The 54,990-nt window shown below is 67.3% G+C and carries 53 protein-coding genes and 2 pseudogenes (1 of these 55 only partly in view); 27 read left to right on the plus strand and 28 right to left on the minus strand.

Annotation, left to right across the window (positions count from 1 at the left end):
* Positions 1 to 177: 177 nt before the first annotated feature.
* Positions 178 to 564 carry a hypothetical protein gene (locus OP498_RS11455; protein WP_280553603.1) on the plus strand — a complete coding sequence of 129 codons (387 nt, stop codon included), beginning with the start codon at positions 178 to 180 and terminating at the stop codon, positions 562 to 564.
* 176 nt (positions 565 to 740) lie between these two features.
* Complete coding sequence (locus OP498_RS11460) at positions 741 to 941, plus strand: addiction module protein (protein ID WP_280553605.1); 201 nt, start codon at positions 741 to 743, stop codon at positions 939 to 941.
* A gap of 280 nt (positions 942 to 1,221) precedes the next feature.
* On the opposite strand, the pseudogene OP498_RS11465 reads toward OP498_RS11460, so the two are convergent.
* The 9 genes and pseudogenes from OP498_RS11465 to OP498_RS11505 all read right to left on the minus strand — a co-directional run.
* Positions 1,222 to 1,419, minus strand: a pseudogene (locus tag OP498_RS11465) (hydroxymethylglutaryl-CoA lyase); the annotation flags it as partial.
* Positions 1,419 to 2,318, minus strand: a complete 900-nt coding sequence (locus tag OP498_RS11470) for a hydroxymethylglutaryl-CoA lyase (protein ID WP_280553607.1) — start codon at positions 2,316 to 2,318, stop codon at positions 1,419 to 1,421. The gene OP498_RS11470 and the pseudogene OP498_RS11465, both read right to left, overlap by 1 nt.
* A gap of 252 nt (positions 2,319 to 2,570) precedes the next feature.
* The gene (locus OP498_RS11475; protein ID WP_280553608.1) at positions 2,571 to 4,637 is read right to left on the minus strand and encodes an acetyl/propionyl/methylcrotonyl-CoA carboxylase subunit alpha; all 2,067 of its coding nucleotides are present in this window, start codon (positions 4,635 to 4,637) and stop codon (positions 2,571 to 2,573) included.
* A complete protein-coding gene (locus OP498_RS11480; RefSeq protein ID WP_280553610.1) occupies positions 4,634 to 5,485 on the minus strand; it encodes an enoyl-CoA hydratase/isomerase family protein in 852 nt (283 codons plus the stop codon). Before OP498_RS11480 ends, OP498_RS11475 begins: the two co-directional genes overlap by 4 nt.
* 136 nt (positions 5,486 to 5,621) lie before the next feature.
* A complete protein-coding gene (locus OP498_RS11485; RefSeq protein ID WP_280553612.1) occupies positions 5,622 to 7,229 on the minus strand; it encodes a carboxyl transferase domain-containing protein in 1,608 nt (535 codons plus the stop codon).
* 101 nt (positions 7,230 to 7,330) lie between these two features.
* The gene (locus OP498_RS11490) at positions 7,331 to 8,500 is read right to left on the minus strand and encodes an isovaleryl-CoA dehydrogenase (RefSeq protein ID WP_280553614.1); all 1,170 of its coding nucleotides are present in this window, start codon (positions 8,498 to 8,500) and stop codon (positions 7,331 to 7,333) included.
* Positions 8,501 to 8,775: 275 nt separating this feature from the next.
* Positions 8,776 to 9,540 (minus strand): substrate-binding domain-containing protein, encoded by a 765-nt coding sequence (locus tag OP498_RS11495; RefSeq protein ID WP_280553669.1) that lies wholly within the window; start codon positions 9,538 to 9,540, stop codon positions 8,776 to 8,778.
* A gap of 102 nt (positions 9,541 to 9,642) precedes the next feature.
* On the minus strand, positions 9,643 to 10,368 hold the full coding sequence (locus OP498_RS11500) for an ATP-binding cassette domain-containing protein (RefSeq protein WP_280548226.1): 726 nt from the start codon (positions 10,366 to 10,368) through the stop codon (positions 9,643 to 9,645).
* Positions 10,365 to 11,069 carry an ABC transporter permease gene (locus tag OP498_RS11505; protein ID WP_280548225.1) on the minus strand — a complete coding sequence of 235 codons (705 nt, stop codon included), beginning with the start codon at positions 11,067 to 11,069 and terminating at the stop codon, positions 10,365 to 10,367. The genes OP498_RS11500 and OP498_RS11505 overlap by 4 nt, the downstream gene beginning before the upstream one ends.
* A gap of 135 nt (positions 11,070 to 11,204) precedes the next feature.
* Between OP498_RS11505 and OP498_RS11510 the strand changes: the two genes are divergently transcribed.
* Positions 11,205 to 12,107: a helix-turn-helix transcriptional regulator gene (locus OP498_RS11510; protein WP_280548224.1), complete on the plus strand. Its 903-nt coding sequence runs from the start codon at positions 11,205 to 11,207 to the stop codon at positions 12,105 to 12,107.
* Between the two features lie 5 nt (positions 12,108 to 12,112).
* On the opposite strand, the pseudogene OP498_RS11515 reads toward OP498_RS11510, so the two are convergent.
* Both OP498_RS11515 and OP498_RS11525 read right to left on the minus strand, forming a co-directional pair.
* A pseudogene (locus OP498_RS11515) lies at positions 12,113 to 13,308 on the minus strand (MFS transporter).
* Between the two features lie 128 nt (positions 13,309 to 13,436).
* Complete coding sequence (locus OP498_RS11525; protein WP_280553622.1) at positions 13,437 to 15,419, minus strand: sigma-54-dependent Fis family transcriptional regulator; 1,983 nt, start codon at positions 15,417 to 15,419, stop codon at positions 13,437 to 13,439.
* Between the two features lie 354 nt (positions 15,420 to 15,773).
* Between OP498_RS11525 and OP498_RS11530 the strand changes: the two genes are divergently transcribed.
* The 8 genes from OP498_RS11530 to OP498_RS11565 are packed head-to-tail and all read left to right on the plus strand — an operon-like array spanning position 15,774 to position 22,868.
* Positions 15,774 to 16,292 (plus strand): gluconate 2-dehydrogenase subunit 3 family protein, encoded by a 519-nt coding sequence (locus OP498_RS11530; RefSeq protein WP_280548221.1) that lies wholly within the window; start codon positions 15,774 to 15,776, stop codon positions 16,290 to 16,292.
* A 53-nt stretch (positions 16,293 to 16,345) separates the two neighbouring features.
* A complete protein-coding gene (locus OP498_RS11535) occupies positions 16,346 to 17,926 on the plus strand; it encodes a GMC family oxidoreductase (protein WP_280548219.1) in 1,581 nt (526 codons plus the stop codon).
* Between the two features lie 14 nt (positions 17,927 to 17,940).
* Entirely contained in the window at positions 17,941 to 18,927 is a 987-nt protein-coding gene (locus OP498_RS11540) for a thiamine pyrophosphate-dependent dehydrogenase E1 component subunit alpha (RefSeq protein WP_280548218.1), read from the plus strand.
* Between the two features lie 49 nt (positions 18,928 to 18,976).
* Entirely contained in the window at positions 18,977 to 20,056 is a 1,080-nt protein-coding gene (locus OP498_RS11545) for a 2,3-butanediol dehydrogenase (RefSeq protein ID WP_348533113.1), read from the plus strand.
* Positions 20,053 to 21,075 carry an alpha-ketoacid dehydrogenase subunit beta gene (locus tag OP498_RS11550; RefSeq protein ID WP_280548216.1) on the plus strand — a complete coding sequence of 341 codons (1,023 nt, stop codon included), beginning with the start codon at positions 20,053 to 20,055 and terminating at the stop codon, positions 21,073 to 21,075. Before OP498_RS11545 ends, OP498_RS11550 begins: the two co-directional genes overlap by 4 nt.
* A gap of 15 nt (positions 21,076 to 21,090) precedes the next feature.
* On the plus strand, positions 21,091 to 21,327 hold the full coding sequence (locus OP498_RS11555) for a lipoyl domain-containing protein (RefSeq protein WP_280548214.1): 237 nt from the start codon (positions 21,091 to 21,093) through the stop codon (positions 21,325 to 21,327).
* A gap of 11 nt (positions 21,328 to 21,338) precedes the next feature.
* Entirely contained in the window at positions 21,339 to 22,109 is a 771-nt protein-coding gene (locus OP498_RS11560) for a 2-oxo acid dehydrogenase subunit E2 (protein ID WP_280548213.1), read from the plus strand.
* Positions 22,110 to 22,148: 39 nt separating this feature from the next.
* Complete coding sequence (locus OP498_RS11565; protein WP_280548211.1) at positions 22,149 to 22,868, plus strand: lipoate--protein ligase family protein; 720 nt, start codon at positions 22,149 to 22,151, stop codon at positions 22,866 to 22,868.
* A gap of 163 nt (positions 22,869 to 23,031) precedes the next feature.
* On the opposite strand, the gene OP498_RS11570 is transcribed toward OP498_RS11565, so the two are convergent.
* The 7 genes from OP498_RS11570 to OP498_RS11600 all read right to left on the minus strand — a co-directional run bounded on the left by OP498_RS11570 (position 23,032) and on the right by OP498_RS11600 (position 31,631).
* Positions 23,032 to 24,132, minus strand: a complete 1,101-nt coding sequence (locus OP498_RS11570; RefSeq protein ID WP_280553623.1) for an aminotransferase class I/II-fold pyridoxal phosphate-dependent enzyme — start codon at positions 24,130 to 24,132, stop codon at positions 23,032 to 23,034.
* Between the two features lie 13 nt (positions 24,133 to 24,145).
* Positions 24,146 to 25,126 carry a DMT family transporter gene (locus OP498_RS11575; RefSeq protein ID WP_280553624.1) on the minus strand — a complete coding sequence of 327 codons (981 nt, stop codon included), beginning with the start codon at positions 25,124 to 25,126 and terminating at the stop codon, positions 24,146 to 24,148.
* A 7-nt stretch (positions 25,127 to 25,133) separates the two neighbouring features.
* A complete protein-coding gene (locus OP498_RS11580) occupies positions 25,134 to 26,528 on the minus strand; it encodes an FAD-binding oxidoreductase (protein ID WP_280553626.1) in 1,395 nt (464 codons plus the stop codon).
* 28 nt (positions 26,529 to 26,556) lie between these two features.
* Positions 26,557 to 28,173 (minus strand): ABC transporter ATP-binding protein, encoded by a 1,617-nt coding sequence (locus OP498_RS11585; RefSeq protein ID WP_280553627.1) that lies wholly within the window; start codon positions 28,171 to 28,173, stop codon positions 26,557 to 26,559.
* A gap of 21 nt (positions 28,174 to 28,194) precedes the next feature.
* Positions 28,195 to 29,031 (minus strand): ABC transporter permease, encoded by an 837-nt coding sequence (locus OP498_RS11590; RefSeq protein WP_280548205.1) that lies wholly within the window; start codon positions 29,029 to 29,031, stop codon positions 28,195 to 28,197.
* Positions 29,028 to 30,005: an ABC transporter permease gene (locus tag OP498_RS11595; RefSeq protein WP_280548203.1), complete on the minus strand. Its 978-nt coding sequence runs from the start codon at positions 30,003 to 30,005 to the stop codon at positions 29,028 to 29,030. Before OP498_RS11595 ends, OP498_RS11590 begins: the two co-directional genes overlap by 4 nt.
* Before the next feature lie 72 nt (positions 30,006 to 30,077).
* Positions 30,078 to 31,631, minus strand: a complete 1,554-nt coding sequence (locus OP498_RS11600) for an ABC transporter substrate-binding protein (RefSeq protein WP_280548202.1) — start codon at positions 31,629 to 31,631, stop codon at positions 30,078 to 30,080.
* 174 nt (positions 31,632 to 31,805) lie between these two features.
* On the opposite strand from OP498_RS11600, the gene OP498_RS11605 reads away from it, so the two are divergent.
* The 12 genes from OP498_RS11605 (at position 31,806) to OP498_RS11660 (ending at position 43,777) form a co-directional block, all read left to right on the plus strand.
* A complete protein-coding gene (locus OP498_RS11605) occupies positions 31,806 to 32,492 on the plus strand; it encodes a GntR family transcriptional regulator (RefSeq protein ID WP_280553628.1) in 687 nt (228 codons plus the stop codon).
* Between the two features lie 87 nt (positions 32,493 to 32,579).
* Positions 32,580 to 33,425 carry an AraC family transcriptional regulator gene (locus OP498_RS11610; protein WP_280553629.1) on the plus strand — a complete coding sequence of 282 codons (846 nt, stop codon included), beginning with the start codon at positions 32,580 to 32,582 and terminating at the stop codon, positions 33,423 to 33,425.
* An 84-nt stretch (positions 33,426 to 33,509) separates the two neighbouring features.
* On the plus strand, positions 33,510 to 34,583 hold the full coding sequence (dctP, locus tag OP498_RS11615) for a TRAP transporter substrate-binding protein DctP (protein WP_280548199.1): 1,074 nt from the start codon (positions 33,510 to 33,512) through the stop codon (positions 34,581 to 34,583).
* Positions 34,584 to 34,705: 122 nt separating this feature from the next.
* Positions 34,706 to 35,251, plus strand: coding sequence for a TRAP transporter small permease subunit (locus OP498_RS11620; RefSeq protein WP_280553631.1), 546 nt, complete (start codon positions 34,706 to 34,708; stop codon positions 35,249 to 35,251).
* A complete protein-coding gene (locus OP498_RS11625) occupies positions 35,248 to 36,525 on the plus strand; it encodes a TRAP transporter large permease (RefSeq protein WP_280548198.1) in 1,278 nt (425 codons plus the stop codon). The genes OP498_RS11620 and OP498_RS11625 overlap by 4 nt, the downstream gene beginning before the upstream one ends.
* An 11-nt stretch (positions 36,526 to 36,536) precedes the next feature.
* Positions 36,537 to 37,571: a histone deacetylase family protein gene (locus tag OP498_RS11630; protein ID WP_280548197.1), complete on the plus strand. Its 1,035-nt coding sequence runs from the start codon at positions 36,537 to 36,539 to the stop codon at positions 37,569 to 37,571.
* Between the two features lie 26 nt (positions 37,572 to 37,597).
* Positions 37,598 to 37,954 carry a RidA family protein gene (locus tag OP498_RS11635; protein ID WP_280548196.1) on the plus strand — a complete coding sequence of 119 codons (357 nt, stop codon included), beginning with the start codon at positions 37,598 to 37,600 and terminating at the stop codon, positions 37,952 to 37,954.
* A gap of 1 nt (position 37,955) precedes the next feature.
* On the plus strand, positions 37,956 to 38,897 hold the full coding sequence (locus OP498_RS11640) for an ornithine cyclodeaminase family protein (protein WP_280548195.1): 942 nt from the start codon (positions 37,956 to 37,958) through the stop codon (positions 38,895 to 38,897).
* The gene (locus OP498_RS11645; protein WP_280553633.1) at positions 38,894 to 40,024 is read left to right on the plus strand and encodes a class II histone deacetylase; all 1,131 of its coding nucleotides are present in this window, start codon (positions 38,894 to 38,896) and stop codon (positions 40,022 to 40,024) included. Before OP498_RS11640 ends, OP498_RS11645 begins: the two co-directional genes overlap by 4 nt.
* 45 nt (positions 40,025 to 40,069) lie before the next feature.
* Complete coding sequence (locus OP498_RS11650) at positions 40,070 to 41,038, plus strand: branched-chain amino acid transaminase (protein ID WP_280548193.1); 969 nt, start codon at positions 40,070 to 40,072, stop codon at positions 41,036 to 41,038.
* 82 nt (positions 41,039 to 41,120) lie between these two features.
* A complete protein-coding gene (locus tag OP498_RS11655; RefSeq protein WP_280553634.1) occupies positions 41,121 to 42,140 on the plus strand; it encodes a DUF4105 domain-containing protein in 1,020 nt (339 codons plus the stop codon).
* Between the two features lie 287 nt (positions 42,141 to 42,427).
* Complete coding sequence (locus OP498_RS11660; protein WP_280553635.1) at positions 42,428 to 43,777, plus strand: Na+/H+ antiporter family protein; 1,350 nt, start codon at positions 42,428 to 42,430, stop codon at positions 43,775 to 43,777.
* Positions 43,778 to 43,837: 60 nt separating this feature from the next.
* Here OP498_RS11660 and OP498_RS11665 read toward each other — a convergent pair whose 3' ends face one another.
* The 4 genes from OP498_RS11665 to OP498_RS11680 form a co-directional block, all read right to left on the minus strand.
* The gene (locus OP498_RS11665; RefSeq protein ID WP_280553636.1) at positions 43,838 to 44,572 is read right to left on the minus strand and encodes an RNA methyltransferase; all 735 of its coding nucleotides are present in this window, start codon (positions 44,570 to 44,572) and stop codon (positions 43,838 to 43,840) included.
* Positions 44,573 to 44,797: 225 nt separating this feature from the next.
* The gene (gene groL / locus OP498_RS11670) at positions 44,798 to 46,441 is read right to left on the minus strand and encodes a chaperonin GroEL (RefSeq protein ID WP_280548189.1); all 1,644 of its coding nucleotides are present in this window, start codon (positions 46,439 to 46,441) and stop codon (positions 44,798 to 44,800) included.
* Between the two features lie 63 nt (positions 46,442 to 46,504).
* On the minus strand, positions 46,505 to 46,798 hold the full coding sequence (locus tag OP498_RS11675) for a co-chaperone GroES (protein WP_280548188.1): 294 nt from the start codon (positions 46,796 to 46,798) through the stop codon (positions 46,505 to 46,507).
* A gap of 211 nt (positions 46,799 to 47,009) precedes the next feature.
* A complete protein-coding gene (locus tag OP498_RS11680) occupies positions 47,010 to 47,549 on the minus strand; it encodes an FxsA family protein (protein ID WP_280553637.1) in 540 nt (179 codons plus the stop codon).
* Between the two features lie 216 nt (positions 47,550 to 47,765).
* Here OP498_RS11680 and OP498_RS11685 point away from each other — a divergent pair, with 216 nt between their 5' ends.
* Complete coding sequence (locus tag OP498_RS11685; RefSeq protein WP_280553638.1) at positions 47,766 to 48,527, plus strand: SDR family oxidoreductase; 762 nt, start codon at positions 47,766 to 47,768, stop codon at positions 48,525 to 48,527.
* A gap of 74 nt (positions 48,528 to 48,601) precedes the next feature.
* Here the strand turns inward: OP498_RS11685 and OP498_RS11690 are convergent, their stop codons facing one another.
* Entirely contained in the window at positions 48,602 to 48,892 is a 291-nt protein-coding gene (locus OP498_RS11690; protein ID WP_280548185.1) for a ComEA family DNA-binding protein, read from the minus strand.
* 214 nt (positions 48,893 to 49,106) lie between these two features.
* Here OP498_RS11690 and pyrF point away from each other — a divergent pair, with 214 nt between their 5' ends.
* Positions 49,107 to 49,808: an orotidine-5'-phosphate decarboxylase gene (pyrF, locus tag OP498_RS11695; RefSeq protein WP_280553640.1), complete on the plus strand. Its 702-nt coding sequence runs from the start codon at positions 49,107 to 49,109 to the stop codon at positions 49,806 to 49,808.
* 6 nt (positions 49,809 to 49,814) lie between these two features.
* On the opposite strand, the gene lapB is transcribed toward pyrF, so the two are convergent.
* Genes lapB through OP498_RS11710 form a run of 3 tightly spaced genes read right to left on the minus strand, consistent with a single transcriptional unit; the run spans position 49,815 to position 51,653 of the window.
* Positions 49,815 to 50,999: a lipopolysaccharide assembly protein LapB gene (lapB, locus tag OP498_RS11700; protein WP_280553642.1), complete on the minus strand. Its 1,185-nt coding sequence runs from the start codon at positions 50,997 to 50,999 to the stop codon at positions 49,815 to 49,817.
* 1 nt (position 51,000) lies between these two features.
* Positions 51,001 to 51,306 carry a LapA family protein gene (locus OP498_RS11705; protein WP_280548182.1) on the minus strand — a complete coding sequence of 102 codons (306 nt, stop codon included), beginning with the start codon at positions 51,304 to 51,306 and terminating at the stop codon, positions 51,001 to 51,003.
* Between the two features lie 50 nt (positions 51,307 to 51,356).
* Positions 51,357 to 51,653, minus strand: a complete 297-nt coding sequence (locus tag OP498_RS11710) for an integration host factor subunit beta (RefSeq protein ID WP_040187190.1) — start codon at positions 51,651 to 51,653, stop codon at positions 51,357 to 51,359.
* 201 nt (positions 51,654 to 51,854) lie between these two features.
* On the opposite strand from OP498_RS11710, the gene OP498_RS11715 reads away from it, so the two are divergent.
* Both OP498_RS11715 and OP498_RS11720 read left to right on the plus strand, forming a co-directional pair.
* Positions 51,855 to 52,148 (plus strand): succinate dehydrogenase assembly factor 2, encoded by a 294-nt coding sequence (locus tag OP498_RS11715; RefSeq protein ID WP_280553644.1) that lies wholly within the window; start codon positions 51,855 to 51,857, stop codon positions 52,146 to 52,148.
* A 49-nt stretch (positions 52,149 to 52,197) separates the two neighbouring features.
* Positions 52,198 to 52,506 (plus strand): hypothetical protein, encoded by a 309-nt coding sequence (locus OP498_RS11720; protein ID WP_280548180.1) that lies wholly within the window; start codon positions 52,198 to 52,200, stop codon positions 52,504 to 52,506.
* Positions 52,507 to 52,537: 31 nt separating this feature from the next.
* Here the strand turns inward: OP498_RS11720 and nadB are convergent, their stop codons facing one another.
* Together nadB and OP498_RS11730 are read right to left on the minus strand one after the other, a co-directional pair.
* Positions 52,538 to 54,118: an L-aspartate oxidase gene (nadB, locus tag OP498_RS11725; protein WP_280553645.1), complete on the minus strand. Its 1,581-nt coding sequence runs from the start codon at positions 54,116 to 54,118 to the stop codon at positions 52,538 to 52,540.
* A protein-coding gene (locus OP498_RS11730; RefSeq protein ID WP_280553646.1) for an FUSC family protein crosses the window boundary here: on the minus strand, positions 54,099 to 54,990 show its 3' portion. Its footprint extends 269 nt past the window's final position; only the last 892 of its 1,161 coding nucleotides appear in the window; its start codon lies beyond the right edge, outside the window; the stop codon is at positions 54,099 to 54,101. The genes nadB and OP498_RS11730 overlap by 20 nt, the downstream gene beginning before the upstream one ends.

The raw sequence follows: 54,990 nt of genomic DNA on the forward strand, positions 1-54,990 counted from the left end.
CCGGTGGGGCGACACGGCGGTATCCAGGTGCTGGTCCTTGAGGATCCAGGGCGCTTCCAGGCCCAGGCCGAGGGTCAGAATCTGGGTGCCGTCCATGTCATGCCTCCTGTCGTCGTGGAGGTCATATCCTGGCCCAGCTCAGAGGGCGAATTCCACACCCAACGACGAAGAGCCCATATGACCATGCGCAAAGCTCGCTTCATTATCGTCCTGTTCGGAATCGTCCTACCTTATTTGGCGCGGTTGCCTCGCGGTACCGAGTGGTTGGGGCAGTATACGGATATGGGTGTTGGTGGCTGGCTGTTTTTTGGTGCTTTAAATGCGATAGCCTGGGGTTGCATCCTCGCTTTAAGCTTCATATATGAGCGGCCTGTTTCGTTGTTGGCGCCATGCATACTTGGTTTTGGCTTCTTGGCATGGGCGCATGGCACATTAGATTTGAGTGCGGACCCACAAGCAGCTATCGCATTGATCATGATTCCAGTCTATGCGCTTGTGCCGATCGCGGTAGGCGGTGCACTTGGTTACGCCTTGGACTGCATGCTACGGCGTAAAAAAGCCTAACCAATAGTTGCAGTTCGTTACGGGCCTCGCGGCCCTCCACCGGACGCCCTTTTCTCTGCTGCGCTGCAAAAAGCCGCCGCTAACCAACGCGTTATGTGCTTGTGCGGTAGGCTTCTGGCCTCATATCGGACCTGTGCTAAAATAAACGGTGAAAGTCCTTGCAAGAGTCTTACGCGATGGAAATTCAATCACTTACCGTTTCTGAGCGGATTCTTCTCGCCGAGACCCTTTGGGATAGCGTGATTGCTGACGATGCCGAGATCGACGTCACAACACCTCAGCGGCAGGAGCTCGATCGTCGATTGGCTACATTCGAAATCGACCAAGATCCGGGCTCAACCTGGTCGGCCGTCAAAGCTCGAATTCTGTCCAAGTAGATGGTGTATACGCTCACAGTCCGGCCAGAGGCTGAGTTTGATATTGATGAGCAGTACACGACGTACGAAAGTAAGCGAGTCGGCTTAGGTCACGACTTCGTTCTGTGCGTAGAGGAGGCCTTGGATAAACTGCTCAGAAACCCTCTCATCTACCGTAAGTTCCATAAGTAATTGCACGCGACCAGCACCGCTGGCGCGTGAATAAGGGCGTTAATCCGCCTATAGACACAGTGCCCGCGCCATCCAAATGGCGCGGGCGCTTTGCGTTGGGGCGAGAAAATTACTTGGCAGCCAGTGCCACGCCCACCTTGGAGTGGTTGGGCCGGCCGATGGCCTGGGTGATCCAGGTGTCGGTGGCGGCCAGGGCGACCAGGTCGATGCCGCTCTCGATGCCGAGGCCGTCGAGCAGGTAGACGACGTCCTCGCTTGCCACGTTGCCGGAGGCGCCCTTGTGGCTATAGAGCGGGCAGCCGCCAATCAGCGGCTGGCCAGCGCCACCCCCACCTTGGAGCGGTTGGGCCGGCCGATGGTCTGGGTGATCCAGGTGCCGGTGGCGGCCAGGGCGTTCAGGTCGATTCCGGTCTCGATGCCGAGGCCGTCGAGCAGGTAGACCACGTCTTCGCTAGCCACGTTACCGGAGGCGCCCTTGGCGTAGGGGCAGCCGCCGAGGCCGGCGACTGAGCTGTCGACCACGGCGATGCCTTCCTCCATCACCGCGTAGAGGTTGGCGAGCGCCTGGCCGTAGGTGTCGTGGAAGTGGGCGGCGAGCTGGGTCATTGGGATGTCGCGGCTCACGGCCTCGATCATGCGCTTGGCCTTGAGCGGGGTGCCGGTGCCGATGGTGTCGCCCAGCGAGACCTCGTAGCAGCCCATCTCATACAGTGCCTTTGCCACCTCGGCCACCTTGGCGGGGGCGATCTCGCCCTCGTAGGGGCAGCCCAGCACGCAGGAGACATAGCCGCGCACCCGTACGCCGGCCTCACGTGCGCGCTCGAGCACCGGCTCGAAGCGGGCCAGGGACTCGGCCACGGAGCAGTTGATGTTCTTCTGCGAGAAGGCCTCGGAGGCGGCGCCGAACACCGCGACCTCCTCGACGCCGCACTCCAGCGCGCCCTCCAGCCCCTTGAGGTTGGGGGTGAGGGCGGCATAGGTGACGCCGTCCAGGCGGGCGAGGTTCTTCATCACCTGGCGGTGGTCGGCCATCTGCGGCACCCACTTGGGCGAGACGAAGCTCGCCGCCTCGATGTAGCGTATGCCGGCTGCGCCGAGGCGCTCGATCAGCTCGAGCTTGGTGGTGGTGCTGATCGGCTCGGGCTCGTTCTGCAGCCCGTCGCGCGGGCCGACCTCGACCAGGCGTACCTGCTTGGGAAATGCCATGAATCTTCTCCTGTCTTTCTCAGGGCGAACCGATGAGGTGACTATTAGCCGCGGCTTGTCCGGCGACAGGTCTTCGAGGGGGCGCTGTGAACCCCTCCCTGGGCGCTACCGATGCCATCCCTGGCATAGGACCCCCTCTACGACCTGTCCCCGGCGCCGCTAGCATTGGAGGATAGCGTTGCGGCTTAGCCTTGAGCTCGGCGCTCGGCGCTCGGCGCTCGGCGCTCGGCGCTCGGCGCTCGGCGCTCGGCGCTATTCGTCGGGGGCGAACTCGAGCAGCACGTCGCCCTGGCCCACGGTATCACCGGCCTGGAAGTGGAAGCTTGCCACATGGCCATCCGCGGGGGCGGACATGGTGTGTTCCATCTTCATGGCTTCCATGACCATCAGCGGCATGCCCTTCTCGACCTGGACGCCGGGCTCCACCAGCAGCGCCACCACGGTGCCGTGCATGGGCGCGGTGAGGGTGGACTCGGCCTCGTGGTGGCCGTGGTCGATGGCGTCGATGCGCCGCCAGAAGAGGCGGGTCTCGCCGCGCGGGTCGACCATCACCACCACGTTGCCGTCGCGGCGGGCCTGCAGGCGGCGGCGGTGGCCGTCCAGGGTCATGGCCACGGCGTCGCCGGCCAGCGGGTCGAGGCGCGCGGTGAGCGTCTCGCCGCCGATGGTCAGGTGCCAGGGGCCGGCGTTGTCCTCGCGGGTGCCCTCGACCACCACTACGCCTTCGGTGTCCGGCGACTGGGTATGGGCCTGGTTTTGTGTAGGAGGACACAGGGCGATGCGGATGGTGTGCGGGGCGTTGACGCGAAATCCGTCGTGGCGGTCCCAGGGCGAGTCGCTCTCGCATTCGCGGGACAGCTGGTTGAGGCCCACCAGGGCGGCTCCGGCATACTCCTCGATGCTGTAGCGGCGCGGCGCGAACAGCGTCTCCTCGTGCTTCTCGATAAAGCGGGTGTCCAGGTCCGCCTTTCGGAAGGCTTCATGCGTCGCCAGCCGCTGCAGGAAGGCGCGGTTGGTGACCACGCCCTGCACGTCCAGGGCGGCCAGCGCCCGGTTGAGGGTCGCCAGCGCCTGGGCGCGGTCGTCGCCGTGAACGATCAACTTGGCAAGCATCGGGTCGTAGTGCATCGAGACGGCATCGCCGGTCTCCACGCCGCTGTCCAGACGCACGCGCGCGGGGTCCAGGCCGGCGCCTTCCAGGTCCATGGCGAAGCGGGTCAGGGTGCCGGTGGCGGGCAGGAAGTCCTGCTCCGGGTCCTCGGCGTAGAGCCGCGCCTCGAAGCTGTGGCCGGTGATGGTCAGTTCGTCCTGGGCCAGCGGCAGCCGCTCGCCCATGGCCACGCGCAGCTGCCACTCGACCAGGTCCTGGCCGGTGATCATCTCGGTGACCGGGTGCTCCACCTGCAGGCGGGTGTTCATCTCCATGAAGAAGAACGAGCCGTCCTGCTCTTGTGAAGAGCTCGGTGAAGCGTCCAGGAGAAACTCCACGGTACCGGCGCCCACGTAACCGATCTCCTTGGCGGCGCGCACGGCGGCCTCGCCCATCTCGCGGCGCAGGCTCTCGCTCATGCCCGGGGCCGGGGCCTCCTCCAGCACCTTCTGGTGGCGGCGCTGCACGGAGCAGTCGCGCTCGAAGAGGTAGACGCCGTTGCCGTGGCTGTCGCAGAACACCTGCACCTCGACGTGGCGCGGCTGGGTCAGGTACTTCTCGATCAGCATGCGCTGGTCGCCGAAGGCGGCCTGGGACTCGCGGCGGCAGCCGTCCAGGGCGGCCTGGAAGCCGGCGGCGGCCTCCACCACGCGCATGCCCTTGCCGCCACCGCCGGCGCTGGCCTTGAGCAGCACCGGGTAGCCGATCTTGTCGGCCTCGGCCTTGAGCAGGGCGTCGTCCTGGTCGTCGCCGTGGTAGCCCGGCACCAGCGGCACACCGGCGTGGGCCATGCGTGCCTTGGCGGCGGACTTGTCGCCCATGGCGGCGATGGCCGAGGCGGGCGGGCCGACGAAGACGATGCCGGCCTTGTCGAGCGCCTCGACGAAGGCGCCGTTCTCGGAGAGGAAGCCGTAGCCGGGATGGATGGCGCCGGCGCCGCTGCGGCGCGCGGCCTCCACCACGGCCTCGACCTTGAGGTAGCTCTCGCGGGCCGCGGCGGGGCCCAGGCGGATGGCCTCGTCGGCCTCGCGCACGTGGCGGGCGTTGGCGTCGGCGTCGGAGTAGACGGCGACGGTACGCAGGCCCATGGCACGCGCCGTGCGCATCACGCGGCAGGCGATCTCGCCACGGTTGGCGACCAGCAGGGTGTCGAAGGTGTTGAGGCTCATGAGCGTCGCTCCGTGGCGGTCGTGTCGCTATCGTTTCTGGCGGTGCCTTGGGTCCAGGCGGGTCGGCGCTTCTCGAAGAAGCTGGCCAGGCCCTCCTGGCCTTCGGCGCTGACGCGCAGCTCGCTGATCACCCGGCAGGTGTGCTCGCGGGTGGCCTTGCTGTCGGGCGCGCGGGCCACCTCGGCGAGCAGCGCCTTGGTGGCGCGCTGCGCCTGGGGCGAGCCGCCGAGCAGGGTGTCGAGCATCTCGGTGACGGCGTCGTCGAGCGTCTCGGGCTCGACCACCCGGTGGGCCAGGCCCAGCGCCAGGGCGGTGGGGGCATCCATCACCTCGGCGGTCAGCGCGTAGCGGCGCGCCTGGCGCTCGCCCAGGGCGCGCTGCACGTAGGGGCTGATCACCGCCGGCGAGAGGCCGATCTTCACTTCGGAGAGGCAGAACTTGGCCTTCTCGGAGGCGATGACGATATCGCAGCAGGCGGCCAGGCCCACGGCGCCCCCGAAGGTGGCTCCCTGCACGCGGCACAGGGTGGGGCAGGGCAGGGTGTCCAGGCCGTGCATCAGCGCGGCGAGCTTGCGCGAGTCGGCGAGGTTGTCATCGACGTCGTACTCCACCATGCGCTTCATCCAGTTCAGATCGGCACCGGCGGAGAAGCTCTTGCCCTCGGAGCCCAGCACCACGGCGCGCACGTCACCATGGCGGGCGGCCTCGTGGAGACGCTCGAGGTGAGCATTGAGCTCGGCGATCAGGCTGTCGTCGAAGGCGTTGTGGACGTCCGGGCGTTCCAGGGTCAGCCAGGCCACATCGCGGTCGTCGAGCTCCAATTTTGAGTAGGAAGGGGTATCTGACATCTCGAACCTCGTTAACAGAGCTTGAAGCCGGAAGCTGGAAGCTTGAAGAACCCGCCAGGATCTTGCCCCCAGGGCGTGCGGAGGAGACTTCCAGCTTACAGCTTCAAGCTTCCAGCTCCCTTGCGCAGCAAGGGGACTACATCCGGAACACGCCGAAGCGGGTCTCTTCCACTTCGGCATTCATGGCGGCGGCCAGCGACAGGCCGAGGATCTCGCGGGTCTGAAGCGGGTCGATCACGCCGTCGTCCCACAGCCTGGCGCTGGCGTAGGTGGGGTGGCCCTGGTGCTCGTACTGCTCGCGGGTGGGCGCCTTGAAGGCCTCTTCTTCCTCCGCTGTCCACTCGCGGCCCTCGCGTTCGAACTGCTCGCGCTTCACCTGGGAGAGCACGCCGGCGGCCTGCTCGCCACCCATCACCGAGATGCGGGCGTTGGGCCACATGAACAGCAGGTTGGGCTCAAAGGCGCGGCCGCACATGCCGTAGTTGCCGGCGCCGAAGCTGCCGCCGATCAGCACGGTGAACTTGGGCACCTTGGCGCAGGCCACCGCGGTGACCAGCTTGGCGCCGTGCTTGGCGATGCCCTCGTGCTCGTACTTCGAGCCGACCATGAAGCCGGTGATGTTCTGCAGGAAGATCAGCGGGATCTTGCGCTGGGCACACAGCTCGATGAAGTGCGCGCCTTTCACTGCACTCTCCGAGAACAGCACGCCGTTGTTGGCGACGATGCCCACCGGGTAGCCCTGGATATGGGCGAAGCCGGTGACCAGGGTGTCGCCGTAGTAGCGCTTGAACTCGTCGAAGTCGGAGTCGTCGACGATGCGCCCGATCACCTCGCGCACGTCGTAGGGCTTCTTGAGATCGGTGCCGACGATGCCGTAGAGCTCGCTGGGGTCGAGGCGCGGGGGCCTGGGCGCCTGCATGGCGAGCTGGCCACGCTTCTGCCAGTTGAGCCGCGAGACGCAGCCGCGCGCCAGCTGCAGGGCGTGGGCGTCGTTCTCGGCGTAGTGGTCGGCCACGCCGCTCACCTTGGCGTGCACGTCGGCGCCGCCCAGGTCCTCGGCGCTGATGCTCTCGCCGGTGGCGGCCTTCACCAGGGGCGGGCCGCCGAGGAAGATGGTGCCTTGCTCCTTGACGATGATCGACTCGTCGGCCATGGCCGGCACATAGGCGCCGCCCGCGGTGCAGGAACCCATGACCACGGCGATCTGCGGGATGCCCTCGGCGGATAGGGTGGCCTGGTTGTAGAAGATACGGCCGAAGTGGTCACGATCCGGGAAGACCTCATCCTGGCGGGGCAGGAAGGCGCCGCCGGAGTCGACCAGGTAGAGGCACGGCAGGCGATGCTTGCGGGCGATCTCCTGGGCGCGCAGGTGCTTCTTCACGGTGAGCGGGAAGTAGGTGCCGCCCTTGACCGTGGCGTCGTTGGCGACGATCACGCACTCCACCCCCGAGACGCGGCCGATGCCGGTGACCACGCCGGCGGCGGGCACCGCGGAGTCGTAGACCTCATGGGCGGCCAGCGACGAGAACTCGAGGAAGGGCGAGCCCTCGTCGATCAGGTGGTCGATGCGGTCGCGCACGAACAGCTTGCCGCGGGACTCGTGGCGCTCGCGGGCCTTCTGGCCGCCGCCTTGGGCGATGGCCGCGGTCAGCTCGCGCAGCTTGCCGATTTCATTGCGCATGGCGGCGTCGTTGCCCTGGAAGACGTCGCTGCGCGGATTGATCTGGGTATTCAGGATTGCCATACATCTCTCCGAGATGAGCCGGAAGCTTGAAGCCGGAAGCTGGAAGAAACCCCGGGGGGAGAGTCGTCGCCTCTTACAGCTTCAAGCTTCCAGCTTCCAGCTTATTTTGATTCGTTGAAGATCTCGCGGCCGATCAGCATCCGGCGGATCTCGCTGGTGCCGGCACCGATCTCGTAGAGCTTGGCATCGCGCAGCAACCGCCCGGTCGGGTACTCGTTGATGTAGCCGTTGCCGCCGAGCAGCTGGATGGCGTCCAGCGCCACCTGGGTGGCCTTCTCGGAACAGAAGAGGATCACCCCGGCGGCGTCCTTGCGCGAGGACTGGCCGCGGTCGCAGCCGGCGGCCACGGCATAGAGATAGGCGCGGCAGGCGTTCAGGGTGGTGTACATATCGGCGATCTTGCCCTGCACCAGCTGGAACTCGCCGATGGACTGGTTGAACTGCTTGCGCTCGTGGACGTAGGGCACCACGATGTCCAGCGCCGCCTGCATGATGCCGATGGGGCCGGCGGCGAGCACGGTACGCTCGTAGTCCAGGCCGCTCATCAGCACGCGCACGCCCTTGCCGACCTCGCCGAGCACGTTCTCCTCCGGCACCTCGCAATCCTCGAACACCAGCTCGCAGGTGTTGGAGCCGCGCATGCCCAGCTTGTCGAGTTTCTGGGCGGTGGAGAAGCCCTTGAAGTCCTTCTCGATGATGAAGGCGGTGATTCCCTTGGAGCCGGCCTCCGGGTCGGTCTTGGAGTAGACCACCAGCACGCTGGCTTCCGGGCCGTTGGTGATCCACATCTTGTTGCCGTTGAGGATGTACTTGTTGCCCTCCTTGCGCGCGCGCAGCTTCATGGAGACCACGTCGGAACCGGCGCCCGGCTCGGACATGGCCAGGGCGCCGACATGCTCGCCGCTGATCAGCTTGGGCAGGTACTTGGCCTTCTGCTCGGCACTGGCATTGATCTTGAGCTGGTTGACGCAGAGGTTGGAGTGGGCGCCGTAGGAGAGGCCCACCGAGGCGCTGGCCCGGGAGATCTCCTCCATGGCGATGCAGTGCGCCAGGTAACCCATGCCGCTGCCGCCGTCCTCGTCCGATACGGTGATGCCGAGCAGGCCCATGTCGCCGAACTTCTGCCAGAGGTCATTGGGGAATTCGTTCTTCTCGTCGATCTCGGCGGCGCGCGGGGCGATCTCGTCGCGGGCGAAGGCGTTGACCTGGTCGCGCAGCATGTTCAGCTCGTCGTCGAAGCCGAAATCGAGGGGCTTATAGGGCGTGTGCATGGCGGGCTCCCGTTCTCGTCAGGTGAGGCGCCGACCGCTCGGGCGAGGCGCCAAAGGCAAACAGATGTCATCAAGATGGCAGATGGCACAAGACTAGGCGAGGTTGACGTTAACGTAAAGTGCAGGTTTTCGCGCCTACGACGAATGTAGAAGAGGTGTGATACCGGCCACCCGGCTGAGTGCGCCGAGCGGCGTTTTCTGAGCAGCGAGCTAGAGGAACTGCTGGCGGGACTGGGGCGGCCCCGTCAGCAGGGTGACGGGACCGAACCGAAGGGTTACTGCGTGGCGTTGGGGAAGAACAGCTGCTGGCCCTTGACCTCGAAGTCGGCGATGGCCTGCTGGCCCTCGTCGGAGAGCAGCCAGTTGTGCCACTGCTCGGCCAGGTCGTGCTTGAGGTGCGGGAAGCGCTCCTGGCTGATCAGGAGGCTGCCATACTGGTTGAACAGTGCATCATCCCCCTCGAACAGCAGTGCCAGGTCCTGCGGGTTATCGAAGGCGACCCAGGTGGCGCGGTCGCTCATCACGTAGGCGTCCATGCCTGCGGCGGTATTGAGCGTGGGGCCCATGCCGCTGCCGAGCTCGCGATACCACTCGCCGCCCGGCTCGACGCCGGCGGAATCCCACAGGCGCAGCTCGGCACGGTTGGTGCCGCTGTCGTCGCCCCGCGAGGCGAAGGGTGCCTCGGCTTCGGCAATCAGCGACAGGGCCTCGGCCACGGTCTCGGCATCGGCGATGCCGGCCGGGTCGCCCCCCGGGCCGATGAGCACGAAGTCGTTGTACATCACGTCGGCGCGCTCGGTGCCATAGCCCTCTTCCACGAAGCGCTCCTCGCCGGCGGTATCGTGCACCAGCAGGCTGTCGGCGTCGCCGCGACGGGCGATCTCGAAGGCCTGGCCGGTGCCGACGGCGACGACGCGGACGTCGATACCGGTTGTTTCAGTGAACTGCGGGATGATGGCGTCGAACAGCCCCGAGTTTTCGGTGGAGGTGGTCGAGGCCAGGGTGATATAGCGCTCTCCATCCTGGGCCTGGGCCGCCATCGACAGTCCCAGCAGGCTCACGGCGGTCAGTGCGATACGTGCCTTGTTTTGCATGGTTGCTTCCTTTTGGTTGCTGCATGACGCGATGGGACGCAGGCGACGCTAGAGCACCAGATCGCCCCGGATGAAAGCCCGCGCCTGGGAAGAGGCGGGGGCCGTGAAAAAGGTCTCGGTCGGGGTATGCTCGATCAAGCGGCCACGGCACAGGAACAGTACGTCGTCGGCCAGGCGGCGGGCCTGGTGCAGGTCATGGCTGCTCATCACGATGCGCGTTCCCCGGTTATGGAACTCCTGAACGGCGTCTTCCACTGCCTTGATGGCGGCGGGGTCCAGCGCCGAGGTGGGCTCATCCAGGAACAGTACCTCGGGGTCGAGCAGCCAGGCCCGGGCCAGGGCCAGGCGCTGCTGCTCGCCCCCCGAGAGCACGCGGGCCGGGCGCTTCTCCAGCGCCGCCAGGCCGAAGCGCTCCAGCGCCTGGCGGGCGCGAGGCTTGCGGTCGCGGCGTGGCGTGCCGTTGACGGCCAGTGCATAGGCCAGGTTGGCCAGCGCCGAGCGCCTGAGCAGCACCGGCCGCTGGAAGACCATCGCCTGGCGCGGGGGGCGCCCCTCCCAGTGGACGCGCCCGGCACTGGGGGTGAGCAGGCCGTGGGCGAGGCGCATCAGCAGGCTCTTGCCGGCGCCATTGGGGCCCATCACCAGGGTGCGCCGGCAGCCGGTCAGGTGCAGGTCCAGCGGCTCCAGCAGCCGCTGACCACGGTGGATGAAGGTGACCCCCTGCATCTCGAGCGGGGGGGCGTCGGTGACCGGCAGCGTCGTCATGTCGTTCATCCCAGCCGCCTCCTGGCCGTCTCGCTCATCAGGTAGGCGGCGGCATTGACCAGGGCCACCAGCGACAGCAGCACGAGGCCCAGGCCCAGCGCCAGGGGCAGGTTGCCCTTGCTGGTCTCCAGCACGATGGCGGTGGTCATGACCCGGGTGACGCCGTCGATATTGCCGCCGACGATCATCACCGCCCCGACCTCGGCGCTGGCCCGGCCGAAACCGGCGAGCACGACGGTGACGAGACCCAGGCGGGCGTCCCAGAGCAACGTGGGGATCATGCGCAGGCGCGAAAGCCCCAGCGAGGTGAGCTGCTCGCGGTACTCCTGAAAGAGTTCCTCGACCTGCTGACGGGCCAGGGCGGCAATGATCGGTAGCACCAGGATGATCTGGGCGATCACCATGGCACCAGGGGTGAAGAGCATACCGAGTTCGCCCAGCGGCCCGGCGCGTGAAAGCAGCAGGTAGACGCTGAGCCCCGCGACGACCGGCGGCAGCCCCATCAGGGCATTGAGTGCTACCACGATCACGCTATGGCCGGGAAAACGCCATAGTGCCAGGGCCGCGCCCAGCGGCAGGCCGATCAGCGCGGCGATCAGCACGGCTGTCAGCGAGATCTGCAGCGACAGCACCACGATCCCGACCAGGTCGGGGTCGCGCCCCAGGATCAAGGCCAGGGCGGTCTGGAAGGCGTTGGCATCGTCGGACATCGTGCGCTCCTGCGGTCTCCCTGCATCATGTGCGTTAAAACGCGGAGACGCATCCAACGCGGTAATTCATGCAGTAACATGCAGGATAACGACAATACTAGCGCCAGAGTTCTATCGCCATGAGGGCCTTGTACCATGGATACCGACCGGGGGAGTGCATCCCGTGCCTACCTGACCACCGCCGAGGTGGCCGACTACCTGCGCCTCAAGGAGCGCAAGGTCTATGACCTGGTGCGCCAGGGGGCGATGCCCTGCGTGCGCGTCACCGGCAAGCTGCTCTTTCCACGCCAGAGCATCGACCTCTGGCTGATGAACCACCTGGAGGGAGATCGGGCCAGCAGCCGGCCGGTGCCCGTGGTGCTGGCGGGCAGTCAGGATCCGCTGCTGGAGTGGGCGGTGCGCGAGAGCGGGGCGGGATTGGCGCTGCTCTGCCATGGCAGCGGCGATGGAGTGCGACGCCTGCTGGCTGGCGAAGCGATGGTCGCGGGGCTGCACCTGCTGGACGCGCATAGCGGCGGCTACAACCGGCCCGAGGCGCTGGGGCTCTCCGGCATGCGGGATCTGGTGATGGTGCGCTGGGCGACCCGTCGCCAAGGGCTGCTGCTGGCGCCGGACAACCCCCTGGGCATCACCGGCCTCGAGGATCTGGCCGGGGACAAGGTACGCCTGGCCCATCGTCAGCCCGATGCCGGGGCCCAGCGACTGCTGACCTGGCTGCTGGCCCGGGCGGGGATCGATGCCAGCCGGCTGCGGTTCACTGCCCACCCTTCGCTTAACGAGGATGATCTGGCGCTGGCGATCCATCAGGGTGAGGCGGACGCGGGGCTGGGGGTCGAGGCCGCGGCCCGCCGTCAGGGGCTGGCCTTCGTACCGTTGCACCTGGAAGCCTTCGACCTGGCCCTGCGGCGGCGCAGCTACTTCGAGCCGCCGATCCAGCGGCTGCTGTCCTTCGCCAGGGAGACGCGCTTCGCGGAGCGGGCCGAGGCGCTGGGCGGCTATGACATCAGTGAGCTAGGGCGGGTGGTCTACAACGCCTGAGGGCGTCAGGCCCTGGCGCCCTCGGCGGGAGAGCGCTCGATGGGCGTCTCGCGGATGAACGCATGCAGGATGGCAGCCGCCACGGAGAGCAGGATGGCGAGCCGCCACACCAGGTCGTAGTCGCCGTTGAGGTCGTAGAAGTAGCCGCCCAGCCAGACGCCCATGAAGGAGCCGAGCTGGTGGAAGAGGAAGACGATGCCGCCGAGCATGGAGAGGTGGCGCACGCCGAACACCGAGGCGACGATGCCGTTGGTCAGCGGCACCGTGGAGAGCCACAGCAGGCCCATGGCGATGCCGAACAGGTAGGTGCTGGCCGGGCTCAGGGGAACGACGAGGAAGACGGTGATCACCATGCCGCGGATCAGGTAGAGCCAGGTCAGCAGGCGCGGCTTGGAGAGAAAGCCGCCCAGCCAGCCGGCGGTGTAGGTGCCGACGATGTTGAACAGCCCCACCAGCGCCAGCACGGTGCTGCCTACCTGCACGGCGATGCCGCTGTCGACCAGGTAGCCGGGCAGGTGGACGCCGATGAACACCACCTGGAAGCCGCAGACGAAGAAGCCGATGCAGAGCAGCCAGAAGCCGCGATGCGCGGCGGCCTCGTCGAGCGCCGCCCGCAGCGAGAGATCGCTGGCCTGGCGCGGCGACGGACGATCGCGCAACATCCCGCCCAGGGGCACCATCAAGGCCGCCAGTGCGCCCATCACCAGCAGGGCGGCGGACCAGCCGAGCCACTCCAGCAGCCCCAGGGTGCCGGGCAACATCGCGAACTGGCCGAAGGAACCGGCGGCGCTGACGATGCCCATGGCCAGGCTGCGTTTCTCTGGCGGCACGGCGCGGCCCACGGCGCCGAGGATCACCGAGAAGGTGGTGCCCGAAAGCCCCAGGCCGATCAGCAGCCCGGCACTCGTCGACATGCCCAGGGCCGAGTCCGACAGCCCCATCATGGCCAGCCCCAGAGCATAGAGCACACGATCCGCGCGGCCCCGAAGCGGTCGGCCAGTGCCCCGCTGAAGGGCTGGGATAGCCCCCAGATCAGGTTCTGCAGGGCCAGGGCGAAGGCGAAGACCTCCCGTCCCCAGCCCAGATCACTGCTCATTGGCTCCAGGAACAGGCCGAAGCCATGGCGCAGGCCCATGGCCAGCGAGATGACCAGGCTGCCTAGGACGATGATCAGCAGGGTGTGGCGGCGCAGCGCATTCATGGCGACGGGTTACCCATTGGCAGACGAATTGCGCGCTACTATCGCGCATCTGCGATGTTTCGGACACACTGGAATGAGCAACAGGCTGACACCCGTGCCGTAATATCATCCCCGGGCGGGTCGCGAGCTCAGTGGGCGTCCTGCTGGTGGGGCGGCACGATGCCCTGGCGCTTCATGCGCCGGTAGATGGTCGGCCGCGACAGGCCCAACTCGCGGGCCACAGCACTGATGTTCCAGTGATGCCGGCGCAGGGTCTCCTGCAGCGGGTCTTCGCCGCGCAGCATCACCCCGGGGGCGAGTCCCTCGGGTGCCCTGGCGGCACGTGCCGCGGGGTGGGCCAGGTGGCCGCTGATGCATTCTTCCGGCAGGTCTCCGACCACCACCTCGTCGCCCTCGCAGGTGGCCAGGGCATAGCGCAGGGCGTTGTGCAGCTCGCGGATGTTGCCCGGCCAGGGATAGGCGAGCATGGCAGTGGTGGCGTCGCCGCGCAGCCGGGTCCGCGACTCGCCACGCTCGGCGCGAAGCTCCTCGAACAGCTTGCGGATCAGGTAGGCCTGGTCGGCGCGCTCGCGAAGCGGCGGCAGGCGCAGGCTGGCGCCGTTCAGGCGATAGAAGAGGTCCTCGCGGAACTGGCCCAGATCGATCAGGCCACGCAGGTCGCGGTGGGTGGCCGCCACCACCCTCAGGTCGACCTTGACCGGCCGGTTGGCGCCGATCGGCAGCACCTCCCCCTCGGCCAGTACCCGCAGCAGGCGGGTCTGCAGTTGCAGCGGCATGTCGCCGATCTCGTCCAGGAAGAGGGTGCCGCCGTCGGCCTGGGCGATCAGCCCTTTCATCCCCTTGCTGTTGGCGCCCGTAAAGCTGCCAGGCTCGTAGCCGAACAGCTCGCTCTCGATCAGCGACTCGGGCATGGCCGCGCAGTTGATGGCCACGAAGGGCTTGTCGCGGCGAAGGCTGGAATCATGCAGGGCACGGGCCATGCGTTCCTTGCCGGTGCCGGTCTCGCCGATCACCAGGATATTGATCGGCTCATTGCGCAGCCGGGCGGCCCGGGTCAGGGTATCGCGCATCGCCGGGTCGTCATCGGCCAGCGCCTCCAGTGGCGCCAGGCTGGAATCCCGCGGGTGCGCCGTACTCCCTGCGGGATGACGACGCTGTGGCTCGATCAGGGTAGCGAAGTGCAGCTCGCGGTGGCGATGGGTCAGGAAGGCGCGCACCCGGTCGTCGCAGTAGCGCTGGATGTTGAGCACGTCGTCGACCTCGGCATCCAGCAGGTCCTGGATGTGCCAGGCCCGAAAGGGACGGGCCTCGCCGGGTCCGGGTAACGGCAGCTCGTGATGACGCAGCAGCTTGCGTCCGGCGGTGTTGGCGGCCAGCAGGGTCCCGTCCTCCTCGATGGCGATCAGGTAGCGCCGGTTGATCAGCACGAACTCCCGGGAGCGGTCCAGGCAGACGATGTGGTAGCCGTTATAGCGTTGCAGGAAGTAGGCATCCTCGATCATTCGCGCATAGTGCTTGACCACCTGCAGGGCGAAGGTCTGGGAGGTCTTGGACTCCGGCGAACGGTAGGCGGAGATGTCGAGCACCGCCAGCAGCTGGCCATCCGGGTCGAAGACCGGCGCCGCCGTGCAGGTCAGGTTGATGTGATGGGCGCTGAAATGGTCGCTGTGGTGACAGGTCAGCGGCAACTCCTCCTGGATGCACGTACCCACCGCGCAGGTGCCGGAATGCTCCTCGCTCCAGTTGGAGCCGAGGTAGAGACCGGTGCGCTGATGTTCGCGATGGGCACTGCTCGCGCCGAGGAACTGGACAGCGATGCCCCGGGCATCGGTGAGCAGCACCACGTACTCGAGGGGATGGACCTGGCGATAGAGCTGTTCCACGCCGGCCCGGGCCACCTTGATGAGACCATCGGCCTGGTCCTGATGCTCGCGCAGGGTCTGGTCGGGAACGTAGCGGGGTGGGCTGGGCCTGGCGGGATCGAGTCCGTAGCGGTCGATGCAGCGGCGCCAGGAGCGTTCGATGACCGCCTCTTCTCCCCCTCCTCGGGGATGCTCCAGGGAACTCAGGATCGTCTCGACGTGCTCTCGCTGTGCCTTGGCAATGTTCATGGCCATGTCCTCAGCGCCGGAGAGAAGGCGCTATGCAGGATGCGAATGTCCGTTGATGACCCTACGCCTCCGGCTCACGGCGCGTGATGCGATCTTCGTCGCCCCCTATTACACCTGTAACGCTCCTATGTAAAGCGGAGTGTCACGTCGCGTGTAATGCTCGCCGGCCCTGGTGCGGCGACGGGCACAGCCTTACTCCTCATCTGCAACCAATTTCCCCTTGAATAACATGATTCTGGGTCTTTTGACCCGATTCCTGGCACGAAAGCTGCCTGGGAAAGGTGTGCGACCGACGGGTCGCCCTGGCTGATCACTCAGCAAGACGAGGTCTTGCATAACAACAGGAGCCAAGCCATGAGCCATTCCCAAAGAGCGTCGACGGTCACTCGGCGTCGCTTTCTCACCCTCTCCGGGCAAGGCGCCCTGCTGGTCGGTGGCATGGCGCTCGGCGCCGGCAGCCTCTGGCCCCGCTGGGCCCTGGCCGAGCCCGATCTGGCCGCGGGCCTGCTGCGCATGGGCCGTGACATCTACCCCCACGATGCCATCCCTGACGCCTTCTACCTCACTCCCCTCGAGCCACTACTGGAAAACAACCGGGCATTGATCGCCGATGGCCTGGCCGACCTCAACCGCCGGGCCCGTGATGCCCACGGGACGGACTACAGCGACATCAGCGAGGAGGCTGACCGGGCGGCGCTGTTGCGCGAGATTGAGGACGGCGACTTCTTTCAGACGGTGCGCGGCACCCTGGTGGTAGGGCTCTACGACAACAACGAGCTCTGGGAGCTGTACTTCGGCTACGAGGGGTCATCGTGGGAGCAGGGCGGATACCTCTATCGCGGCTTCGATGACCTGGAGATCGACTGGCTGTAACCCCCGCTATCCCTGTGTGACACGACAACAATCGAATCGAGAGGAGACACGCCATGGCAACCCGTTTCGACTATGACGACGACAGCGTGGTGGTGATCATCGGCTCAGGGGCTGGCGGCGGCACCCTGGCTCAGGCCCTGGCGAAGAAGGGCATCGACAGCGTGGTGCTGGAGGCTGGCAAGCGCTACCAGATGAATGACATCGAGAACGACGAATGGGAGATGTTCAAGAAGATCTCCTGGCTCGATGAGCGCGTCACCGCCGGCCCCCGCCAGCTCACCGAGACCTTCCCCGGTCTGCCGGCCTGGATCGTCAAGGCGGTGGGCGGCAGCACCATCCACTGGGCCGGCGTCTCACTGCGCTTTCAGCCCCATGAATTCAAGCTGCACAGCGAGATCGGCGATCTCGAGGGGGCCAACCTGCTCGACTGGCCGATCTCCTACAAGGACCTCGAGCCCTACTATGTGAAGGCCGAACGCCACATGGGGGTGACCGGTGACTCCACCGGCATGCCATATCACCAGTGGAACAACAACTTCAAGGTGCTGGCCGCCGGCGCCGAGCGCATAGGTTACAAGCAGCTGCGCTCGGGTCCCATGGCCATCAACACCGAGGAGTATGACGAGCGCGGCCGCTGCATGCAGGCGGGCTTCTGCATGCAGGGCTGCCGCTTCGGCGCCAAGTGGTCGACCATGTATTCCGACATTCCCCGCGCCGAGGCCAGCGGGCACTGCGAGGTTCGACCGCGCTCCATGGCGCTGAAGATCGAGCACGACGATCAGGGGCGGGCCACGGCAGTGGTCTATGCCGATGGCGACGGCAATCAGCATCGCCAGCGGGCCAGGGCGGTTTGCGTAGCCGGCAATTCCATCGAGTCACCGCGCCTGCTGCTCAACTCTCACTCCTCGATGTTTCCTGACGGCCTGGCCAACTCCTCCGGCCAGGTGGGGCAAAACTACATGACCCACGCCACCAGCTGCATCTTCGGCGTGATGCCCAAGCCCGTACACATGTATCGAGGCACCACCTTCGCGGGCATCATCTCCGACGAGGCGCGCCTCGATCCGTCGCGGGGCTTCGTCGGCGGCTACACTCTGGAGGTGATGTCGCTGGGCGTCCCCTTCTTCGCCAAGTTCATGGATCCCAGCAATGCCGGCTGGGGCCGCGATGTCACCACCGCCCTGGACAAGTACGACCACCTCTCCGGGGTGTGGATCTGCGGCGAGGACCTGCCGATGGAGCAGAACGGCATTACCCTGCACGACACCAGGAAGGACCAGTACGGCCTGCCGGTTCCCGTCGTCTACAAGGGGGATCACCCCAACGATGCGAAGGTGCGCAGCCATGGCCAACAGCAGGCGCGGCGCTGCTACGAGGCCGCAGGTGCCGAGCGCATCTTCAAGGTGCCGGACTTCCCCACCAGCCATAACGTCGGCACCAACCGCATGAGCGCCCGGTCCGAGGACGGGGTGGTCAACCAGTGGGGGCAGAGCCACGACATCGACAACCTGTTCGTCTCCGACGGGAGCCAGTTCACCTCGAGCGGGGCCGAGAACCCGACCCTGACCATCGTCGCCCTGGCGCTGCGTCAGGCCGATCACATCGCCGAGCGCATGCAGCGCCAGGAACTCTGAGCGGAGGATTCCCCATGCAACCGACCAACGACCAGCGGCTGTGGATGTACCGTCAGATGGTGACCAGCCGTCATCTCGAGGAGTGCATCGAGACGATCTACATGGAAGGCAAGACGCCGGTCTTCAACATGGCCAAGGGGCCGATTCCCGGCGAGATGCACCTCTCCAATGGCCAGGAACCCTGTGCGGTGGGGGTCTGCGCCCACCTCGACGCCGAGGACGTCGTCGTCGCCACTCACCGGCCGCATCATATCGCCGTGGCCAAGGGCGTCGACCTCAACGCCATGGTCGCCGAGATCTTCGGCAAGGCCGGCGGCCTCTCCGGTGGCCGTGGTGGCCACATGCACATCTTCGACCCCAGCGTGAACTTCTCCTGCTCGGGGATCATCGGCGAGAGCCTGGGGCCGGCGGCGGGCGCCGCCCTGTCCCGCAAGATGCAGGGCAAGCCGGGCGTGGCGGTGGCCTTCCTGGGCGAGGGGGCCGCCAACCAGGGCGCCTTCCACGAGGCCCTGAACCTGGCGTCGGTCTGGCAGTTGCCCGTGGTGTTCGTCATCGAGGACAACGCCTGGGGCATCTCGGTGGCCAAGCAGGCCGCCACCGCCGTGCCGCGCAACGACCTTCGCGCCAGTGGCTACAACATGCCCGGGGTGCATGTCGCCGATAACGACGTCGAGGGCGTGTTCGCCGCCGCCGGCGAGGCCATCGCCCGGGCCCGGGACGGCCAGGGACCGACGCTGATCGAGATCGAGACCTCGCGGCTGGCCGGTCACTTCATGGGTGACAGTGAGGACTACCGCCCCGAGGGCGAAAAGGCCGGCCTGCAGAGCCGCGACCCTATCCCGCGCTACCGCCAGGCGTTGATCGAGGCCGGGCTGCTCGACGAGGCCGCCGATACCGCCCTGGTCGACGAGGCCCACGAACGGGTCGAGGCGGCCATCCGCTTCGCTCGGGAGAGCGACTTCCTCCCCCCCGAGGCGGCCCTCGAGACCGTTTTCGTCTGATTGCCACGATGAACCGAAAACGACAATCAGGAGTAAAGTCATGAACATGATGCAAGCGGCAGTCTGGTACCGAGCCAAAGACCTTCGCGTCGAAATGGTCCAGGTCCCGACCCTCCAGGAGCCGCACCAGGTAAAGGTGAAGATCGCGGCCTGCGGCATTTGCGGCAGCGACCTTCACGAGTATAGCGCCGGCCCCATCTTTATCCCGGTCGATGCCCCGCATCCTCTTAGCCAGCAGCAGGCCCCCATCATCATGGGCCACGAGTTTGCCGGTGAGGTCGTGGAAGTGGGCAAAGGTGTCACCCGAGTCAAGCCGGGGGACCGAGTCGCCATCGAGCCCATCCTTTCGCCAAATCGAGATGGCCACTATCTCATGGAGCGCTACAACCTGACGCCGTTGCTGGGTTTCCATGGTCTCTCGGGCGGTGGCGGCGGATTCTCAGAATATACGGTCGTCGGCGAGCACATGGTTCACCTCCTGCCTGATGACCTCTCCTATGAGCAGGGGGCACTGATCGAGCCGGCTGCCGTGGGCCTGCATGCGGTGCGTCAGAGCGCGCTGAAAGCCGGTGACAGTGCCGTGGTCTTCGGTGCAGGCCCTATCGGTTTGATGATCATTGAGGCGCTCAAGGCCGCCGGGGCTGCCAGCATCGTGGCCGTGGAGCCTTCGGACTCGCGCCGGCACAAGGCGAGCGAGCTGGGTGCCCAGGTGGTGGACCCCCGAGAGCAGGACGCGGTAGAGCAAGTGCACGCCTTGACGCAGGGTGGCGCCGACTTCGCCTTCGAGGTGACCGGCATTTCCGCCGTGCTGGACCAAGCAATCAATGCCACCCATGCCGGCGGCGAGACAGTGATCGTCAGCATCTGGGAAACCGAGGCGGCCTTCCAACCCAATGACCTGGTGATCAAGGAGCGCACCCTGAAGGGCATCATCGCCTACCGGTATATCTATCCCGCCGTGATGGCCCTGATGCAGCAGGGCTATTTTCGCGCCGAGGACCTGATTACCGCACGTATCGTGCTGGACGATGTGGTCGAGCAGGGGTTCGAGACCCTGCTCAATGACAAGTCGCACATCAAGATCATTGTACGGCCCGGCCAGCGGCTGGGCGAAGGAGTCATGTCATGAATACTGCCACCGGCTCTCGCAAGCTGACCATCGCCCGGGCCATGGCCGAGGCCACGGCCCAGGAAATGCGCCAGGACCCGTCGGTCTTCGTGATGGGCGAGGACGTGGGCCCACTCGGCGGCGTCTTCGGTAACACTCGGGGCCTGCATGAGGAGTTCGGGGCCGAACGTGTGCGCGATACCCCGATCTCCGAGACCGCCTTTATCGGCGCCGCAGTGGGAGCGGCCTCCGATGGCATGCGCCCCATCGTCGAGTTGATGTTCGTCGACTTCTTCGGCGTTTGCATGGACGCCATCTACAACATGATGGCCAAGAATACCTACTTCTCCGGCGGCAAGGTCAAGGTGCCGATGGTGCTGATGACCTCCACCGGTGGCGGCTATTCCGACGGCGGCCAGCACTCCCAGTGCCTCTATGGCACCTTCGCCCACCTGCCGGGCATGAAGGTGGTAGTGCCGAGCAACGCCTATGACGCCAAGGGACTGATGACCGCGGCGATCCGCGACGACAACCCGGTTGTCTTCATGTACCACAAGTCGTTGCAGGGCATGGGCTGGCTGGGCACCGAGAAGGGCGCCACTGTGGCGACGCCCGAGGAGAGCTATACCGTCGAGATCGGCAAGGCCTCCGTGGTCAAGGAAGGCGGCGACCTTACCCTGGTCAGCCTGGGTGCCGGCGTGCATCACTGCCTGCGCGCCGCGAAGGCGCTGGGCGAGGAGGGCGTCGAGGCCGAGGTGGTCGACCTGAGGAGCCTGGTGCCGCTGGACCGCGAGACGGTTCGCGCCTCGGTGGCCAAGACCGGTCGACTGATCGTGGTCGACGAGGACTACCACAGCTATGGCGTCAGCGGCGAGATCATTGCCAGCGTGGTCGAGCACGACACGTCCTGCCTGAAGGCGTCCCCCCGGCGAGTCGCCTACCCGGATATTCCGATCCCCTTCGCGCCGACCATGGAGCAGTGGGCGCTGCCCAATGCCGACAAGATCGTCGATACCTATCACCAGATGATGGGCCAATAACAGGAGACACCGCTGATGAGTACCGCGATTACCGTACCGGAGGATCTCTGGGAAGGCGACAATGAGGGCGTGATCACCGCCTGGCTGGTCGATGATGGCAGCCAGGTGAAGCAGGGTGACCTGGTGGCCGAGGTGATGGTCGAGAAGGCCCAGTACGAGATCGAGGCCCCGGCCTCCGGAGTACTGACCATCGCGAAGCAGGAAGACGAGGTGGTCGCCAAGGGCACCTCCATCGCCAGCCTGGAAACCTGAGGAGTTCCTCCATGCCACTCGACACCCAGAATGCCGCCGCCCCCGAGGGGGCGGCTTACTCGCCATCTGGCGGAAGACGTGAGCCCCGCGAGATCCCGCTGCGCGGCATGCGCGGCATGATTGCCACCAAGATGCGCGAGAGCCTGCAGGCGTCGGCCCAGCTGACCCACCATGCTGGCGCCGAACTCGGTGCCCTGCAGGCCCTGCGTCGCCATTGTCGAGCCGTCGGGTTGACGCCACCCTCGGTGCAGGACCTGCTGCTGCGCCTGGTGGTGCAGACGCTGGCCGAGTTCCCGGCGCTCAACGCGACCCTGGAGGACAACCGCATCACCGAGCACCCCGAGGTGCACCTGGGACTCGCCGTGCCGCTGCCTGACGACCTGCTGGTGGCCCCGGCGCTGTTCGATGCCCAATCAGTCGAACTGGGGGCGCTGCCCGGCGCACGACGCGACCTGGTGGAGCAGGCCCTCGCCGGGAAGCTATCGGTCCGTGAGCTGACTGGGGCCACCTTCACCGTCTCTAACCTGGGGCGCTCACGGGTGCACCATTTCACGCCGATTCTCAACCTCCCCCAAGTGGCGATTCTTGGCATCGGTGGTATCGAGGCGCGGGTGGTGCCCGACGAGGCGGGCGGCGTTCGGTCGGCCGAAGTGATCGGCCTGTCGCTGACCTTCGATCATCGTGCGGTCAATGGCGCGCCGGCGGCGGCCTTTCTCGATGGTCTGGTCGAGCGCGTCGAGAGCATCGCGCCCGATGCCTTTGACCATGAACTGCGCTGCTGACCCGGGGGAACCATGGCCGTTCCGCTAGAAATCTCCAGCATGACCTTGCAATGCCCCACGGTGGAGGAGGGGCTGGCCGCCGAGGAGGCCCTGCTCGACACGGTCTGCCAGGGGGAGGCATCGATCGGCTGGCTGGCCTGGTCGCCCACCGACCGCGCCCTGGTGATGCCCCGGCGCCACGAGCGCCTGGCGGGCTTCCCCGATGCTCGGAACCGACTCGCCGCGATGGACTGGCCAGTGCAGTTTCGCGCCACCGGCGGCACGCCGGTGCCTCAGAGTCCGGCAGTGGTCAACCTGGCGCTCGCCATCCGCTGTCGGGTGGGCGGTTCGGCCGCCCACCTCGAGTGGGGCTATCGCCGCCTGGGCGATCCCTGGTGCGATTGGCTCGGTGTTCTGGGCCTGTCGGACGCCGACCTCGGCCCGGCACCCGGCGCCTACTGCGACGGGCGCTACAACGTGCGCATCGCGTCACGCAAGCTGGTCGGCACCGCCCAGCGCTGGCGGCGGGTGCGGGGCTGTCGCGACATGGCCCTGCTGGTCCATGGCGCCATGCAGGTGGACGATACCCCCGAGGCGCTGGTCGCCGTGGTCAACGCCTTCCAGGCGGCCATCGATGATCCCCAGCGCTTCTTGGCTGGGAGTCACATCGCCCTTCGTGACGTCTTGCCCCAGCTGCAGCTAGCATCCGCCATTCCCGGTCTGGTCGAACGCCTGATGACGTGGCAGGCCCCTCCTGAAGATGGCACATATTGCAAGTGAGCGTGCCAGCTGGCACTAGACGCTTGGCGGTGTCAAGCTCGCAGATGTTGTGGCCCCTGACTGCTGGACGGCTTGTGCAATCTGCACAATTTGCGTGTATAGCCTCAGTCGTAGAGAACGCAGAACCCTGCTAAGGACGCTCCCCATACCGTGTGCGCCGCGCTCACCGCAGGGCGTCTTCCAAGATCTTCAGCCGACCCGGCACCAGGGCATCCTCCACGGCGGTGATGCGCAGCACCTGGCCGAGGTCCGGATGGGCCGGGCGAGCAATCAGCCGCCCGGCCTCGAGCAGTTCGCGGTTGACCCGCTCGGCGAGCTCGGCGCTGGGCAACCGGATGCCGATGAAGTTGGTGGCGCTGGGCAGCACCTCGGCGCCGAGCGCGCGGAAGTGCTTGGCCAGGCGCTCGCGGCGCTTGAGTACCGCGGCGATGTGCTCGCGGGTCTCGTCGGGATGGTCAAGCACCACCTCGGCGGCGGCCAGGGTCAGGGTCGAGACCGCATAGTGGATGCGCACCTTCATCATCATCGCCAGGGTCTCGGGCTCGGCGATGGCATAGCCGATGCGCAGCCCCGCCATCCCGTGGGCCTTGGAGAGGGTGCGCAGGCGGATCACGCCGGGCAGGACCTCGCGGGCGAAGGGGGACTCGGCATCCTCGCGGAAGTCGTGGTAGGCCTCGTCGAGCAGCAGCCAGCAGTCGTCGGGTAGCGTCTCGCGCAGGCGGCGAATGGCCGTGTCGTCGTGCAGGTGGCCGCTGGGATTGTCGGGATTGGCCAGATAGACCAGCCGGGCCTGTTCGCGTCCGGCAGCGGCCGAGAGGGCCTCGAGATCGGGGGCGAGGCGGCCCGGCGCCGCCTCGTAGGGCACCTCGACCAGCCGGCAGCCCTGGCCCCGGGCAAAGTAGCCAAAGGTGGGGTAGGTGCCGGCGGTGGCAACCACGGCGATGCCGGGCTCGGCCACGGTGCGCAAGGCGAGGGCAATCAGGCTGTCGGCGCCGGCGTCGACCAGCAGGGCCTCGAGCGGGATGCCCTGCTGCTCGGCGAGCCGCCGGCGGACGCCCAGCGCCTCCGAATCCCCGTAGCAGTAGGCATGCTCGACCATGGCGTCACCGAAGTGCGCACGCAGCGCACGGTGAGGCATGTCGAGCCCCTCGTTGGAGCCCAGGCGGTGGGGGATCTCGCGGCCCAGGCGGCGCTCCAGCACACGGATCCCGGGGAAGGGATTGGTGGGACCGTCGCCGGTCAGGTGGTCGGGAAAACGGGGCATCGTGAACTCCCAGTCAGGTGTGGTCCGAGGGCATTTCGTCGCGATCGGTCGGAGGCGGATCTTGTTCAGGGCGGCGCCTGCCGAGCATGACGACGGCAATCGCCGCCAGGATCAGCAGCAGGGCTATCACCACCTGCAGCGTCAGCGGCTCGCCCAGCAGCAGGCTGGCGCTGAGAACACCGACGACCGGAATGATCAGGGTGCTGATGGTGGACTGGCCCAGGGTGAGACGGTTGACGTTACGGAACCATAGCATCTGCGCCAGGCAGATCGAGAACACCAGATGGTAACCGAGGGCCAGCCAGGTCGTGTCGAGCCAGTCGCCGGGCGGGGGCGGCGACTCTTGCCATGCCGCTAGACCGATCATCGGCACAGCACAGAGCGCGAACTGCCAGCCGGTGATCACCACGGGGTGACTCTCCCAATGACCTCGTCGCTTGATCAGCACGGTGCCAAGCGCCCAGGAAAGAGCAGCACCGAGCACGATGACGGGCCCGACGAGGTCCTCGGTCCGGGCTGCCAGCGCCGCGGGCCCGAGCAGCACGACCAGCCCCAGCTGGCCGGTGGCCAGACCCAGCCACTGGCGTGGCCTGACGCTTTCGCCGAGCAGCCCCCACGCCATCAGCAGCGCCCAGCACGGCATGGTGAAGGCGATGATAGCCGCCTGTGAGGTCGGCATGCGCAGTTGGGCAAAGGCGGTGGCCAGGTTGAAGCCGAGGATGGTGAAAAGTCCGGTGACGGCGAGCCATGGCCACTCCTGGCCCGTCACACGTAGTGGCAGGCCACGCCATCGGGCCCAGCCCAGCAGCACCAGTGCACCAGCGGTAAAGCCGATGGCGCGCAGGCTGAAGGGCGGCAGGTCGCGGAGGATGAAACGCACCGCCGGCCAGTTACCGCCCCAGAAGAGCCCGATGGCGAGGATCAAGGCCAGCGAGGCGAGTACCGGTCGGGCAGCCAGCAAACGGGGCAGGCGGTCAGCGAGTAAGCGTGCCATCGAGCGTTCAGCCCTCCTCCGGAGCGAGTACCTTGTGGCGATTGAGCAGTCTGTGCGGGTCGAGGGCTCGCTTGAGGGTGTGCATCAGTGTGATCTCCTCGGGGGTCCGCGAGAGGGCAAGGTAGTCGCGTTTTTCCAGGCCGATGCCGTGCTCGGCCGACACCGAGCCGTCAAGCTCGGCCAGTGGCGTATAGACGAGCCGTTCGACGGCGCGACGGGCCGCCGGATCGTCGCTGCCGACGGTGATGGAAATATGCAGGTTGCCGTCGCCCAGATGGCCAAAGGTGACCATGCGCCCCCGAGGCCAGTCGCGGGCCAGGGCCTCTTCCAGCCTGGCGACATAGCGATCCATCTCGGGGATCGGCAGGCTGACGTCGAAGGTGAACAGCGGCGAGAGGGCCTGGATCAGCCCCTCGATGTCCTCGCGGATCGCCCAGAGGGACTGGCGCTGAGTGTCGGACTGGGCGATGGCCGCATCACTGATCAAGGCGTCTTCCAGGGCGCGCTCCAGGGCCAGGGAGAACTGGGCGCCATGGCTCTGCGGGTCGCTCCCCAGCGACTCGAGGATCACGTAGAAGGGCGCCTCGGGCGACAGCGGTGGCGTGTGCCGGCCGCTCTCCTCGGTGAGCAGGCGATAGTGGCTCTGCCACATCGCCTCGAAGGCCGCCAGGCTGCCTCCCAGGTGCCGGCCCAGATGGCCCAGCAGGCCGGTCAGAGCCTCGAAGGAAGGGCAGGCGACCAGCGCCGTCTGCACGTCCGGGGTGGGCGGCTGCAGGCGCAGCACCGCCCGGGTGACGATGCCCAGCGTTCCCTCGCTGCCGATGAACAGCTGCTTGAGGTCGAAGCCCGCATTGTTCTTGAGCATGCGGTTCATCGAGCTGACCACGGTGCCGTCGGCCAGCACCGCCTCCAGCCCCAGCACCTGCTGGCGCATCATGCCGTAGCGGATGACCCGGATGCCGCCGGCATTGGTGGCGATGTTACCTCCGATGGTGCAGCTGCCGCGGGCGCCCAGGTCCAGGGCAAACTGGAGGCCGATTGCCTCGGCGGCCTGCTGGACGCTCTCCAGTGGCGCACCCGCCTGCACGGTCAGCGTGGCACCGACCGGGTCGACGGCTTCGATGGCGGTCATGCGCTCGAGCGACACGGCCAGCTCCTCGGGATCCGCCTCGGCCCCATGCACCAGCCCGGTGAGGCCGCCATGGGTGACCACCGGCTGGCGAGCGGTATGGCAGGCACGCATCACCTCGGCTAGTTGCGAGGTCGATCCCGGTCGCACGATGGCCCCGGCGCGGCAGGGCGCACCGGTCAGCCAGTCGACCCGTCGGGCGCCGACATCCTCGCCGGTGAGCACGTTGGCGGCGCCGACGATGGTGGTGATCTCCTTCAAGAGGGCGTCCATGACAGGGGCGGGCTCCGAGTGGCGTGGGTCAGGCGGTGGCCAGGACGTGTGCCCTGCCGGGGATGGCTTCGAGCAGTTCGCGGGTGTAGGCCTCCTGTGGCGAGAGGAAGACCGCTTCGGCGGTGCCGTGCTCGACGATACGGCCGTACTGCATGACGATGATGTGGTCGCAGATCTGGGCGGCGACGCGCAGGTCGTGGGTGATGAACAGCAGCGACAACGAGAGCTTCTGCTTCAGATCCTCGAGCAGCTCGAGGATCTGCGCCTGAATGGACACGTCCAGCGCCGAGACGGCCTCGTCGGCGACGATTAGCTCGGGATTGAGGGCCAGCGCCCGGGCGATGCCGATGCGCTGGCGCTGGCCACCGGAGAATTCATGGGGGAAGCGCTCGGCCGAGGCAGCCCCCAGGCCGACCAGGTCGAGCAGATCGCCGGCCTTCTCGAGCGCCTGTTGCCGGGGCACGCCGTTGGCGATGGGCCCCTGGGCGATGGCCATGCCGACCCGGGTGCGCGGGTTGAGCGAGGCATAGGGGTCCTGGAAGATCATCTGCACCCGCTTGCGTTCGCGGCGCAGGGTCTCGCCCTTGAGACTGGTCAGATCGACGCCGTCGAGCAGCAATTCACCGCTGTCGGGCCGCTCCAGGCGGACCACGCAGCGCCCCAGGGTCGACTTGCCGGAGCCCGACGCGCCGACGATACCCACCGTCTCGCCGCGCGCCATGGTGAAGCTGACATCATCCAGGGCGTGGACCTCACGCGAGGGCTTGAAGAGGCCACCGCGGGAGCGGAAGACCTTCTGCAGGTGACGGACCTCGAGCAGCGGGGCGGTCTGGTCGGCCTCGCGGGCGGCGGGCATGGCGTTGCTGGGAATCGCCTCGATCAGCGCCCGGGTATAGGCATGCCGGGGATGCTCCAGCACCTCTCGGGCCTCGCCGAGCTCGACGATGCGTCCCTCGCGCATCACGCAGACCCGGGTCGCGATCTCGGCCACCACCCCGAAATCGTGGGTGATGAACATCACCGCCATGCCGTGGCGCCGCTGAAGATCGCCGATCAGGTCGAGGATCTGCGCCTGGGTGGTGACGTCCAGCGCCGTGGTGGGCTCATCGGCGATCAGCAGCTCGGGTTCCAGGGCCAGGGCCATGGCGATCATCACCCGCTGGCGCTGGCCGCCGGAGAGCTCGAAGGGATAGGCGCGGATGGCCTTCTCGGGCTGGGGAATGCCCACCTCGATCAGCAGCTCCAGGGCGCGGTTCTGGCGCTCGGCCGGGGTGAGGCGGTTGTGCGCCTCGAAGACCTCGCCGATCTGGGCGCCGACCCGCATCAGCGGGTTCAGCGCGGTCATCGGTTCCTGGAAGATCATGCTGATGCGCAGCCCGCGTAGTTCGCGATGCTGTTTCTCGGTCAGCGTGAGCAGATCCTGGCCATCGAACACCACCTCGCCCGCGGTGGCTCGTACCCCCTTGGGCAACAGACCCATCAGGGCATTGGCGGCCATGGACTTGCCGGAGCCGGACTCACCGACCACACACATGATCTCGCCGCGCGCCACGTCGTAGCTGACGTCCTCCACCGCGAAGTCGCGGTCGGCCCCGTGCGGCAGGGCAATGGTCAGGTGGCGAATGCTCAGCAGGGTGTCACTCATGGAGTTCTCCTTGGCCGCCGTTCATGAGCGCTCGCGGGCGAGCTTGGGGTTGAGGGCGTCGTCGAGGCCTTCGCCCACCAGGTTGAGCGCCAGCACGGTCAGCAGGATCGCCACGCCGGGAAAGAAGCTCAGCCACCAGGCCTGACGGATCACCGTGCGGGCCGCGCCGATCATGTAGCCCCAGGACATCACGTTGGGGTCGCCCAGGCCGAGGAAGGAGAGGGCGGACTCCAGCAGGATGGCCGTGGCGACCATCAGCGAGGCCAGCACGATGATCGGCGACAGGGTGTTGGGCAGGATCTGGCGCAGGATGATGGTGGCGTTGGTCTGGCCGACCAGGCGGGCCGCCTCCACGTACTCGCGGTGCCGCAGCGACAGGAACTCGGCGCGCACCAGGCGGGCCACCGGCGGCCAGCTGACGATGGCGATGGCCAGCACGATGGAGGTGATGCTGGGCTGCATGATGGCGACCAGCACGATGGCCAGGGCGAAGTTGGGGATGGTCTGGAAGAACTCGGTGAAGCGCATCAGGCCATCGTCGACCAGGCCACCGTAGTAGCCGGCGATGGCGCCCAGCGGCACGCCGATGGCCAGGGCCACGGTGGTCGAGACCAGGCCGATCAGCAGCGAGACCCAGGCGCCGTGCATCAGGCCGGCGGCGACGTTACGGCCCATGGTGTCGGTGCCCAGCGGGAAGCCGTCCGCCTCGAGCGGCGCCAGGAAGGGGCGCTGCACCATGCGCCAGGGCGATTCGGGGAACAGCAGCGGAGCCAGGATGGCCATCAGGATGATCGCCATCAGGATGATCAGGCCCACCAGGGCGCCGCGGTTCTGGACGAAGCGGGCGAAGAAGCTCATGACGCCTCCTTGATGCGCGGGTCGGCCAGGCGGTAGACGAGGTCGGTGATGATGTTGAAGACGATCACCAGGGCCGCCGAGAAGAAGAAGATGCCCAGCAGCAGGTTGTAGTCGCGTTGCTGTAGCGCCTCGAACATCAGCCGGCCGATGCCGGGCCAGGCGAAGACCGTCTCGGTGAGGATGGCCCCGCCGACCATCTGGCCCGCCTGCAGGCCGGCCAGGGTGATGATCGGCAGCAGGGCGTTGCGCAGGATGTGGCGTCGCTGGATGACGCTGTTCTTTAGGCCCTTGGCGCGGGCCGTCTTGACGAAGTCCTGCTGGGCGGCCTCGAGCATCGAGGCACGCGTCATGCGGGTGTAGATGGCCATGAAGAACAGCGCGAGCGTGGTGGCCGGCAGGATCAGGTGCTTGGCGACGTCCAGAGCGAAGGCGAACCCTTCAAGGCCGGCACCCACGGTGTACATGCCGTAGGCCGGCAACCAGTCGAGATAGACCGAGAACAGCACCACGGCCATCAGCGCGACCCAGAACAGCGGGGTGGCGTAGAAGACCAGCGCCAGGGCCATGATGATGGAGCCCGAGGGCCTCTTGACCCGGGCCGCGGCCAGCGAGCCGGCGACGATGCCCAGCACCAGCGACAGCACGAAGGCGGTGCCGGTGAGCAGCAGGGTGGCCGGCAGGCGGGCCAGTATCAGGTCGAGTACCGGCACCTGCTGGCGGTAGGAAAAGCCGAAATCGAGCATGGCCACGCCGGAGACATAGCGCCACAGCTGCACGTGCAGCGGCTGGTCGAGGCCGAAGCGCTCGGTCAGCTGGCGCAGGAACTCGGCATCGGTGGCCCCGGCCTCGCCGGCCAGGATGGCGGCCGGGTCGCCCGGCGCCATCTGGATGAGGAAGAAATTTAAGATGATGATCATGAACAGCACGATCACGGCCTTGAACAGCCGTGACGCGATCAGCCTGGCATAGAGCATGCCATTACCCCCTGGCGACATGAGACGCGGTGGAACGTCGCAGGGGCGGCCGACAGGGCCGCCCCGCCTGGCTTACCTGTCGAGCCAGGCGTTCTTGAAGCCGTCATTGACGCCCACGCCCGAGGTCACCAGGTTCTTGACGTCGCAGCGGTAGATGGTCGGGAAGCCGAGCTCCAGCAGCCAGCCCACCGGCACGTCCTCCTGGAGGAGCTCCTGGACCTCGTGGTAGAGCGCCTCGCGCTTCTCCTCCGGAAAGGCCGTCGCGGCCTGGTTGAACAGCTCATCTACCTTCTCGTTTTCGTAGCCTTCGACGTTGTTCCAGGGCGAGCCCTTGTCGATGTTGCTCGAGAGGTAGGTGCGCGAGATGCCCAGCGCCGGGTCGCCATACTGATAGAGGTAGGTGAAGGCGAGGTCGTAGTCCCAGTCGCCGAGGCGCTGGTTCCAGCCGCCCACGTCGGTGGCCTCGGTGCGCACGTTGATGCCGACCTCCTTGAGGTTCTGCTGTACGGCCTCGGCCCAGCGTGTCCAGGTCTCGCCATAGGGCAGGGGCAGCAGGCGGACCTCCTCGCCGTCATAGCCCATCTCGTCGAGCAGTTCACGGGCGCGGTCCGGATCATGGTTGTAGGACGCCAGATCCTCGTTCTGGAACTTGGCGTTGGAGCCAAACGCCCCCAGCGGCACCTTGCCCAGGCCATTCCACAGTACGTTGCGGGCGAACTCACGGTCCATGGCGTACATGACCGCCTGCCGGAAGCGCTTGTCGGCGGTGGGGCCCTCGCGGTTGTTCATCCATAGCATGGCGAAGGGGCTGAAGTATTCGTGGCCCTGCTCGGTCACGCAGGTGTTGTCCAGTTCGGTGAGGCGCGGGATGTCGAAGTTCTCGACGGTGCCGTAGGGCAGCACGTCGACGGTGCCATTCTCGTAGGCGACCGCGCGGGAGGCCCCGTCGGGGATGATGTGCCAGTTGATGCCGTCGAGGTAAGGCAGGTCCTCCTCGTAGTAGTCCTCGTTCTTCACCAGCTGGATGACGGTGCCGCGGTCCCAGTTCTCGAACTTGAAGGGACCGGTGCCGATGGGATGGTTGTTGGCCGCGTTGTCGCGGAACTCGGTGCCTGCGTAGATGTGCTTGGGCACCATGGTGAAGGTCCCGGCCTCGAAGGAGAGCAGGAAGGGGCCGAAGGGCTTCTCGAGGGTGAAGGTCACCGTATGGTCGTCGACGGCCTCGATGGCGGTCACGTGCTTCAGAACCGCCCGGGCGCTGGGGTTGAGTTCGCGGTGGAAGACATCGGCGGAGAACACCACGTCCTCGGCGGTGAAGGGCTCGCCATCGTGCCAGGTGACATCCTCGCGCAGGTGGAAGGTCCAGGTGCGCCCGTCTTCGCTGACCTCCCAGGATTCTGCGAGCTGGGGCTGGGGTTCCAGGTCGGTGGTATAGCGCAGCAGGCCTTCGTAGATGTTGCCGGCGACCGTGCGGGTCGGGGCGTTCTGGATCATGCCCAGTACCAGGCCGGGCGGCTCGGGCTGGATGATGGTGTCGATGATCCCGCCGGCTTGGGGCTCGTCGGCGAAGGCGGAGGAGGCGGTGATGGCCGCGGCGGTAATGGCGATGGCCAGTGGTGTCTTCATGATGCTGTCCCCGTTGTGGCGATTGTTGTTGGTGATTGTTGTTGGCAATGGGCAGTCACCTGAATGAAGCTAGCAGGCACCGCTCAAACTGTCGACAGTCGTCAATCGACGGTCGACAAGCGACGCCCATTGGCCATACTGGGGGGAAGCCATCCCGATACGAGTCCGAGCCGCATGCCTGCCCCCCCAGCTGCCACACCCGCCGCGTTCATCCAGCAGCGAAACCTGGTGGACCAGGTGGCCGACTACCTGACCCAGGCCATCATCGGCCAGCGCTTCGCCCCTGGCGAACGGCTGTCGGAGGTGCAACTGGCCCGCGATCTGGGGGTGAGCCGCGCGCCGGTCCGCGAGGCAGCGCGGCTGCTGGAGAGTCGCGGCCTGCTGGTCTCCCAGCCCCGGCGTGGCTTTTTCGTGCGAGCCCTGGATGCCGGCGAGCTCGCCGACATCTTCGATCTTCGACTCTGCCTGGAGCGCCATGCCATGGAGCGGCTCGCCGGGGCCTGTCCGCCCGAGGCCCTGGCGGCACTGCGCCGGCAGGTCGAGATGCTGTGCGAGGCGTCGGGCAGCGGTGACGAGAGCCGGCGCATCGAGGAAGACCTGGCCTTCCATCGCCTGCTGATCGCCTCGGCGGGAAACCGCCGTCTGCTCAGGACCTTCGAGGACCTGGCCCACGAGCTGCGGCTGTGCATCACCCTGATCACCAAGACCCACGAGGCGCCGGACTCCATCGCCGAGAGCCATCACCTGTTGCTTGATGCGTTGGCCAGCGGCGACGGGCCACGCTGTCGCGAGGCCATCGATTACCACATCGGCGTGGCACGGGACTCCGTGGTCCAGAGCATCGAGGGGGCTCGCGAGTGACCGAGAGGTCCTGGCCCCCGACTTGCTTTCCATCTTGCGTCACGCCATGTTGACGCTGTCGATGGCGACTGGAAGGCGATACCCCCGATGACCCTGCTCGATCTTCGCGCCGCCACCCTGGGCCAGGAGCACGTCGCCCATGCCCATGACCACCATCAGCTCATCCTCGCCACCCGCGGGGCCACCGAGCTCTCCATCGAGGGGCAGGGGGGGCGCATCACCGGCAGCCGGGGCTGTCTGATCCCCTGCGGCCGCCATCACGACTACCGGGGCGATGGTCGCAACCGCACCTTCGTGCTCGACATTCCTGCCGCGAGCCTGCCGGCCCTGCGCGATGGCGAGGCCATCGAGCGCCTCTTCGAGCGGCCACGCTTCTTCGCCGTGCCGCCGCGTCTCAATCGCCTGGCGGCAAGCCTGATGCAGCAGCTCGAGTGCTGTCCGGCCCTGCACAGCGAGATCGCCGCGCTGCTGCTGCGGGCCCTCTATCTGCACCTCGAGTCCGCGCCGCTGCCGGCGGATGCCGGCGTGGCCGCCAGCCCGGGCTTCAGCGAGCGCCTCGACCTGGCGCGCCTGGACGCCTGGATCGACCACCACCTCGCCGACGAGATCCGGGTCGAGCAGCTGGCCGCGCTCTGCGCCCTGAGTGCGGGGCACTTCCATGCCTGTTTCCGGGAGCTGACCGGCGCGACCCCGTTGGCCTATGTCCAGCGGCGGCGACTGGAGCACGCCCGTGCCCTGGTCACCCACAGTGGCCTGAGCCTCGGCCATATCGCCTCCCTGGTGGGCTTTCGCGATCAGGGCAGCTTCTCCCGCGCCTACCGCCGCCGCTTCGCCGTCTCGCCCTCCCGGAGCCGCCGGGAGGGCCGGGCATTGCCGAGTCTCGGGCAAGAGCAGCGCAGTTCCGGGCAAGCAGATGGGCCCGAGTCGACCTAGTCTGAAGGTCAGCTGTCTCGTTGTGTCCTCTGCAGGGAGGGCGAGATAGGCTCATGACAATGACAAGACGACACGAGGTTGACCATGAAAGCGAAGACACTCCCCGGCGCCCTGGCCCTGGCCGCGCTGCCCCTGGCCATCGCCAGCACCCAGGTGCAGGCCCAGTCCACGGAAATGGCCATCGCCACCATCCTCCCGGAGAACATGAGCAACAATGAGGTCTACCCGGCACTGGTGCACTTCAAGAACCTGGTCGAGACCCGGACCGATGGCGAGGTCACCGTGTCGATCTTCGGCAACAGCCAGCTGGGTTCCGAGGTGGAGACCGCGTCCGAGGTCCAGGGTGGGCGTACCCTACAGTCCACCATCATTACCACCGGTGCCATGTCGTCCTTCTATGACGACTATCAGCTGATGACCGCCCCCTTCATCTTCGACAACTGGCGCCAGGCCTGGGCCTTCTTCGACGGGGAATGGTTCGCCGACTTCATGTCCGGCACCATCGAAGAAACCAACATGCGCTACCTGGGTACCTTCGATGACGGTGGCGGCTTCGTGGCCTTCACCAACAACAAGCGCCCGATCAAGACCGTGGAGGACCTCGAGGGGCTGAACATCCGCACCGAGGAGAACCCCGGGCACGTGGCCATCATGAAATCGCTGGGCGCCTCGGCCACGCCGCTGCCCTGGGGCGAGGTGATCACCGCCCTGGAGACGGGCCTGGCCGACGGGCAGTTCAACGCCCCGGTGCTCAATGTCACCTATAACTTCGACGAGGTGACGGACTACACCACGCTCACCGGCCACGTCTACAACAGCGCGGCCTGGCTGGTCAGCGAAGATTGGTTCCAGAGCCTGACCGAGGCCCAGCAGGAAGCCATCGTCACCTCCGCCCGCGAGGCCGTCGCCATCGGCCACGGCATGTCCGGGGCGCTGGCTACCGCCAGCTGGGTGGAGTCCTGCGAGCGCTTCGAGGAGTGCTACATCATGCCCCCCGAGGAGCGGGCACGCATGGCGGAGATCGCCACGCCGGCATGGAAGGACTGGATCGTCAACGACTTCGGCATCGAGGCTGAGACGGTCGATGGCTTCCTCGCCGAGGTCGCTCGGGTTGGCGAAGAGGTCGTCGAGAACGACATGGCCAACTATGGCCAGTGAGAGTCGCGAGTGAGTGAATGGCCCGAGTGATCCCATGGGCCAGTGAGCCGGCAGGCGCCCAGGCGCCTGCCCCTTCGGACGGTTGACCTGCTGGTCGGTCGTCGTTCCTCCGAGGTACTCCGATGCCACTCCTTCAGCCTTTGCGCCGCCTGAGTGATGCGGTGAACCAGGCGGCGATCGTGATATGTGTGGCCTGCGTGCTGGTCATGCTGGGCATCTCCTTCACGGCCTTCCTCTACAAGCTGGCCACCGGCAGCACGCTGAGCTGGACCTACTCCCTGGCCCGGCTCTTCCTGCCCTGGATCGGCTTTCTCTCCATGACCATATCGTTGCGCTACGGCGAGCATGTGGCCATGACGCTGCTGGTGCGCAGCCTGCCACGCGTGCTGCTCAAGGTGGCGGCGGGGCTCTGCCTCGCCGTCATTGCGCTGTTCGCCTTGATGCTGGTCTGGTATGGCTGGGGCTACTTCCAGGGGGCCTCCCAGGTGTACATGGTCTCCGACCAGATCCAGATCTCCGCCAAGTTCACCGCCATCGTGATTCCGATCAGCGGGGTCATCATCCTGCTGCACCTGGTGCAGGGCTTCGACCTGCTGGAACACTTCATCGATGACGACACCGTGATCGATGAGCTCATCGAGACCGCCGACGGGGAGAACCGCCCATGACGCCCGCGATCATTGCCTTCGTCGTGCTGCTGCTGATCGGCGCTCCGGTCGCCGTGGTGATGGCCATGTCGGGACTTGCCGGCGGCTTCGCCATGGGCGGCGAGCGCATGCTCGGCATCATCGCCGACCGGATGTTCGCCGGCGTCTCCGGCTTTCTGCTGATCGCCGTGCCCTATTTCATTTTCACCGCCGAACTGATGAACCAGGGCGGCCTGACTCAGAAGCTGATCGCCTTCAACAATGCCTTGTTCGGCCGGGTGCGCGGGGCTCTGTCTCACGTCAATATCTCGGTGTCGGTGTTCTTCGCCGGCCTGACCGGGGCGGCGATCACCGATACCGTGGCGATCGGCAAGATCATGATTCCGGAGATGAAGAAGCAGGGCTATGACGCCGAGTACGCGGCGGCGATCACCGCCTGCTCGTCAATCATCGGGCCGATCATCCCGCCCAGCGTGGTGATGGTGGTCTATGCGACCCTGCTGCGTGACATCTCGGTGATCGACCTCTTTGCCGGGGGGATCGTCCCCGGCCTGCTGATGGCCCTCGCGCTGCTCGCGGTGAGCTTCTTCCTGGCCTGGAAGCGGGGCTATCCCAAGCAGGCGCCTACTCCGCTCAAGGCGGCGGCGATCGCCTTCCTGGTGGCCCTGCCGGCGATGGTCGTGCCACTGATCATCCTCGGCGGCATCCTCTCGGGGATGACCACCATCACCGAGGCCTCGGGGTTCGCCGCCGTCTATGCCATCGCCATCGGGGTCGTCTTCTACCGCACCCTCACCTGGCGCAAGATCTGGCACGCGCTGGTGGTGACGGTGCGCTTCTCGGGGGTGGTGTTCTTCCTGCTGGCGACCTCGGCGGTGCTCGGCTGGTTCGTCACCCGCTCCGGCATCGCCCGGGACGCGGCGGGCCTGATCACCACCTTCAGCGACTCGACCTTCCTGCAGCTGTTGCTGGTCTGTGCCTTGCTGATCCTGGTCGGCACGGTCATGGACGTGTTGCCGGCGCTGGTGGTGGTGGCCCCGGTGCTGGTGCCGGCGATGATTCAGCTGGGCGTGGATCCGCTGCACTTCGCCATCCTGATGATCGTGGTGCTCAACATCTCCAACGTCACGCCACCGGTGGGGATGACGCTGATGACGGCGGCGAGGATCGCCAACGTGCCCTTCGAACGGGCGATCATTGCCTCGCTGCCGTTCTACGTTGCCTTCATCGTGGTGATCCTGCTACTGGTCATCTTCCCATCGCTCTCCACCTGGATCCCCTCGCTGCTGGGCTAAGGAACCCCCTCATGAAGCTCTTCTACCATCCCGACCAGGAACGCCACGCGCCGCCGACCTTCCTGCTGCGTGGCCGGCCGGTGGACTCGCCGGAAGGGCCGTTGCGGGCCGAGCTGCTGACCCGTGGGCTGGCGTCCATGGGCCTCTCCATGACCCTACCCACCGCGGTCGACAGTGCGCGGCTGAGAGAGCGCCTGGCCAGGATCCACGCCCCGCGCTATCTCGACTTCCTCGAAACCATCCATGCCCGCTGGCGGGCGCTGCCGGATGCTGCGGCGATCGTGGCGCCCAATGTCCACCCCTGCGGGGGCGGGCACCACTATCCCCGGCACCCTGTGGGGCTGGTGGGCTGGCACATGCATGACATGGCCTGCCCGATGACCGTCGACAGCTTCATCGGCATCTTGGCCAGCGCCGCTAGCGCCGAGGCTGCCGCCGATGCCGTGCTGACCGGCGACCCCTCGGCCTATGCGCTGTGCCGGCCACCGGGTCACCATGCCGGCCCTGAGCGAGCCGGGGGCTTCTGTTTTCTCAACAACTCGGCACTGGCCGCCACGGTGCTGCGTGAACGCCATGCGCGGGTGGCGATCCTCGATGTGGACCTCCACCACGGCAATGGCACCCAGGACATCTTCTATCAACGCGGTGATGTCTGGACCGGCTCGCTGCATGCCGACCCCGCCGACTTCTATCCCTTCTTCTGGGGCGGTGCCGATGAGCACGGCGAAGGAGACGGGCAGGGGGCCAACGTCAACCTGCCGCTGCCCCTGGGCAGCGATGGTGCGACCTTCCTGGCCACCCTGGAGCACTTGATCGAGCGCTTGGTCGCCTTTCGTCCCCAGGCCCTGGTGGTGGCGCTGGGGCTGGATGCCCACAAGGACGACCCGCTGGCCGGGCTGGCGCTGGAGACCGACGACTTCACCGCCATGGGGCGGCGCCTCGCCGCCCTGGAACTACCCACCGTGCTGGTGCAGGAGGGGGGGTACCCCACCGAGCACCTGGGCGACAACCTCGCCGCCTTCCTGGGCGGCTATACCGCAGCCTGACTGCCATCCCGACGAGAGACCACACCATGACCGTCACCTATCACGACAGCAACGCCCGCATGAGCCAGATCACCGTGCACAACGGCACCGTCTACCTGGCCGGCCAGGTGCCGTCCGACCCTTCTGCGGACATGCGCGGCCAGACCGAGCAGGTGTTGGCCCGCATCGATGACCTGCTGGCCAAGGCCGGCACCACCAAGGAGCATCTGGTCGCCGCCCAGATCTGGGTCACCAGCATGGCCGAGTTCGACCAGATGAATGCCGCCTGGGATGGCTGGGTGGCCCCGGGGCGCCCGCCGGTACGCGCCGCGGTCGAGGCCAAGCTCGCCAAGCCCGAGTGGAAGGTGGAGATCATGGTCACCGCGGCGCTGCCGGAGGCCTGAGATGCGCATCATCACTGCCGAGCAGGTGTCGGCCTCGCTGGCCTGGCCGGCGCTGGTCGAGCGGCTGGCCACCACCTTCCGCGAGGGGGTGGAGTCGCCGCCGCGACATCACCACGCCATGCATCGCCCCGATGGCGAGGCCACCATGCTGCTGATGCCGGCCTGGGAGCGGGCCGGCTACATCGGCGTGAAGATGGTCAACGTCTTCCCGCAGAACGCCGACCATGGGCTCCCGGCCATTGCCGGCGTCTATCTGCTCAGCGAGGGTGCCCATGGGCGTCCCCTGGCCTGCATCGACGGCAGCGAACTGACCCGGCGGCGCACCGCGGCGGCCTCGGCCCTGGCGGCCCGGGAACTGGCCCGGGACGATGCCGCGACCCTGCTGGTGGTGGGCACCGGCAAGCTGGCGCCCATGGTGATCGAGGCGCATGCCGCGGTACGGCCCATCACCCGGGTGCGGGTCTGGGGGCGCAACCCCGCCAAGGCCGAGCGGCTGGCCGCCGACTATGCCGACCGCTTCGACAGCGCCGCGGTCACTGACCTCGAGGCGGCGACCCGCGAGGCGGATATCATCAGCTGCGTGACGCTTTCCAGTGAGCCGCTGATTCGCGGTGACTGGCTCGCGCCCGGCACCCACCTCGACCTGATCGGTGCCTTCCGGCCGACCATGCGCGAGACCGACGCCGAGTGTCTGGCCCGCAGCGAGGTGTTCGTCGACACCTATGCCGGGGCGCGGGGCGAGGCGGGCGACATCCTGCAGGCCGTCGACGAGGGGCGCTTTGCCTTCGACGCCATCCGTGGCGAGCTCGCCGAGCTGCTGCGCGGCGAGCGGACGGGACGCTCCTCGGCCGATGCCATCACGCTGTTCAAGTCGGTGGGCGCTTCGCTGGAGGACCTGGCCGCGGCCATCGAGGTCTGGGAGCGCCAGGAGGTCCGCGAATGACGGTGGCTCGCACCGGAGCGCCGGCCGCAGGCTTCTTCTGGCATGAGCGCTGCTTCTGGCACGACCCGGGCGCCATCGGGGTCTTCTCGGCCCCCGGCGAGTTCCTGCAGCCGCAGCCGGCCTCGGAGAGCGCCGAGAGCAAGCGGCGGCTGAAGAACCTGCTGGAGGTCTCCGGCCTGATCGACGAGCTGGCGGTGCGCAAGCCGCCGCCTGCCCACCGCGAGGATCTCGAACGCTTCCATTCTGCCCGCTACCTGGCGGCGCTGGCGGCCGGCGATCGGGGCCGCGGTGGCGACGGGGGCGACTGTGCCCCCTTCACGCCCGGCAGCCTGGCCGCCGCTCGCCAGTCGGCGGGCCTGGCCATCGCCGCGGTGCAGGCCGTGGCCAGCGGGGAGCTGGCGCGCGCCTATGCGTTGTGTCGTCCCCCCGGGCACCACGCAGAGGCCGACCGCGGGCGGGGCTTCTGTCTGCTCGGCAACATCCCGGTTGCCGTGATGCGGGCGCGTGCCCTGGGCCAGGTGAGACGCGTGGCGATCCTCGACTGGGACGTGCACCACGGCAACGGCCAGCAGGCGGCGTTCTACGCAGACCCCGACGTGTTCACGGTCTCGATCCACCAAGCGGGCAACTACCCGCTGGACACCGGCACGTTCGCGGAGCAGGGGGAGGGGGTCGGCGAAGGCGCCTGCCTCAACCTGCCGCTGCCGCCCGGCTGCGGCCTCGGGGCCTACGATCACGCCATGACCGAGCTGGTGCTGCCGGCGATCGAGGCCTTCGCGCCCGAGCTGATCGTGGTCGCCTGCGGCTATGACGCCTGCGCCAAGGATCCGCTGGGCAAGATGCTGCTCAACAGTACGGCCTTCGCGCGCATGACCCGCCAGGTCCGCGCGCTGGCCGAACGTAGCGGCCAGGGGCGGCTGGTGATGGTCCACGAGGGCGGTTATTCGGAAGGCTATGTTCCGCTGTGCGGCCACGCGGTCGTCCAGGCCCTTGCCGACAGCGACATCACGGTGCCCGACCCCCAGGACGAGGAGATCGCCGCCTGGCCCTATCAGGCCCTGCAGCCCCACCAACGCGAGCTGATCGACGGCTGGCGCGCGGCCTGGGCCGCGGCCGGCCGGCTCTGAGCCCGTTTTCGATGACCGATTTCTTCACAACAGGAACCCAGGCCCATGACACCGCTCTATGATCGCGACGGCTGGCTCTGGCATGACGGCGAGTGGCTGCCGTGGCGCGACGCCCGCACGCATATGCTGACCCATACCCTGCACTACGGCATGGGCTGCTTCGAGGGCGTGCGGGCCTACGCTGGCCCGCGTGGCACGCACCTGTTCCGGGTGGAGGAGCACACCCGCCGGCTACTGGATAGCGCCCACGCCCTGGATATACCGTTATCTTTCGATGACGAGGCGCTGATCCAGGCCCAACGTCAGTGCCTGGAGCGCAACGGCCTGGCCAACGCCTATCTCAAGCCAACGGTCTACCTCGGTGCCGAGGGCCTGGGGCTGCGCGCCAGGGGGCTGACCGTGCACGTGATGATCGCCGCCTGGGACCTGGGCGACTACATCTCGCCGGAAGCGGCATCGATCGGCCTGCGGGCGCTGACCTCCTCCTGGGCGCGCCACCATGTCAATATCAGCCTCTGTCGGTCCAAGACCAACGGCCACTATGTCAACTCGATGCTGGCGCTCAACACCGCCGTGAAGGCGGGTTTCGATGAGACGATCATGCTCGATCCGGAAGGCTATGTCGCCGAGGCTTCGGCAGCCAATGTCTTCCTGCTGCGCGACGGCGTGCTGCATACCCCGGAGGTGACCTCCTGCCTGCAGGGCATTACCCGCGACAGCGTGATTCGTCTGGCACGTGAGGTGTTGGGTATCGAGGTGCGCGAGCGGCGCATCACCCGCGACGAGCTCTACATCGCCGACGAGGCCTTCGTCACCGGCACCGCGGCCGAGTTGTTGCCGTTGCGCGAGCTCGATGGTCGGCATATCGGCGCCCGGGCCGGGGCCCCGCCGCCGGATCGGCCGATCACCGAGGCGTCGCTGACCGCCCGGCTGCAGCGGCTCTACCACCGGGTCACCCGGGGCGAGCTCGGTGATGACCTGCAGGGCTTCGCTGGCTGGCTGACCGGCGTCTGAGGCGCCGGCCGCCCAGGTTGGCATCCGGCCCTGTCGGTCGTGGTAGCCTCGCGCTATCCCGCTCGCAAGGACGACGATGATCATGGCCCTGCTGGATGACATCCTGTGCCTGGCGCTGCTGCTCGCGACCCTCTGGGGGGCGCTGGCCCTGGGCCATCGCCTGGCGCTCCCACGGCACGCGCGGTGGCTGGTGGTGGGGCTCTGGCTGCTGGCGGGGGGTGTCTGGCTATGGCTGGCCTGGCAGGGCCCACGGCTGGGGCCGCTTGCCGCCATGGCGGTGCAGATGACGGCGCTGCTGGCCTGGTGGCGGCGCCTGACCCCGGCGAAGGACCTGGTGTGGGCCGAGGATGTCGCCTACCTGGCGACGGGGGACGTCGAGGGGCAGCGGCTGACCCTGCACCGGGTACGCCATTTCGACTGGCAGACCCCGGACGATGCCCGCGGGGGCTGGGAGCAGCGCGTCTACGACCTGCGTCGGCTGGACTCGGTGGACCTGTTCGTCTCGAGTTGGGGCCGGCCGGGTATCGCCCATGTGCTGGTCTCCTTCGGCTTTTCCGCCGAGGGGGCGGCCGAGGAGGACTTCGTGGCCTTCTCGGTGGAGGTGCGGCGCGAGCGCCACGAGCGCTTCTCGGAGATCGGCGGCTTCTTCAAGCAGTACGAACTGGCGATCATCGCGGCCGACGAGCGCGACGCGGTACGCCTGCGCAGCAACGTGCGGGGCGAGCGGGTCACCCTCTACCATGTCACCCTCTCGCCCGACGCCCGTCGCGACCTGCTGCTGGCCCTGGTGGCGGCGGCCAACGATCTGGAGCGTGAGCCGCGCTTCTACCACACCATCACCGCCAACTGCACCACCCTGATGTTCGCCATGATGCGCCGGATCATCGAGGGACTGCCGCTGGACCATCGCCTGCTGCTCAGCGGCCTGCTGCCGGGCTACATCCATGACCATGGCGGCCTGGTGGACGGCTATACCCTGCACGAGCTGCGCCGTCTGGGGGATATCACCGAGCGCGCCAGGCAGGCCCATGACGCCCCCGATTTCTCCCACCGGATACGCCAGGGGGTTCCCGGCTGGACGTCGCCTGACCGCCGCCCATGAAAAACGCCACGACGCGGACGTCGTGGCGGCATGTCTCTCCTCCCTGGACATCGTCCCGATGCCTTTCTCCCTGGGGGGCCTCCAAGCCCCCACGCGTCCCTGGCGACGTGCCCGGCAGTGTCCCTTGCCTGTCTCCCACGTTATCGCTGATCCCCGTGACAGCGGTGTGATGGCCGGGTGACGGTTGCATGACATCCCGGACGCGGCGCGCCGGCAGGCCAGGCCGCCTTCTGGTAGAATCCTGCGCCGTTTCGTCTCAATCCAACTCTTTTTTCGGGAAAGCTGTCATGAATGCAGTAATCATTGCGGTGCTGGTGATGGTGGGCCTGTCGCTGGCACGGGTCTCGGTGGTCTTTGCGCTGGTGGTCGGTGCGCTGGTCGGGGGGCTGGTCGGCGGGCTCTCCATCGAGGCGACCCTGGCGGCCTTCAACGACGGCGTGGGCGGGGGCGCCAAGGTCGCGCTGGCCTACGCCACCCTCGGGGCCTTCGCGGTGGCGATCTCGCGCTCCGGGCTGCCGGACCTGCTGGCGCACCGGCTGATCCGACTGCTCGGCCAGGAGGCCTCGGCGAGTCGCCAGGCCACCGTGAAGTATCTGCTGCTCGGCACGGTGCTGCTGGTCTCGATCTCCTCCCAGAACCTGATTCCGGTGCACATCGCCTTCATCCCGATCCTCATCCCGCCGCTGCTCAAGGTGATGAACCAACTGCGCCTGGATCGCCGGGCCGTGGCCTGTGCCCTGACCTTCGGCCTGACCGCCCCCTACATGCTGCTGCCGGTGGGCTTCGGGGCGATCTTCCTCAATGACATCCTGCTGGCCAACATCAACCAGGCCGGCGAATCCCTGGGGCTGGAGATCAGCCGCGGCATGGTGCCCCTGGCCATGGGCGTGCCGGTGGCCGGCATGGCGCTGGGCCTGCTGGTGGCGGTGTTCATCAGCTACCGTCGGCCACGGGATTACCAGGCGCTGGACGTGGCCACCAGCAACGTGCCGCACCACCACCCGGAAACCCACGAGCCGCACGCCCTGGGGCTGGTGATGTCGCTGGTGGCGATCGCCGCCGCGCTGGGCATCCAGCTGTATACCGGCTCGATGATCCTCGGCGGCCTGGTGGGCTTCGCGCTGCTGTCGGTGGGTGGCATCTTCAAATGGCGCGAAGCCGACGACCTCTTCACCAGCGGTATGCGCATGATGGCGCTGATCGGCTTCATCATGATCTCGGCCTCGGGCTTCGCCGCGGTGATGACCGCCACCGGGCAGATCGAGACTCTGGTGGCCGCAAGCGTCGAGGTGATTGGCGACAACCGCGGCCTGGCGGCACTGCTGATGCTGCTGGTGGGGCTGTTCATCACTCTGGGCATCGGCTCGTCGTTCTCCACCATCCCCATCATCGCGGCGATCTTCGTGCCCCTGGCGGTGCAGTTCGGCTTCTCGCCGCTGGCCACGGTGGCGCTGGTGGGGACTGCCGCGGCGCTGGGTGACGCCGGCTCGCCCGCCTCGGACTCCACCCTGGGGCCGACCTCGGGCCTCAACGTCGACCGCCAGCACGACCACATCTGGGACAGCGTGGTGCCGACCTTCCTGCACTACAACATCCCGCTGATCGCCTTCGGCTGGCTGGCGGCGATGACCCTCTGATCGCGCTCCCTGCGAGAACGACGACGGCGGCCCGGAGGCCGCCGTCGTCGTTTCTGCCCGTCACGCATTGGGCAGGTGACTTTCCAGGGAGGCGAGCAGGCCGCGCAGCAGCGAGAGTTCCTTGCGATTCGGTCGGGCGCGGGCGAACAGGGCTTCGAGCTGGGCCTCGGTGTGGGCGTGGGGTTGGTTGATGAAGCCGCTGCGTTGCATCACCCGCGAGAGGTGCGTCTGGAAATGGCCGAGCTGCTCGCGTGAGGGCTGGCGCTCCTGCGCCGGCCGCGGTGAGCGGTAGCCGCTGTCGGGGCGGCGCCGCCAGGCGGTGAACAGCTCGTGGGCCAGGACCTGTACCGCCTGGGAGAGGTTGAGGATGCCGTAGTCGGGATTGGCGGGGATGCTCACCTGGTGGCTGCAGCAGCGGATCTCGTCGTTGGTCAGGCCGAAGCGCTCGCGGCCGAAGACCAGCGCCACCGGATCCTGGCTGGCCTGCGCCACCAGTGCCCGGGCCATCTCGTCGGGCTCGTCGAAGTGGGGCAGCGGCAGGCTGCGCAGCCGCGCGCTGGCCCCGACGACCTGGACGCAGTCGCTTACCGCCTCCGTCAGCGAGCCGACCACCCGGGCGCTGTCGACCAGGTCCTCGGCGCCCGCGGCCAATCGCGAGGCCTCGGGGTCGGGGAACTGCCGGGGGTTGACCAGCACCAGGTCGGTCAGGCCCATGGTCTTCATGGCCCGGGCCGAGGCGCCGATATTGCCGGGGTGGTAGGTCTGGACGAGGACGATGCGGATATTGGACAGCATGAGTCGGCTCTATGCGAGATGAGCGCGTAGTGTACTGATTGGGCGGAAAGCTGTAAGCCGTAAGCTATAAGCTGTAAGAACCCCTCGGGCTCGAGTCATTCGCCCGAGTCGTGGTCCGGTCAAGATTGTCTTCCAGCTTAAGGCTTATGGCTTATAGCTAAAGAGACCCCCGCCGGTCTCCCGGCGGGGGTCTCGATCAGGCAGTGCCTGGGGCAGGGGGCTGGTTTACATCATGCCGCCCATACCACCCATACCACCCATGCCGCCCATGTCCGGCGCGGCTTCCTTCTCGTCCGGGTCGTCGGCGATCATGGCTTCGGTGGTGATCATGAGGCCGGCAACGGAACCAGCGGACTGCAGGGCAGAGCGGGTTACCTTGGCCGGGTCCAGCACGCCCATCTCGAACATGTCGCCGAACTCGCCGGTCTGGGCGTTGTAGCCGTAGTTGCCTTCACCTTCCTTCACCTTGTTGAGGATGACGGAGGCTTCCTGACCGGCGTTGGTGACGATCTGGCGCAGTGGGGTTTCCATGGCGCGCAGCGCCAGGGCGATGCCGTGGTTCTGGTCCTCGTTGTCACCCTTGAGGCCGGCCAGCTTGGTCAGCACGCGCACCAGGGCCGTGCCGCCCCCGGGCACCACGCCTTCCTCGACGGCGGCGCGCGTGGAGTGCAGGGCGTCCTCGACGCGGGCCTTCTTCTCCTTCATCTCGATCTCGGTGGCGGCACCGACACGGATGACGGCGACACCGCCGGCGAGCTTGGCGACGCGCTCCTGGAGCTTCTCGCGATCGTAGTCGGAGGAGGTCTCCTCGATCTGCGCGCGGATCTGGCCGACGCGCGCCTCGATGTCACCGTCCTGGCCGGCGCCATCGATGAGGGTGGTGTTCTCCTTGGACATGGTCACGCGCTTGGCGGTGCCCAGGTGGTCCAGGGTCGCCTGCTCGAGGGTCAGGCCGACCTCCTCGGAGATCACGGTACCGCCAGTGAGGATGGCGATGTCCTGCAGCATGGCCTTGCGACGGTCACCGAAGCCCGGCGCCTTGGCGGCCGCGACCTTGACGATGCCACGCATGGTGTTGACCACCAGGGTAGCCAGCGCCTCGCCCTCGATGTCCTCGGCGATGATCACCAGCGGCTTGCCCGCCTTGGCCACGGCTTCCAACGTCGGCAGCAGCTCGCGGATGTTGGAGATCTTCTTGTCGACCAGCAGGATGTAGGGGTCTTCCAGCTCGACCGCCATGGTGTCCTGGTTGGTGACGAAGTAGGGCGACAGGTAGCCACGGTCGAACTGCATGCCCTCGACGACATCCAGCTCGTCCTCGAAGCCACGACCCTCGTCGACGGTGATCACGCCTTCCTTGCCGACCTTCTCCATGGCGTCGGCGATGATCTCGCCGATGCGCTTGTCGCCGTTGGCGGAGATGGTGCCGACCTGGGCGATGGCCTTGGAGTCGGTGCAGGGCACGGACAGCTCCTGGACGCCCTCGACGGCGGCGGCTACGGCCTGGTCGATGCCGCGCTTGAGGTCCATCGGGTTCATGCCCGCGGTCACCGCCTTCATGCCCTCAGTGACGATGGTCTGCGCCAGCACGGTGGCAGTGGTGGTACCGTCGCCGGCCACATCGGAGGTCTTGGAAGCGACTTCCTTGACCATCTGGGCGCCCATGTTCTCGAACCTGTCCTTGAGCTCGATCTCCTTGGCCACGGAGACGCCATCCTTGGTCACGGTCGGTGCACCGAAGGACTTCTCCAGCACCACGTTGCGGCCCTTCGGCCCCAGGGTGACCTTGACGGAGTTGGCCAGGAGGTCGACGCCGCGTGCCATGCGCTTGCGTGCATCATCGGAGAACTTGACTTGTTTTGCTGCCATTTTCGTATGCTTCCTGTGAGTTCGTGAACGTCAGTATCGAGCAGTTGCGGGTCGTGTCCGGGGTCAGCCTTCGACGACGGCCAGGATGTCGGACTCGCTCATGATCAGTACTTCCTCGCCGTCGATCTTCTGCTTCTCGACGCCGAAGCCATCCTTGAAGATCACGGTGTCACTGACCTTGACGTCGAGCGGGCGGACGTCGCCGTTATCGAGGATCCGGCCGTTACCGACGGCCAGGACTTCGCCACGCGTCGGCTTTTCCTGGGCGTTTCCCGGAAGCACGATGCCGCCAGCGGTCTTCTGTTCTTCTTCAACGCGACGGATCACGACGCGATCGTGCAAGGGACGGATGTTCATTGCTCACGTTCTCCTGATGGTTTGCTGTGCCCGAGCATTGCCCGGGCGGTTTTCATCATCGACCCGCCATCATGCTGCGGGGTGAAGGCGGGGTTCGCCTTCCTTGTCGATGGCTCGGGGGTTACCCCCGTGCCGAATCCTGATGCTGTCGGTTAAGTGGGGCTCGGCATTGGGCTTTCAAGGCCCCGCGTGAAAATTTTTTGCGCCCCGCTCACCGCGAGTCGTCACGCGAGATGAACTCGCCTTCCAGGGGCGCGTCCGGTCGGTCGCCGTGCGGCTCTTCGTTCTGCTCGTCAGCGCCCCGCTCCTCGCGGGATTCCCGGCGCGGGCCGGCCTGCTGCCAGTCGGCATCGGTGCCCTGGCGTGGGCGGTAGGTCCGGGCATGCAGGTGCAGGCCCTTCATGCGTACGCCCACCCAGCCCAGCAGCCTGGCCAGCAGACGCCGCGCATTGGGGATCAAGCACATGAAGCCCAGCGCGTCGGACAGGAAGCCGGGTGCCATTAGCAGCGCTCCACCGAAGATCAGTGCTGCCCCGGTCATAAGCTCGCCCGAGGGAATCTCCCCCTGGGCCATGCGCTCCTGGGCACGGGCGAAGGTGGCCACGCCTTCTCGGCGGATCATGTGCAGGCCGATGAAACCGGTGGCGAGGACCAGCAGCAAGGTGCTCAGCAGCCCGATCTGGCTGCCGACCGAGAACAGGATGACGAAGTCGAGCAGGGCGAAGAGGGTGAAGATGACGAGAAAGGGCATGATGACTCCGCGTATGACCGTTGCGCAGGTGATGGGGGCGGGGCAGGGGAATTCAAGCCATCGCCGTGGGGCGCGGGAGTGATGGAATATCTTTCCATGATTCGCTATGGTAATGGTGCAGCGCATCATAATAAGGGTCAACTGCCGGTCCCCGAGCCGGCGATTGCCCGGCAAGCGCGCCGACAACGCGATTTCCCATCCCTTGGAGAAGCGCCCATGAAACTCGACAATACCGTTATCGCCATCACCGGCGGCGCCCGCGGTCTCGGCCTGGCCATGGCTCGGCGGCTCGGTGGTCAGGGGGCGAGGCTCGCCCTGATGGACATGGACGGCGATGCCCTGGACCATGCCGTCTCCGCCCTGCACGCCGACGGGATCGAGGCCCGCGGCTTTGTGGTCGACGTGGCCGACGAGGCGTCGGTGACACAGGCGTTCCGTGACATCGCGTCATCGCTGGGTCCGATCCACGGCCTGGTCAACAACGCAGGCATCGTCCGCGACGGCCTGCTCGTCAAGGCCCGGGATGGTAAGGTGGAGAAGACCCTGCCGCTGGAGCAGTGGCAGCAGGTGATCGACGTCAACCTGACGGGCGTCTTCCTGTGCGGGCGCGAGGCATCGGTACAGATGATCGAGGCGGGCCACCGCGGCGTCATCGTCAATATCTCGAGCATCTCGCGGGCCGGCAACATGGGCCAGAGCAACTATGCCGCGGCCAAGGCCGGGGTGGTGGCGCTGACCACGACCTGGGCATCGGAACTGGCACGCTACGGCATTCGCGTCGGGGCGGTGGCGCCGGGCTTCATCGAGACGGACATGACCACGGCAATGCGCGAGGACATGCTCGACAAGCTGACGGCAGGGGTGCCCCTCGGACGGCTCGGCCAGCCCGAGGACATCGCCGAGAGCGTGGCCTTCATCATGACCAACGACTACTTCACCGGTCGCGTGGTCGAGTGTGACGGTGGCTTGCGGCTCTAGCCGACCATTTTAGGTTGAGAGGGTGACGCCGGCCGTGCGGCCGGCGTCGTCGGCGCCAACAGACGCAGGTCTGGTCAGAAGGTCACCTGGTCGGCGAGCCCCTCCACGGTTGCCTCGCCGATGCCGCTGACCCGCGTCATCTCCTCGGCGCTCGCGTAGGGGCCGTTCGCTTCCCGGTCCTCGACGATCGCGGTTGCGCGCGTCTCCCCGATGCCGGGCAACTCGGCGAGCAGCTCGGCGCCGGCACTGTTGACGTTGATCGGTTCCATCTCCTGGGCCAGGGCCTGGCCGGCAGTGAAGGTGGCGAGGCTCAGCAGCATGACTAGCAGCAGGCCGGTCAGGCGTCGCTTGATGGCGGTGTTCATGATCACTCTCCTTGTTCCTGGGTAATCGCGGCCGACACCGCGGAGCGCCGGCCTGCCCCTTTCAAGCTAGTGGGTTCGTGGCAGAGTTCGTGTCATCGAATGCGGTCATTTCATGTCAGCGATTGCCGAAGGCGCCTCGGCGACTTTGCGGACATGCGCCGTAGGCCATGGCTGATATACTGGGCCGATCACCCGTCCCGCCAGGAGTCTGCCTGTGCCCACCGCTTCGCCCCTGATCATCGCTCTCGACTATGCCTCCCTGGATGCCGCCCTGTGCATGGCCGATCGCCTCGATCCGGCGCGGTGCCGGCTCAAGGTGGGTAAGGAGCTCTTCACCCGCAGCGGGCCCGAGGTGCTCGATGCCCTGCACGGCCGCGGCTTCGAGGTGTTCCTGGATCTCAAGTTCCACGACATTCCCCACACCGTGGCCGGGGCGATCCAGGCCGCCGCCGAGCAGGGCGTATGGATGGTCAATGTCCATGCCGGCGGTGGCCGACGGATGATGGAGGCGGCCCGCGAGCGCCTGGACCGTCAAGGGCTGGCGACCCGGCTGATCGCGGTGACGGTACTGACCAGCATGGAGGCCGCCGACCTGGCGGAGGTGGGCATCGAGGCGTCGCCTGCTGACCAGGTCGAGCGCCTGGCCGTGCTGGCCCGAGACAGCGGCATGGACGGGGTGGTCTGCTCGGCACGGGAGGCGTCGCGCCTGCATGAGCTTTGCGGCCGCGACTTTCTCAAGGTGACCCCGGGCATCCGGCCGAGCTTCGCCGTAGCGGATGACCAGCGTCGCATCATGACCCCGGCCGATGCCATGGCGGCCGGCAGTACCCACCTGGTGGTGGGACGCCCGGTGACCCAGGCGGAGGAGCCAATGGCCGCCCTGGCCGCCATCGAGAGCGAGCTTTCCGGCGGCTGAGCGCGGCTACTGGCTCTCGATGCCGGTGATTGGCTTGGTGGTGCCCCAGTTGCGACAGCGGGGGCACTGCCAATGCAGCCGTTCACCAGAGAAGCCGCAGCGACGGCAGCGGTGCCGGGGCATGGCCTGGACCAGGGTCTGGGTGTGGCGCTGCAGCAGCGCGAGGCGCTCGTCCTCCTCGCCGCTGTCGTTGTGCCGGTAGAGGGTTAGCAGGTAGTGCATTGCGCCCAGGCTCGGGGCATGGTCGAGCTGCTCGGTGACCAGCACCAGGGCCTCCCGGTCATCGCCGTGATGGTGGCGCAACGTCTCGGCCAGGCGGATGATCACGCTGGTGCAGGGTGCCTGCTCGAGAAGCTCCTGCAGGCAGCGGATCAGGCCCTCCTCGTCATCCAGCAGCTGGTAGGCGCGGGCCAGGGGCTCGAGGATGGTGGGGGTGAAGGCGGGGTCCTGGTCGGGAATCCGCCTGAGCAGCCGGATGGAGGCCTTGTACTGCCCGGTATCGTGCTCCATGGCGGCCAGCAGCAGGTTGGCGCGCACGCATTGCGGATCGGTGGCCAGTGCCTGGCGCAGGTGGCGCCTGGCCAGCGCGGGGCTGGCCGAATGACGCTCCTGTTCGGCCAGCTCGCAGAGCCAGTGCGCCGCCGCGCGGCGGATGTCGTCGTGCTGGCGGACCAGCCTGGGCAGGGCGATATCCAGCGCGGCCTGCCATTCGCCCTCCCGTTCCAGCAGGTCGACCAGCAGCCGCCTGGCCGCATCGCGCAGCTCGTCATCCTGGCTGTCGCGCACCAGGCCCTGCAGCAGGCGCTCGGCGCGGTCGAGCAGTCCCAGGGCGAGGAAGTCGCGGGAGAGCTCGAGCTGGACCCTGTCGCTCTGCCCGGCGGTCAGTGTCGGCCGGGCGAGCAGGTTCTGGTGGATCTTCAGCGCACGGTCGGCCTCGCCCCGGGTGCGGAAGAGGTTGCCCAGCGCCAGGTGGGTCTCGATGGTGTCGCTGTTGACTTCCAGCGCGCCGATGAAGGTCTCGATGGCCCGGTCCTGCTGATCATTGAGCAGGTAGTTGAGGCCGACGAAGTAGTCCCGTGCCAGCGCCGGCGGCTGTGATGTCCTGCCGGTGCCCTGGCGCTCCCGGCGGCCCAGCCACCAGCCGATGGCGACGGCCACCACCAGCAGGGCCAGCAGGAAAACATCGGGCATTCTAGGGGAGTTCCTTCATCTCCTGGACGCGCAGGCGGTCGAGCTCCTTGCGCTGCTGCTGGTTGTGCCGTTGGGCGCGGGTCAGCAGGGTGCGCAGGCGCAGGTAGACGCCGCTCATGGCGAGCATGCCCAGCAGCACGCCCATGGCCAGCGAGGCCAGCAGCCAGACGGAGAGCGAGACGGCAGGCAGCTCGATCCAGATCAGGTTGAGGGGCAGGGCCTGCTGGTTGTTGACGGCAAAGAGGATGCCGATCAGCAGCACCGCCAGCAGGATGATGGCCAGGATCAGGCCTTTTAGCCAACGCATGTGCTTGTTCCCATGTCGGTTGAAGGAGAGACGGCGTCGCGGGGCGCCGCTTAGTAGCCGAGCGCGCGGCTGGCATCCACCTGTTCGCGCAGCTCCTTGCCGGGCTTGAAGTGTGGCACGAACTTGCCGTCGAGTGCGACAGGTTCCCCCGTCTTGGGGTTGCGACCCACCCGGGGCTCCCGATAGTGCAGCGAGAAGCTGCCGAAGCCGCGGATCTCCACGCGTCCCCCCTCGGCCAGGGTGTCGGTGATGTCGTCGAGGATCAGGCGTACCGCCGCCTCGACCTCCTTGACCGACAGCTCCGGCTGTCGCATGGCGATCTGTTCGATCAGTTCGGACTTGGTCATTGGCTCTACTCCATGCGGTCCTGCCTGGGTCGACGCGATCCCGGCGTTGTTGTTTTTCCAAAGCATACTGTGCAAGTCTCGATAAAACAACGCACTACGACCTTTTCTCGCGTTGGCAGGGAGTGAAGGGCCGGCGGGCTGCCGGCGGGGCGGGGCTCGGGTATACTGGCGCGACACTCATCCGACTCAACGAGGCCGATCTTGAACGACGATTCGTCACCGGAAGCGACACTGCGCAAGCGCCTCTACTGGCACTCGCGTCGCGGCATGTGGGAACTGGACCTGCTGCTGATTCCCTTCCTCGAGCAGTGCTATGGCGATCTGGACGAGGCGGACCAGGCGGCCTTCCGGTCACTGATCGAGGAGGAGGATCAGGACCTGTTCGCCTGGCTGATGCGCCGCGAGTGGCCCGAGGACCCGGCGCGGCGGCGCATCGTCAAATTGATCGTCGAGCATGCCGAGACCACCGACAACGATCGCTATCGCAACCTCTAGGCTGTCGCTGGCCGCGCATGGGCTCTCGGCTGCGGCGGTTGCCGGTCTGGTGGCAACGGTAGCACCGTCTTGGGCCGGTGGGCTCGCGGCGGTGGCGCTGGGTGGGGTGCTGGTCACGCTGGCCAGGCAGCGCCCGCGTGGCGAGCTGCGTGGCACGCCGAAGGCGGCGGGTGGCGTGGACTGGTCCTGGCGCGACAGCGCCGCCCGGGCCTGGCGCCCGGTGAGCCTGCGTTGCGACTACCTCGGTCCCTGGCTGATCGGGCTCAGGGTCGAGGGGAGGCGCCTGTGGCTGTGGCCCGACAGCAGCGACACCGAGTCGCTGCGTCGCCTGCGCCGGGAGTTGCTGCCGCTGCCCTGAAGGCCCCGACCACCGCTCAAGGGTCGCGGGATCAGATCGCCTCCAGGGCCTGCAGCCGGATCCGCGAGGGTTGCGGGGTCGCGTCGCCGTGGATCGGGCAATCCGGGTTGAAGTGCAGGCCGCGGGACTCGCGCCTTGCGCGGGCGCAGGCCACGCTGAGGCGCGCCAGGCGCAGCGCATGCCAGAGGTTCGCCAGGGGTACCGAGGGCGCGGCGTCCCTCATCCGGGGGGCGAGACGCCGATGCAGCTGCGCGAGGCCGCGGGCGGCCACGGCCAGCCCCTGGTCGGTGCGCACGATGGCCACGCGGGCACTCATCAGTTGGCGCATCGTCTCGCGGATCTCCTCGATGTCGTCCAATGAGACCCGCTGCTGGCCCCAGTATGCCGGGGTCGGCTCGGCACCCGGCGGCGGTTCGGCGCTGCGCAGCCGTCGTGCACAGCTGCGGGCGTAGACCAGGCACTCCAGCAGGGAATTGCTGGCCATGCGGTTGGCCCCGTGCAGGCCGGTGCAGGCCACCTCGCCGATGGCGTGCAGCCGCGGGACCGTGGTGGCGCCCGCGAGATCGGTGGTGATTCCGCCGCAGCTGTAGTGGGCGGCCGGCACCACCGGGATCGGCTGGTGCACGATGTCGAGCCCGCGACTGGCGCAGTGGGCGTGGATGGTCGGGAAGTGGTGGCGGATGGCGGCTTCGCCGAGGTGGCGGATGTCCAGGTAGACATGGTCGCTGCCGGTGCGCTGCATCTGGGCATCGATGGCCCGGGCCACGATGTCGCGGGGCGCCAGCTCGGCCCGGGAATCCACCGCCGGCATGAAGCGCTCGCCCGCGGCGTCGATCAGCAGCCCGCCCTCGCCACGAACCGCCTCGCTGACCAGGAAGGCGGGGCCCTCGGGGTCATAGAGGCAGGTGGGGTGGAACTGCTGGAACTCCAGGTTCATCAGTTCGGCGCCGAGTTCGGCGGCCATCATCATGCCCTCGCCGCTGGCCGGCTGAGGGCTGGTGGTATGGCGATAGAGGCCGCTGGCCCCGCCGGTGGCGAGCACGGTGTCCTCGGCCAGCAGTTCATGCAGCCGGCCAGCGGCGTCCAGGCAGCGTGCCCCACGGCAGTGGTCCTCGCCGTCGCCGATCAGGCCGATGGCGGTGAGGTCGCCGCGCAGCGTGATCCCGGGGTGGGCGTCCACGTGCTGCCGCAGGGTCTCGACCACGGCGCGGCCGGTGGCATCGTCGGCGTGGATGATGCGTCGTGCGCCATGGCCGCCCTCGCGGGTGAGGTGGTAGGGATAGCCGGCATCGGCACTCGCGTCCGGCGTGAAGGGCACGCCCAGTGACAGCAGCCACTCGATGGCGGACGGCCCCTGCTCCACGGTGAAGCGCACCGCCCGCTCGTCGCACAGGCCATCACCCGCCACCAGGGTGTCGGCCACATGGGCCTCGATGTCGTCCTGGGGGGAGAGCACGGCGGCGATGCCGCCCTGGGCCCAGCGGCTGGCGCCCTGGTCGTCGCTGGTCGGGCGCAGCAGCGTGACCCGGCGATGGTCGGCCACTTCCAGTGCCAGCACCAGCCCGGCGACCCCGCCGCCGATGACCAGCACCTCATGCTTGCCGTCTGTCATCTGCCTTTCCTTCTTGCGTTGGGGCTCGCGCGATGGCCGAGGGATCCTCGGTGAGACCGTGGTGGGGCGCCCGGCGACGCAGCCGCCGGCTGGGAAGGCGCTCGAGGCCGCCCAGACGCTGGGTGAGGTCGGCGGTCAGGCGCGCCAGTTCCCGATTGAGCCACAGGTAGCCACTGGGGCTGAAGAGCATGCGGCCATCGCCAGACCGGGCATTGCCGGCCAGTTCGGCGTGGCGCTGCAGCTCGAAGGGCGTGATGGTCACGTCGACCGGCTGGCCGGTGCGCACCTGGAAGGCCAGGGTGCCGATGCCGCGGGCCAGGGTGTGCTGCTCCTCGCGGAGTCCGCTCATGGCGTCGATGCGCTCGTGCCCGTCGCGGCTGGTCCAGTGGGTCTCGAGCAGCAGCTCGATGGTGGAGAGCATGCGCCGCTGTAGCGAGATCAGGTCGTCCAGCTCGTGGCGGCTCAGCCGTCGCTCGCGATGGATGGCATCCACCAGGCCTCGCTGCTTGACCAGCAGGCTGCTGGTGGCCTTGAGCAGCTCGCGGGCATCGATGTCGGGGGCTGCCGTGGCCGAGGTATGGGCCTGGTAGAGGCGGGCCATGCGGTCCAGGTTGTCGGCCAGCATGAAGCGCATCATGTCGGTGGCTTTCTGCGGCAGTACCAGCACCGTGACGGCGATGCCCACCAGGGTGCCGAGCAGTACGTCGAAGGCGCGCCACAGGGCGATATCGAGTTCCTGGGTGCCGTCGCCGACCACCAGCAGCAGGCTGATCGTGAACATCAGGCCACTGTAGCCGTGCCGGTTGCTGAAGGTCAGCCAGGTGGCGGTGGCGATGCCGGCGAGGGTAGCGAGGGGGACGAGGGGCGGCCAG

Source organism: Halomonas sp. 25-S5, assembly GCF_029889845.1.
GTDB lineage: Bacteria > Pseudomonadota > Gammaproteobacteria > Pseudomonadales > Halomonadaceae > Halomonas.

What these genes read in the sequence shown, in the direction of transcription:
- OP498_RS11455 (WP_280553603.1), top strand. Translation starts at nt 178, where the DNA reads ATGACCATGCGCAAAGCTCGCTTCATTATCGTCCTGTTCGGAATCGTC.
- OP498_RS11460 (WP_280553605.1), top strand. Translation starts at nt 741, where the DNA reads ATGGAAATTCAATCACTTACCGTTTCTGAGCGGATTCTTCTCGCCGAG.
- OP498_RS11470 (WP_280553607.1), bottom strand. Translation starts at nt 2,318, where the DNA reads ATGGCATTTCCCAAGCAGGTACGCCTGGTCGAGGTCGGCCCGCGCGAC.
- OP498_RS11475 (WP_280553608.1), bottom strand. Translation starts at nt 4,637, where the DNA reads ATGAGCCTCAACACCTTCGACACCCTGCTGGTCGCCAACCGTGGCGAG.
- OP498_RS11480 (WP_280553610.1), bottom strand. Translation starts at nt 5,485, where the DNA reads ATGTCAGATACCCCTTCCTACTCAAAATTGGAGCTCGACGACCGCGAT.
- OP498_RS11485 (WP_280553612.1), bottom strand. Translation starts at nt 7,229, where the DNA reads ATGGCAATCCTGAATACCCAGATCAATCCGCGCAGCGACGTCTTCCAG.
- OP498_RS11490 (WP_280553614.1), bottom strand. Translation starts at nt 8,500, where the DNA reads ATGCACACGCCCTATAAGCCCCTCGATTTCGGCTTCGACGACGAGCTG.
- OP498_RS11495 (WP_280553669.1), bottom strand. Translation starts at nt 9,540, where the DNA reads ATGGCGGCCCAGGCCCAGGATGGAGAGCGCTATATCACCCTGGCCTCG.
- OP498_RS11500 (WP_280548226.1), bottom strand. Translation starts at nt 10,368, where the DNA reads ATGAACGACATGACGACGCTGCCGGTCACCGACGCCCCCCCGCTCGAG.
- OP498_RS11505 (WP_280548225.1), bottom strand. Translation starts at nt 11,069, where the DNA reads ATGTCCGACGATGCCAACGCCTTCCAGACCGCCCTGGCCTTGATCCTG.
- OP498_RS11510 (WP_280548224.1), top strand. Translation starts at nt 11,205, where the DNA reads ATGGATACCGACCGGGGGAGTGCATCCCGTGCCTACCTGACCACCGCC.
- OP498_RS11525 (WP_280553622.1), bottom strand. Translation starts at nt 15,419, where the DNA reads ATGAACATTGCCAAGGCACAGCGAGAGCACGTCGAGACGATCCTGAGT.
- OP498_RS11530 (WP_280548221.1), top strand. Translation starts at nt 15,774, where the DNA reads ATGAGCCATTCCCAAAGAGCGTCGACGGTCACTCGGCGTCGCTTTCTC.
- OP498_RS11535 (WP_280548219.1), top strand. Translation starts at nt 16,346, where the DNA reads ATGGCAACCCGTTTCGACTATGACGACGACAGCGTGGTGGTGATCATC.
- OP498_RS11540 (WP_280548218.1), top strand. Translation starts at nt 17,941, where the DNA reads ATGCAACCGACCAACGACCAGCGGCTGTGGATGTACCGTCAGATGGTG.
- OP498_RS11545 (WP_348533113.1), top strand. Translation starts at nt 18,977, where the DNA reads ATGCAAGCGGCAGTCTGGTACCGAGCCAAAGACCTTCGCGTCGAAATG.
- OP498_RS11550 (WP_280548216.1), top strand. Translation starts at nt 20,053, where the DNA reads ATGAATACTGCCACCGGCTCTCGCAAGCTGACCATCGCCCGGGCCATG.
- OP498_RS11555 (WP_280548214.1), top strand. Translation starts at nt 21,091, where the DNA reads ATGAGTACCGCGATTACCGTACCGGAGGATCTCTGGGAAGGCGACAAT.
- OP498_RS11560 (WP_280548213.1), top strand. Translation starts at nt 21,339, where the DNA reads ATGCCACTCGACACCCAGAATGCCGCCGCCCCCGAGGGGGCGGCTTAC.
- OP498_RS11565 (WP_280548211.1), top strand. Translation starts at nt 22,149, where the DNA reads ATGACCTTGCAATGCCCCACGGTGGAGGAGGGGCTGGCCGCCGAGGAG.
- OP498_RS11570 (WP_280553623.1), bottom strand. Translation starts at nt 24,132, where the DNA reads ATGCCCCGTTTTCCCGACCACCTGACCGGCGACGGTCCCACCAATCCC.
- OP498_RS11575 (WP_280553624.1), bottom strand. Translation starts at nt 25,126, where the DNA reads ATGGCACGCTTACTCGCTGACCGCCTGCCCCGTTTGCTGGCTGCCCGA.
- OP498_RS11580 (WP_280553626.1), bottom strand. Translation starts at nt 26,528, where the DNA reads ATGGACGCCCTCTTGAAGGAGATCACCACCATCGTCGGCGCCGCCAAC.
- OP498_RS11585 (WP_280553627.1), bottom strand. Translation starts at nt 28,173, where the DNA reads ATGAGTGACACCCTGCTGAGCATTCGCCACCTGACCATTGCCCTGCCG.
- OP498_RS11590 (WP_280548205.1), bottom strand. Translation starts at nt 29,031, where the DNA reads ATGAGCTTCTTCGCCCGCTTCGTCCAGAACCGCGGCGCCCTGGTGGGC.
- OP498_RS11595 (WP_280548203.1), bottom strand. Translation starts at nt 30,005, where the DNA reads ATGCTCTATGCCAGGCTGATCGCGTCACGGCTGTTCAAGGCCGTGATC.
- OP498_RS11600 (WP_280548202.1), bottom strand. Translation starts at nt 31,631, where the DNA reads ATGAAGACACCACTGGCCATCGCCATTACCGCCGCGGCCATCACCGCC.
- OP498_RS11605 (WP_280553628.1), top strand. Translation starts at nt 31,806, where the DNA reads ATGCCTGCCCCCCCAGCTGCCACACCCGCCGCGTTCATCCAGCAGCGA.
- OP498_RS11610 (WP_280553629.1), top strand. Translation starts at nt 32,580, where the DNA reads ATGACCCTGCTCGATCTTCGCGCCGCCACCCTGGGCCAGGAGCACGTC.
- dctP (WP_280548199.1), top strand. Translation starts at nt 33,510, where the DNA reads ATGAAAGCGAAGACACTCCCCGGCGCCCTGGCCCTGGCCGCGCTGCCC.
- OP498_RS11620 (WP_280553631.1), top strand. Translation starts at nt 34,706, where the DNA reads ATGCCACTCCTTCAGCCTTTGCGCCGCCTGAGTGATGCGGTGAACCAG.
- OP498_RS11625 (WP_280548198.1), top strand. Translation starts at nt 35,248, where the DNA reads ATGACGCCCGCGATCATTGCCTTCGTCGTGCTGCTGCTGATCGGCGCT.
- OP498_RS11630 (WP_280548197.1), top strand. Translation starts at nt 36,537, where the DNA reads ATGAAGCTCTTCTACCATCCCGACCAGGAACGCCACGCGCCGCCGACC.
- OP498_RS11635 (WP_280548196.1), top strand. Translation starts at nt 37,598, where the DNA reads ATGACCGTCACCTATCACGACAGCAACGCCCGCATGAGCCAGATCACC.
- OP498_RS11640 (WP_280548195.1), top strand. Translation starts at nt 37,956, where the DNA reads ATGCGCATCATCACTGCCGAGCAGGTGTCGGCCTCGCTGGCCTGGCCG.
- OP498_RS11645 (WP_280553633.1), top strand. Translation starts at nt 38,894, where the DNA reads ATGACGGTGGCTCGCACCGGAGCGCCGGCCGCAGGCTTCTTCTGGCAT.
- OP498_RS11650 (WP_280548193.1), top strand. Translation starts at nt 40,070, where the DNA reads ATGACACCGCTCTATGATCGCGACGGCTGGCTCTGGCATGACGGCGAG.
- OP498_RS11655 (WP_280553634.1), top strand. Translation starts at nt 41,121, where the DNA reads ATGGCCCTGCTGGATGACATCCTGTGCCTGGCGCTGCTGCTCGCGACC.
- OP498_RS11660 (WP_280553635.1), top strand. Translation starts at nt 42,428, where the DNA reads ATGAATGCAGTAATCATTGCGGTGCTGGTGATGGTGGGCCTGTCGCTG.
- OP498_RS11665 (WP_280553636.1), bottom strand. Translation starts at nt 44,572, where the DNA reads ATGCTGTCCAATATCCGCATCGTCCTCGTCCAGACCTACCACCCCGGC.
- groL (WP_280548189.1), bottom strand. Translation starts at nt 46,441, where the DNA reads ATGGCAGCAAAACAAGTCAAGTTCTCCGATGATGCACGCAAGCGCATG.
- OP498_RS11675 (WP_280548188.1), bottom strand. Translation starts at nt 46,798, where the DNA reads ATGAACATCCGTCCCTTGCACGATCGCGTCGTGATCCGTCGCGTTGAA.
- OP498_RS11680 (WP_280553637.1), bottom strand. Translation starts at nt 47,549, where the DNA reads ATGCCCTTTCTCGTCATCTTCACCCTCTTCGCCCTGCTCGACTTCGTC.
- OP498_RS11685 (WP_280553638.1), top strand. Translation starts at nt 47,766, where the DNA reads ATGAAACTCGACAATACCGTTATCGCCATCACCGGCGGCGCCCGCGGT.
- OP498_RS11690 (WP_280548185.1), bottom strand. Translation starts at nt 48,892, where the DNA reads ATGAACACCGCCATCAAGCGACGCCTGACCGGCCTGCTGCTAGTCATG.
- lapB (WP_280553642.1), bottom strand. Translation starts at nt 50,999, where the DNA reads ATGCCCGATGTTTTCCTGCTGGCCCTGCTGGTGGTGGCCGTCGCCATC.
- OP498_RS11705 (WP_280548182.1), bottom strand. Translation starts at nt 51,306, where the DNA reads ATGCGTTGGCTAAAAGGCCTGATCCTGGCCATCATCCTGCTGGCGGTG.
- OP498_RS11710 (WP_040187190.1), bottom strand. Translation starts at nt 51,653, where the DNA reads ATGACCAAGTCCGAACTGATCGAACAGATCGCCATGCGACAGCCGGAG.
- nadB (WP_280553645.1), bottom strand. Translation starts at nt 54,118, where the DNA reads ATGACAGACGGCAAGCATGAGGTGCTGGTCATCGGCGGCGGGGTCGCC.